Genomic DNA, 57,671 nt, shown 5'->3' on the forward strand with positions numbered 1-57,671 from the left:
CGCGCCGAACGGCTGGTACGAGGTGACGGTGCAGCGGTTCCCGGACTACTACGACCGGAACACGATCAAGGACTACCTGCAGCACGTGCGGTCCCGTTGGGCGAAGGACCAGTACTTCGGCGAGTCCTTCGAACCGACCGACAACCTGCCACCGGGCGGCCGTGAACAGGCCCTCCAGTACAGCTACCGGACCGTCGAACGGGCCACCGAACTGGCTCGCGGCACCGTCCCCCCAGGCCCTGACCTGCGCCGCAGCCGCTACTCCCGCATCCTGCCCCGCGGCAACGACCTGTGGGTGGTCGAGGTCGTCGTGCCCACCGAGCAGGAGGAGGCGGGGCGGAGCCGGCTGTTCGACACGATCGCGCCGACGTTCAGGGTGACGGATTAGCGACCCGGCGGTGACCACAGCGGGACCACAGCGGCGACCACCGCGGTGACCGCAGCACTGCGGGCAACGGCGGCGGGCGGATATTAGGCTCGCGGCCGTGACCGGTATCAGTGAGAAGACCACGCCTGAGGCCCTGGCCACCGACGCGGCCAAGGCGTTGGCCGAGCGAACCGGGGTGGACAGGCACGACATCGCCGTCGTCCTCGGGTCGGGGTGGCGCCCGGCGGCCGACCTGATCGGCGAGGCGGTGGCCGAGGTGCCCATGGGCGAGTTGCCCGGGTTCGAGGCGCCCACCGCCGTCGGGCACGGCGGGACGGTGCGGTCGGTGCGCGTCGCCGACAAGAACGTGCTGGTCATGCTCGGCCGGACGCACGGGTACGAGGGCAAGGGCGTGGCCAAGGTGGTGCACGGCGTGCGCACGGCGTCGGCGGCCGGCGTCGGCACGGTCGTGCTGACCAACGCGGCGGGCGGGCTGCGGCAGGGCATGGCGGTAGGCCAGCCCGTGCTGATCAGCGACCACCTGAACCTGACCGCGTCGTCGCCGCTGGTGGGCGCGCGGTTCGTGGACCTCACCGACCTGTACTCCCCGCGGCTGCGCGAGCTCGCCCGGGAGATCGACCCGTCGTTGGAGGAAGGCGTCTACGCGGGCCTGCCCGGGCCGCACTTCGAGACGCCCGCCGAGATCCGGATGCTGCGCACGATGGGCGCGGACCTGGTCGGCATGTCCACCGTGCTGGAGGCCGTCGCGGCCCGCGCGGAAGGCGTGGAGGTGTTCGGCCTGTCGCTGGTGACGAACCTCGCCGCGGGCATCACCGGTGAGCCGCTCAACCACGAAGAGGTGCTGGAGGCGGGCCAGGCGGCGGCCAGCCGGATGGGCGCGTTGCTGCGCGAGCTGGTCACCAGGGCAGAGCCGGCGGCCAGGGCATGAGCTTGAGCCCCGCCCTGCGCGACGCCGCGTTCCGCTGGATCGCCGACGACCCCGACCCGGACACGCGCCTGGAGCTGCAGACCGTGCTGGCGCGGGCGATGGGCGGTGACGCCGGCGCGGCCGACGAGCTGGCCGACCGGATGGCCGGTCCGCTGACGTTCGGCACGGCGGGGCTGCGCGGTCCGGTGCGGGCCGGGCCGAACGGGATGAACCGGGCCGTGGTCATCCGCACCACGGCCGGGCTCGCCGCGTGGCTCAAGGCCAACGGGCACGTCGGCACGGTGTTCGTCGGCCGGGACGCCCGGCACGGGTCGGACGACTTCGCGACCGCGGCGGCCGGTGTGCTGGCGGGTGCGGGGTTCACCGTGCGGGTGCTGCCGGGGCCGTTGCCGACGCCGGTCCTGGCGTTCCTGGTCAAGCGGCACGACGCGGTGGCGGGCGTGCAGATCACCGCGTCGCACAACCCGCCTGCGGACAACGGCTACAAGCTGTACCTCAAGGGCGGCGGGCAGATCGTGCCGCCGGAGGACCGCCAGATCGAGGCAGCGATCCGGGGCGTGCCCGCGGCCGTGTCGGTGCCGCTGTCGGACGACTACCCGCCGGTGTCGGACGCCGAGGTGGACGAGTACCTGGCACGGGTCGCGTCACTGCCCTGCGGCACGGCGCGTGACCTGCGGGTGGCGTTGACCCCGATGCACGGCGTCGGCGGCGCGACGGCGGTGGAGGCGTTGCGGCGGGCCGGGTTCACCGACGTGCGGGTGGTGCGCGAGCAGGCCGTGCCGGACCCGGCGTTCCCGACCGTGGCGTTCCCGAACCCGGAGGAGCCGGGGGCGGCGGACCGGCTGCTGGAGCTGGCGGCGGCCGAGGACGCCGACCTGGCCATCGCGCTGGACCCGGACGCGGACCGGTGCGCGCTGGGCGTGCGCGAGCGGGACGGGTCGTGGCGGATGCTGCGCGGCGACGAGACCGGCGTGCTGCTCGGCTCGCTGGTCCTGTCCACCACGGACAGCCCGGACCCTTTGGTGGCCACCACGATCGTGTCGTCGTCGTTGCTGAAGTCGGTCGCGGCGGCGCACGGCGCGCGGTACGCGGAGACGTTGACCGGGTTCAAGTGGCTGGTGCGCGCGGGCGAGGGGTTGGTGTTCGCGTACGAGGAGGCTCTGGGCAACTGCGTCGACCCGGCGTACGTCAACGACAAGGACGGCATCTCGGCGACCGTGGTGGCGTGCGACCTGGCCGCCGGGTTGAAGGCGTCGGGCCGGACCCTGCTGGACGCGCTCGACCAGCTCGCCGTCGACCACGGCCTGCACCTGACCGACCAGGTGTCGTTGCGGTTCACCGACCTGAACCGGATTGGTGCGCTGATGGCGCGGTTGCGCGCGCAGCCGCCGGGGGGTTTCGCGTTCGAGGACCTGCTGCCCGAGGCCGACGTGGTGCGGCTCACCCGCGAAGGCGTGCGGGTGGTCGTGCGGCCGTCCGGGACCGAGCCGAAGCTCAAGGCGTACCTGGAGGTCGTGGAACCGGTGTCCGACGACCTGCCGGCGGCCCGTGACCGTGCTCAGGCGCGGTTGGCCGAACTGCGGGCGCAGGTGTCCGAGCTGCTCACGCCCTAGCGGTCACGACGCCAGGGCCAGCAGCAGGCACAGCACGGCGACGACGAGCGAACCGCCCGCCACCAGGTACGGACGCCGGGTCGGCGGGCTCACCGGGCGCGACCGGCCCTGCGTGAACGCGGCCAGCGAGATGCGGCCGGAGATGTAGCTGGTCGTGCACAGCGCGACGCCGGTCGCGAGGATCATCGTGTTGACGTCCCACGGGCTGTGGTCGACCCCCGGCCACAGGGCGATGAAGACCAGCGGCAGGCCGATCAGCCCGACCCCGATGCCGACCCCCGCACCCCAGGTGATCCGCCGGTTCCGCTTCATCGTGGCGATGCTGCGAGTTTCCATGACTCCCTCCCGTGTCACTACTACTGAGGACGCGCGACGGCCCCGCGGGTTCCCGCGCGAGACGTCATCACTGGGGTTGGGGCCATGCTATCGAGCGGTTGCCGTGCCGTGCCGATCGCGGCAACCTTGGCCGCGTGCCCCGCCTGCTGATCGTGCACCACACGCCGTCGCCCGCCATGCAGGAGCTGTTCGAGGCGGTGCTGGAGGGCGCGACCGACCCGGACATCGAGGGCGTCGAGGTGGTCCGCCGCCCCGCCCTGTCCGCGACGGCGTCCGACGTGCTGGAAGCCGACGGCTACCTGCTCGGCACGCCCGCCAACATCGGGTACATCAGCGGCGCGTTGAAGCACTTCTTCGACACGGTCTACTACCCGTGCCTGGACGCCACGCGCGGTCGGCCGTTCGGGGCGTACGTGCACGGCAACCTGGGCACGGAGGGTGCGGTGAAGGCGTTGCGGGACATCACGACCGGGTTGAAGTGGCGGCCGGTGGTGGAGACGCTGTCCCTGACCGGCGCGCCCGACGGTGACGCCCGGGAGCGGTGCCGGGAGTTGGGCGCCACCGTGGCCGCCACGTTGATGCCTTAGCGGCCGAGCGAGGGCATCACCTCGGTCGGGTAGCGGGTGCCGGCCACCGCGTCGGCGGGCACGGCGGCCGCGATCCGGGCCAGCTGCTCGTCGGTCAGCTCCAGGTCGGCCGCGGCGACGTTCTCCTCCAGGTACTTCACCCGCTTGGTGCCCGGGATCGGGACCGCGCCCTGGTGGTGCACCCACGCCAGCGCGATCTGGGCCGCGGTCACGTCGTGCTCCCTCGCCACCTGGCGCAGCGACTCGACCAGCGCGAGGTTGCGGGCCAGGTTCTCGTCGGCGAACCGCGGCTGGCCGGCCAGCCGGAAGTCGCCGGGTGCGAAGTCGTCCTTCGACGTGTACTTGCCGGTGAGGAAACCGCGGCCCAGCGGCGAGTACGCGACGACGCCGATGCCCAGCTCACGGCACGTCGGCACGACCTCGGCCTCGATGTCGCGCGACCACAGCGACTACTCGGTCTGCACGGCCGCGACCGGGTGCACGGCGTGCGCCCGCCGGATCGTCTCCGCGCCCGCCTCGGACAGGCCGATGTGCCGGACCTTGCCCTGATCGACCAGCTCGGCCATCGCGCCGACGGTCTCCTCGATCGGCACCTTCGGGTCGACGCGGTGCTGGTAGTACAGGTCGATGTGGTCGGTCCGCAGCCGCCGCAGCGACGCCTCGGCGGCCTGCTTGACGTACTCCGGGTCACCGCGCAGGCCCCACTCGGACCGCGGCTGCCCCGGCTCGCGGACGATGGCGAACTTCGTCGCCAGCACGACCTCGTCCCGCCGACCCTCGACGGCCCGCCCGACCAGCTCCTCGTTGGTGAACGGCCCGTACATGTCGGCCGTGTCGAGCAACGTGACGCCCAGGTCCAGGGCGCGGTGGATGGTGGCGATCGACCCGGCGTCGTCGCCCGGGCCGTAGAAGTCGCTCATCCCCATGCAACCCAGACCCTGCGCGCTCACCTCGAGCGCGCCCAACCGGCGCTTCTCCACGATCGTTCTCCCTACCTGTTCGAGAGCTTCAGGAACTCGGCCGGGTACCGCTCGCCCGCGACGGCGGGTGCGGCGGCCTCGATCGCGCGCAGTTCCTCGGCGTCGAGTTGGAGCGAGGCGGCGGCGACGTTCTCCTCCAGGTACTTCACCCGCTTGGTACCCGGGATGGGGACGACGTCGTCGTCCTGGTGGTGCACCCAGGCCAGCGCCAGCTGACCGGGCGTGACGCCGCGTTCGGCGGCGAGTGCGCGCAACGCGTCCACGATGGCGGTGTTGCGGGCGAAGTTCTCCTCGGCGAACCGGGGCAGGTTGCGGCGCATGTCGTCCTCGGCCAGGTCGGCGACGGACGTGACGCGACCGGTGAGGAAACCGCGGCCCAGCGGCGAGAACGGCACGATGCCGATGCCCAGCTCGCGGCACGTCGGCGCGATCCCGTCCTCGATGTCGCGCGTCCACAGCGACCACTCGCTCTGCAGCGCGCTGATCGGGTGCACGGCGTGCGCGCGGCGGATCGTCGCGGCGCCCGCCTCGGACAGGCCCAGGTAGCGGACCTTGCCCTCGGCGACCAACTCGGCCATCGCGCCGACGGTCTCCTCGATCGGCACGTCCGGGTCGACGCGGTGCTGGTAGTACAGGTCGATGTGGTCGGTGCCCAGGCGGCGCAGCGACGCCTCGGCGGCCTGCTTGACGTACACCGCGTCACCGCGGGGCTTGCGGTCGGGGTCGGCGAGCCCGAACTTGGTCGCGACCACCGCCTCGTCGCGGCGGCCCTTGATCGCCCGGCCCACCAGCACCTCGTTCGCGCCGGCGCCGTACGCGTCCGCGGTGTCCAGGAGCGTGACGCCGAGGTCCAGCGCCCGGTGGATGGTGGCGACCGACTCGGCCTCGTCACCGACGCCGTAGGACTGGCTCATGCCCATGCAGCCCAGGCCCTGCGCGCCGACCCGGAGTTCCCCCAACGACCTCACGCGGTTCACGCGGTGATCCCCTCGGCGAAGGTGTGCTCGATCTGCTCGTAGTGCGTGATCTTGTAGTCGAGCACTTCCAGGCACGACTGGAGCTCGGCGATGCGGGCCCGGACGGCGGCGCGGTGCTCGTACAGCATCTGCTTGCGCCTGCCCGCGGTGGCCGCGCCGAGGTGCCTGAGCTGCGCGTACTCCCGCATCATGCGGATGGGCATGCCGGTGGTGCGCATGCGGGTCAGGAAGACCAGCCAGCCCAGGTCGTCGTCGCTGTAGGTGCGCCGCCCGCCGGAGTCCCTGGCGGGCGGGTCGACCAGGCCGATCCGCTCGTAGTAGCGCAGGGTGTCGATCGACAACCCACTGCGCTCGGCCGCTTGGGCGATCGAGTAAGTCACGGTGTCGACGGTAGGAGCTGGAGTGCGCTCCAGGTCAACCCGATTCGGCGATCTCGGTGAACTCCCCCGCCGTCGTGCCGCGAGGACGCGTCGTTCAGTCGTCCTTGGGCATGCCCCACGCCTCCAGGTGGGCGGCCATGCCGGCGACGTCGATCTGCTCCCGGCCCAGCGCCCGCACCAGGTCGAGGGCCTCGTCCTCCTCCGCGTCGATCCACCAGCCGTTGATGTCGCACAACGTCACGGCGGCGACCCAGCCCAGCCGCCAGTTGCCCTCGGCCAACGGGCGCGTGCGGACGATGGAGTCGAGCAACGCGGAAGCTTTCAGCCAGAGCGTGTCGTAGGCCTCGACCCCCAGCACGGTGGCCCGGGGGCGGTGGGCTGCGGAGTCGAGGAGACCTAAGTCGCGCACGACCAGATCCCCGCCGGTGACGGCGGTCGCCAGCACGAGCAAGTCGCCGGCGTCGAGGTAGTTGACCACTGCTTGACGCGCTCCCTGTCCCGAGGGGTGGAAGCTTCGGCGCGGCCACGCCGCCTCCGGGACGCCTGCAGCGCCACCACCCACCCCCTCAGGTCCGTATCGCCTCCCCGCCCAGCGGGCGGCGAGGATGTTGTCGGCCGCGTTGTGCACCGAAGCGCAACCTGGACGCAGCCCGATCTTCAACGGCGCACCATACCGGTGCGCTCCGGACCGCCGTGGGCGTTCACAGAGGTAGAAACGTGAACGACCTGGCGTGCGGCGGTTGAGCTGCATGGATTGATCGTATCGAACATATGTTCGAACATCGAGGGCGCGGGGGTGCGTTCACCCGAAGGTGCGGGCCGTGGTCGAGGAGTAGTCGGCCGGTCGCCCAGAGGTACGGGTTCCCGCAATCCGGACAGGCCGCGTCGGCGTCGGATCAGGCTTGGACCGGGCCGTGGGTCGGGCCGGGGTCAGGCTCGGGTCACGCGGAGCCGAGGCGGTCGAGCAGGCCCCGGTACTTGGGGAGCACGCGCCCGAGGACCTCGGACAACTGCTCCTCCTTCTGCAATCTGGCCCACCGCTCGGCCAACGCCAAGCGCACGACCTCCTGCTTCGAACGGCCCTCGGCAGCGGCGAGTTCGTCGAGCCGCCGGTTCTCCTCGTCGCTCAGACGCAGAGTCATCGCCATGGAGAATGACGGTACCAACTTGATACCACGATGGCCAGGCCGCGAATTATAACGGTGTTGCGATACGATGTCCCGGTGCCACGACCGAAGACACACGACGAAGCGCTCCGCGGCCGGCTGCTCGAGCGGGCGGGCGAACTGCTGTCCACCGAAGGCCCCGGCGCACTGAGCTTGCGCAGGCTCGCGGCGGATGTCAACACCTCGACCACGGCCGTGTACTCGTTGTTCGGCGGCAAGCCCGCCCTGCTCAACGCCGTGTACGAGGAGGCGTTCCGCCGATTCGGTGAACGGATCGCGAGCGTGCCGCAGACCGACGACCCGGTGGAGGACCTGGTCCAGATCGGCCTCGCGTACCGGGCGAGCGCGCTCGCGGACCCGCAGTTCTACCTGGTGATGTTCAGCAAGGTGGTGCCGAACTTCGAGCCGTCCGAGGAGACGAAGGAGGCGGCCAACCAGACGTTCCTGCCGGTCGTGCGGGACGTCGGGCGCGCGGTGGAGGCCGGGGTGTTCGCGCCCGAGCCGCCCGAGCGGATCGCGTTGGCGATGTGGGGCATGGTGCACGGCCTGGTGAGCCTGGAGCTCAACGGCAACCTGCCGCCGGGCGTCGAGATCGCCGCCGTCTACGAACGTGCGCTGCGTGCGCACGCGGACGGTTGGCGCAACGCGTGAAGGCGTGAAGGTGGGGCCCGGGGAGGTGGCCGCCGCGAAACCTCCCCGGACCCCGTGAACTGTCCAGTTCAGGACAGTCCGCTGGTGAGCGCCTTGATCAGCTCGCCGTCGGCGGTGTCGCCGTCGAGCGACCAGATCATCGCGCCGCCAAGGCGCCGTTCGGCCACGTAGCGACCCTTGCGCTTCATCTCGACCGGGTCGTCCCAGGTCCAGAACGTGGTGCCGTCGAACAGCCACGCGTGCCCGGCCTTGGCATCCCGGTGCACGGTGAACTTGTCCAGCTGCGCCTTGAGGACCCGGTAGTCCTCGTACCCGGCCTCGTAGGTCGCGGGCGCCGGGCCGGTGGCGGGCTGGAACAGGCCGTTGTTCTCGTCGCGGACGCCCGTCCAGCCGCGGCTGTAGAACGGGACGCCCAGCACGACCTTGTGCTTCGGCGCGCCGTTGCGCAGGTAGTGGTCGATGGTGACCTGCGAGCTGAACGGCGGTGCGGTCGGGTCGGCCGCGGGCGTGCGGAGGGCGGATTGCTGGTTGGTCAGCGGTTCCCAGGCACCGTGGTAGTCATAGCCCTGGATCGTGGCGAAGGTCAGCAGGTTGAAGACCCTCCGCACCTCGAAGCCGCGGTCGATCTGGGCCGGGTTGGCGGGCAGGAACGCGGTGAGGTCGTAGCGCTCGCCGGTGCGCCGGGACAGCTGGCCGAGCTGCTTGCGGTACTCCACGAGCAGCGCGGTGAAGTTCTGCTTGTCCTCGGGGCGCACGACGTTGCCGGGCGCGGCCTCGGACGACGGCCACTCCCAGTCGAGGTCGATGCCGTCGAACACGCCGGCCGCCGCACCGGGCGCGGTGTCGGGCAGGTTGCCCTTGAGCCACAGGTCGAGGCAGGAGGCGACGTGCGCGGCGCGTGACTCGGCGGTGAGCGCGGCGTTGGAGAAGTACTTGGAGCCGGTCCAGCCGCCGAGGGAGATGTTGATCCGCAGCTTCGGGTACTTCGCCTTGAGCTGCTTGAGCTGGTTGAGGTTTCCGGACAGCGGCTGGCCCACGACGTCCGCGGTGCCGTTCACGCTCTGCTCGGCGCTGAACGGCCGCTGGTAGTCGGCCCACGGGTCGGCGCTGACGCACTTGCCGGACTCGTCCAGGAACCCGAAGGCGTAGTTCAGGTGGGTGAGCCGGGGTGCGGTGCCGTTGGCGACGAGGTCGCGCACCAGGAAGTTGCGGCCGTAGCCGCTCCACTGGGTGTAGTAGCCGACGACGCGCTCGTTGCGGCCGTGCCGGTCGTCGCGGTCGTGCTTGCCGTGCCCGACCGCTTGCGGCGCCAGCGACACGGTCATCGCGGTGGCCAGGAGGGCGGGGAGCACCCATCTCCTGCTCGACATGCTTCTCCTCGCGGTGTGCGCCCGGCGTGTTCCGGTGTGGTCTGGACCACGGTAGTGATGAGGTCTAGACCACCTCTACGTCCGTTCGGCCGAATCCGGTAATACGAAGTTCCTTCGCGTATTTCGCAAACTTTTGCATGTGCGGGCGTGGTGGTGGTCGCGCTAGCTTCGGCGCTGTTCAAGTTTGAATACCGGTTTGGGGGAAGACATGACGATCCTGGTCACCGGGGCGACCGGCACCATCGGCGGTGAGGTCGTCCGGCAGCTGGCGGCGGCGGGCGTGCCGGTTCGGGCGTTGACGCGGAACCCGGCTCGGGCCGTGCTGCCCGACGGGGTGGAGGTGGTGGGAGGTGATTTGACGCGGCCGGGCGAGCTGCCGTTGGACGGTGTGACGGCGGTGTTCCTCCTGGCGGCGATCGAGTCGGAGGACGCGGCGGAGCACGCGCGGGCGTTCCTGGACCGTGCGCCGGACCTGCGGCGGGTGGTGTTCCTGTCCAGCAGCGCGGTGACCGTGAAGCGGCCGGGGAGCTACGAGCTGCACCACGACGTGGAGCGGGTGATCGAGGCGTCAGGCGTGGCGTGGACGCACGTGCGGCCCGGTGAGTTCATGGCCAACAAGCTGATCTGGGCGCGGACGATCAAGGCGGAGAACGTGGTGCGGGCGCCGTTCCCGGAGTCGGTCGGCGCGCCGGTGCACGAGGCCGACGTGGCCGAAGTGGCGGTGCACGCGTTGCGGCACGACGGGCACGCGGGCAAGGCGTACACGTTGAGCGGGCCGGAGGCTTTGACGCACGTGGAACAGGCCGCGGCCATCGGGCGTGGCCTGGGCCGTCCGATCGCCTTCGAACGCCTGACCTACGGCCAGGCCCGCGCGTCCCTGATCCGCGACGAGGGCCTGCCCTACGACGTCGCCGAATACCTTCTCGGCTACATGGCCCAGCACGCCGAGGAACCGGCCTCGGTCACCCCCGACTTCACCACCGTCACGGGCCACCCGGGCCGCACCCTCGCCACCTGGGCCACCGACCACCGCACCGACCTCACCTAACCCCGAGAGTCGTACCTCCAGGTCCCGCGTGTCCCACGTTCAGAACGGGCGTGTCCTACGTTCGCGTACCCCGAGTTGAACATTCGGGACGGCGGGCCGTGTTCTGAGTGTTCAACTCGGGGTACCGGAACGTAGGACACGCGGGACGCGAACGTAGGACACGCGGGATTCGGGGTCAGTGGACGGCGCCGTATTGGCGGTCGCCGGCGTCGCCCAGGCCGGGGACGATGAAGCCCGAGTCGTTCAGGCGCTCGTCGATGCTGGCGGTGATCAGGCGGACGGGCAGGCCCGAGTCCTCCAGGTGCTTGATGCCCTCGGGTGCCGCCAGGGTGCAGATCGCGGTCACGTCGGTGGCGCCGCGGTCGGTCAGCAGCCGGATCGTGTAAGCCATCGAACCGCCGGTGGCGAGCATCGGGTCCAGCACGAAGACGGGCCGACCGGCCAGGGAGTCGGGCAGCGATTCCATGTACGGGGTCGGCTGCAGGGTCTCCTCGTCACGCGCCAAGCCGACGAAACCCATCTGTGCGTCCGGGATCAGCTTGTGCGCCTGGTCGGCCATGCCCAGACCGGCCCGCAGCACGGGCACGAGCAGCGGCGGGTTCGCCAAGCGGTAGCCGGTGGTGCGGGCGACGGGCGTGTGCACCCGCTCCTCGGCCACGGGCAGGTCGCGCGTGGCCTCGTACACCAGCATCACGGTCAGCTCGTGCAGCGCGGCGCGGAACGCCGCGTTGTCGGTGCGGGCGTCACGCATGGTGGTCAGCCGCGCCCTGGCCAGTGGGTGATCGACAACGAGGACGTCCATGGTCGAACAGTATGTGGTAGGTCTAACCGATGCCCGACGGCTCGTTACCCACCTCCGTCGTCCGCTTCACCGACACGGCCGGCCGGACCGTCGGAGCCGGGGTCCTCGTCGGCCCGCGCGCAGTGCTCACCTGCGCGCACGTGGTCAACCTGGCCGCGGGACGCGACAAGCTGAACGGCGAGCAGCCCGACGAACCCGTGCTGGTCGACTTCCCCGGCCGTGCCACGATCCGCGCGCACGTCCGCCAGTGGGTCCCACCGCCACCCCGCGAAGGCGCGCCCGGTCAGGACGTCGCCGGTGTCGAACTGGCCGAGGACGCGCCACCGGACGTCACCCCGGCCAAGCTGATCACCACGCTCCCCGGTCCCGGCCACGAGGTCGACGTCTTCGGCTACCCCGACAAGCCCGCCCGCCCGGACGGCGCCTGGGTGCGCGCGGTCGTCCGCGGCCAGGTCGGCAACGGCTACCTGCAGCTGGACGGCAAGTCCGCGCTCCAGGTCCAGCCCGGCTACAGCGGCAGCCCGGTGTGGGACCCGGTCACGGGCCGCGTCGTCGGCATCATCGCCACGGCGGGGCGGGCCACCCCCGACAGCTACGCGATCACCGCCGACCTGCTGCGGCTGAGCTGGCCCACCGCGCTGGACCGGCGCCGCCGCGGTGACGAGGGCGGGTTGGACCGGCTCAACGTCGTGCACCTGGCGGGCACCCGGTTCGGCGGCGACGGCGACCGCGACCACCTGCTCACGGCGCTGCACGAAGACCTCGACCACCTGGCCGCCGAAGAGGGCCTGCGTGCCGACCTGCTCGTCCTCGCGGGCGACCTCACCGAACGCGGCCTGCGCACCGAGTTCGACCACGCCGTCACCTTCCTGGACGCCCTGGCCGAAGCGGTCGAGCTGTCCCGCGACCGGGTGGTGGTCGTGCCGGGGACTCACGACGTGAACCTGGTCGCCTGCCGCGCCTACTTCCTGGACATGGAAGCCGAGCAGCGCGACCCGGTGAAGCCGTACTGGCGCAAGTGGAAGCAGTACGGCGACGCGTTCGACCGGTACTACCGGGACGTGGGCGCCACCTTCACGCCGGACGAGTTCTGGACGTTCTTCACCGTGCCGGACCTGCGCGTGGCCGTGGCGGGCCTGAACTCGACCGTCGCCGACAGCCACCTCGACAGCGGCACGCCGGAGGTCGACGCGGAACAGCTGCGCCGGTTCGCCGCGCACCTGGAGCGGTACCGGGCCAAGGGCTGGCTGCGGCTCGGCGTGGTCAACCGGCCCACGTCCGGCGTGGAGCGGGAGCTGGTCCGGCCGCAGCTCGTGAACCACCTGCTGACCGGCACCCCGGACGCCGGGTCGTACGAACTGGTGTCGTTCACGACGAACGGCTACACCCGGCACGCCAGGCGGTTCGAGCCCACGCGGGGCCGGTGGCTCGGTGACACGCGGGTCAGCCCGACCGGCTCCGACTGGCGCGCCACGCACCCGGCGACCTGGGTCGGGGTGACGAAGACCTTCGCCACCGGCACGCCGCGGCGCGAGGAGAAGCAGGTCCACCTGCCGGTCGGGTCGGACTCGTTCTTCGACCGGGTCGAGGAGGCGACGCGGATCAGCCACCCGACCGCGACCGTGACGCCGTACCGGGAGAACGAGTACCTGCGCGTCACCAAGCCGACCTCCGGCGGCGGCGTCGAGCAGTGGCCGGTGTTCGTGGTCGCGGGCGACGTCACGGAGGACGCCGTGGAGCGGTTCGCCCGGGACGTGCACGTGCGGTTCGCCGAGCACGACCGGTCGGTGCAGTCGGAGCTGGTGCACGGTGGCGGGCCCGCGCCGGCGGAACTCGTCGCGCGGGCGTTGAGCCTGGGCATCCGGCTGCGCAGCTGGGTCGACTACCAGGGGTTGCTCGACCTGCGGGTGCAGGAGAACCGCCAGCAGGCGCGGCTGGCCGACGACCCGGTCTACCCGGCCGCCCTGTACGTGCCGCAGCGGTTCCGCGAGCTGACCAGGCGCGGCCCGGGTGACGTCCGGTCGGACCTGCTGGACCAGGTGCTGGACTGGTTGTCGCCGGGCACGGCGCGGTTCGTGATGGTGTTGGGCGAGTTCGGGCGCGGCAAGTCGTTCCTGCTCCGGCAGCTGGCCCGGGAGCTGCGGTCGCGGCTGGGCAACGTGTCGCCGGTGCTGGTCGAGCTGCGCAGCCTGGAGAAGGCGCCGACGCTGGACGAGCTGCTCACCCAGCACCTGGTGCGCGAGGGCGTCGAGGCGCTGGACGTGGTCAAGCTCCGGTACATGATCAGCAGCGGCCGGTTGGCGCTGCTGTTCGACGGCTTCGACGAGTTGGAGCTGCGGGTCGGCTACGACAACGCCGCCGAGTACCTGCGCACGCTGCTGGTCGCCGTGAGCGACCGGGCGAAGGTGGTGCTGACCAGCCGCAGCCAGCACTTCCGCTCGCCCAACCAGGTGCTCACCGCGCTGGGTGACCAGGTCGCCGCGATGAGCGCCAGCCGCGTGGTGGTGCTGGAGGACTTCACCGACGAGCAGATCCTCGACTTCCTGACCCGGCACTACCAGGGTGACGCCGAGCAGGCCACGCGCCGGTTCGACCTGCTCCGCGAGGTGCACGACCTGCTCGGGTTGTCCCGCAACCCGCGGATGCTGGCGTTCATCGCCGACCTGGACGAGCAGCGGCTGCGGCAGGTGCGGCAGGAGCAGGGCCGCATCAGCGCCGCCGAGCTGTACCGGGAACTGGTCGACTTCTGGCTGCTGCACGAGGCGAACCGGCAGCGGCACCGGTCCGGGCTGCGGTCGCTGGACCAGCAGGAACGCCTGCGGGTGTGCACCGTGCTGGCGTTGCGGCTGTGGGCGGGCACCGCGTCGACCGTGCAGGCGTCCGACCTCGGTGAGACGGTCACCCAGACGTTGACCGAGCTGGTCGAACGGGGCTACTCGACGGTGCAGGCGGCGCACGCGGTCGGCTCGGGAACGCTGCTGGTGAACGTCGATGACGGCTTCGGCTTCGTGCACCAGTCGGTGATGGAGTGGCTGGTCGCCAACGCGGCGGCGGAGCGGGTGCGGACCGGTGACGTGTCCGACGTGATGAGCAGGCTCATGTCGCAACTGATGGTGGACTTCTTCTGCGACCTCGCCGGGCACGACGCGGCCCGTGAGTGGGCCCGGCAGGTGGTGAGCCGGCCGGGTGCGGCCGAGGTGGTCCGGCAGAACGCGCTGGCCGTGCGCCGACGGCTGGGTGTGCCGGAGGCCTTGGTCGACTTGGACGACATGGACCTGCGCGCCCAGGACATGTCGTCGTTGAGCCTGAGCGGGGTCAGCGTCAGGCACGCCGACCTGCGCGGGCAGCGGTGGACGGACATGAACCTGGCGGGTGCGGACCTCAGCGGCGCGGACCTGCGGGACGTCCGCATGACCGGTGGCGACCTGAGCGGTGCGCGGCTGGACGGCAGCGACTGGCGTGGTGCGGTGCTGCTCGGCGTGAAGGGGGTCAGATCGCAGTGGGAACTCGCGCACGCGACCGTCGTCGGCCGTGACGACGCCTCGGTCCAGATCGCCGCCGGTACCATCCACGCCGTCGCCTACTCCCCGGACGGCAAGCTCGTGGCGTTGGCGCGCGGCTGGGCCGTCGAACTGGTCGACGTGGCGACCCGCAAGCCGCTCCGGACCGTGCACGGCCATACCGGCACGGTCAACGACGTCGCGTTCTCGCCGACAGGCAGGTACTTCGCGTCGGCGTCCGACGATGGCACCGCACGAGTGTGGGGCCTCGACGGCACGGTGTTCGCGGTCCTGGATGGTCACACGAACGGCGTGCTGTCCGTGGCGTTCTCGCCCGACGGCCGGCTCCTGGTCACCGGCGGCTACGACCTGACCGCACGGATCTGGTACGGGCCGGACCAGCGGTCGGTGCTCCGAGGACACGAAGACCTGGTGGAGGCCGTGGCGTTCGCACCGAACGGTCGGCTCGTCGCCACCGCGTCGGCCGACGGCACCGCCTGTCTCTGGACCGTCGACGGAGCCCTGTTCACCACGCTCAGCGGCCACACGGACCGGCTGTCCGGCGTCGCGTTCTCCGCCGACAGCCGCCACGTGGTCACCGGCTCCCACGACCGCACGGCGAGGATCTGGACTGTCGGCGGCACCGTGGTCGCCACCCTGCGCCACCACACCGGCATCGTCACCGCGGTGGCCTATTCGCCGGATGGCGAGCACATCGTGACGGTTTCCCAGGACTGCACGGCCGCCATCTGGACCGCCGACGGAGTTCGAACGGCGACGATCAGCCACGACTCGGGCCTGGACCTCAGGTCCGCGGCCTTCTCCCCGGACGCGTCCGAGGTGGCCACCGCGTCCTACGGCCAAGTCGTGTTCTCGACCGTGGACGGCGTTCAGATCGGCGAGCGGGGCGGCCTCACGGCTTCCGTGAACGCCGTGGCGTTCTCCTCCGACGGCGCCGCCGTCACCGCTTCCGGCATGACCGCGCACCTGTGGACCAGCACCGGAGCAACCGCCCTCATGCCACCGGGTTTCAGGGGCTCGGTGGTGGTCGCCCCGAACGGCAGACTCGTCGCCGGGGCCCGGTACGGCGGGAAGGGCGTGAGCGTGTGGACTCGCGACGGTGACCTGCGAATCGAGTACGACGGTCACCACAGCCTGGTGACCACGTTCGCGTTCGCGCCCGACGGCAAGCGCGTCGCCAGTTGCGCGTTGGACGGCACCACGCACGTCTGGCCCGTCGCCGGAGGTTCGATGGTCACCGTGCTCCGAGGACCGAGTCAGGCGGCCCAGGCGGTGGCATTCGCACCGGACGGCAAGCACATCGCAACAGGGTCGTGGGACGGGAACGCCTACGTCTGGACCGCCTCCGGCCGGCTGGTGACCACCTACCGAAGCCACCACTCGGTGATCGTCGCGGTGGCCTTCTCCGCGGACGGCAAGTACCTCACCACGGGTTCCGATGACGGAACAGCTCGCGTCTGGACGCGTCGCGGAAAGACCGTCGCGATCTTGGGCGGTCACGGCGACTGGGTGCTCGCGGTCGCCTTCTCCCCCGACGGGGGCAGCGTCGTCACTGGTGGGGACGACGGGACCGCCCGGGTGTGGGCCACCACGTCCGGCCGTCAACTTGCCGTGCTGGAGGGTCACACGGGGTGGGTGCGGGGTGTGGCCTTCTCGCCGGACGGCAAGCACATCGCCACCGCGTCGGACGACGGGACGACCCGGATCTGGACGGTGGACGGGGTGGAGTTGGCCAAACTGATCATCGCGAGCGATGGGTGGGCTGTGCTGCTGCCGGATGGGCACTACCGAGTCGTGGGCGATCTGAGCGACATCTTGTGGTGGGCGGTCAAGTTGAGTCGGTTCGAGGAGGGCGAGTTGGACCCCTACGTGCCGGAGATCAGGAAGATGCCCGACGACATGGGGATTCCCGGGCTCGTTCCGGGGGTAACGTCCTGACATGACCGACCACGTTCGGATCGGGGTGCTTGGGGCGGCGCGGATCGTGCCGGCGGCGGTGGTTCGGCCGGGGCGGGCGGTGGCGTCGGTAGAGGTTTCGGCGGTGGCGGCGCGGGAGTTCGGGCGGGCGCGGAAGTTCGCGGACCGGTACGGGATTCCGCGGGTGCACGGGTCGTACGAAGAGCTGTTGGACGATCCCGGGGTGGATGCCGTCTACATCCCGCTGCCCAACGGGTTGCACGGGAAGTGGGCGTTGGCGGCGTTGGCGGCGGGGAAGCACGTGTTGTGCGAGAAGCCGTTCGCGGCCAACGCGGACGAGGCGGCGCAGGTCGCGGCGGCGGCGAAGAGCAGCGGGCTGGTGGTGATGGAGGCGTTCCACTACCGGTATCACCCGCTGGCGTTGCGGCTGCCGGAAGTGGTCGCGGAGCTGGGTGAACTGCGGCATGTAGACGCCCGGCTGGCGTTCCCGTTGCCGCGGTTCAGGGACATCCGGTACTCGCTGGAGTTGGCCGGTGGGGCGTTGATGGACGCCGGTTGTTACGCGGTGAACATGGTCAGATACCTCGGTGGCGAGCCGGAGGTGAAGTCGGCGCGGGCGTTGCTGAGGGGTGACGGCGTCGACCGGGCGATGCGGGCGGAGCTGAAGTTCCCGGCCGGGCACACCGGGACAGTGGTGGCGTCGATGTGGTCGCGCTCGGTGCTGCGCTTGTCGGCGAAGGTGTTGGGCGCCAACGGTGAGATGCGCGTGTTCAACCCCTTCGCGCCGCAGATGGGGCACCGGCTCACGGTCAAGCTGAACGGCCACCGCCGGGTCGAGCGGTTCGACCGGCGGCCGTCGTACGAGTACCAGCTGAAGGCGTTCGCCGACGCGGTGCTGCACGGCAAACCGTTCCCGACGACGGCGGATGACGCGGTGGCCACGATGCGGGCCGTGGACGACATCTACCGCGCGGCGGGGCTGCCGGTGCGTCAACCGACGTGACGCGGCTGCCGGAATGCGATGACCAGCCGAGTCCCGTTCCGCGGAGAGCGAGAGCACCAGCACTTCCTCGAGGAGGAGCACCCGATGGGTTGCACCGAGGTGAACTGGCGCAAGAGCAGCCGCAGCAGCCACTCGGTCTTCGTCCGGTGAAGGTGGTGGTCGCACTCCTGGCGGCACTGGTGTTGGTCGGGTGCCAGGGTCAGGAGCAGGAGCCGGCGGTGAAGTCGGGGACCGGTGAGCTGCGGACCGATTTGGAGCCGCTCGTGCAGCGCTTCCCGGTGCTGGGAACACCCTCGGCGGCACGGTGGATGTCCGGCACGTTCGGGCGCGCTGACGTGCCCGGGCCGTCCACGTACTGGATCGACGCGGTCGTCACGCTGTCGGCGGCGGACGTCGAGCGGGTCCGGTCCGCGTACGCGCCGACCGACCAGGGCAAGTCGCCGGACGTGGTGGAGGGCATGCGCGGGAGGCTGCCGGACGGACCGTTCCTGACCGGGGACGCGCTGGACGCCGCGTTCGACCACGAGCGCTGGCACGCGTCGGCCTACCTGGACCAGAATTCCGGTGAACTCGTGCTCGTCGCGACAGGAACGTGAACAACCTCTCCTAGACTCACCCGTGTGAGCGACGAGCTGGTGCCGGACCCCCGTCAGATGCGTGCCTCGGACGCCGACCGCGAGAAGGTCGCCCAGGTGCTCCAACAGGCACACGGCGAAGGCAGGCTCGACCTGCACGAGCTGGACGAACGCCTGGCCGCGGTGTACGCGGCCAAGACCTACGGCGAGCTGGTGCCGTTGACCGCCGACCTCGGCGTCGCCGGCCCTTCGGTCATGCCCATGCCGCTGCAGCAGAACCTCCCGGCCAACCGCATCGGCGGTACGCCCGGCTCCACGGTCTCGTTCGCGTTCTGGTCGGGGGTGGAACGGCGGGGCGAGTGGGTCGTGCCGACCACGCACACCGCGGTGGCGTTCATGGGCGGTGTCGAGCTTGACCTGACCCGGGCGCGCTTCGCGGAGGGCGAGACGACGATCAACGCCTACGCGCTCATGGGCGCGGTGGAGATCATCGTGCCGGAGGACATCACCGTCCGGGTCGACGGCGTCGGTTTCATGGGCGCGTTCGAGGACTCGACGCACAAGGGCGCGCCGACGATCCCCGGCGGACCGGTCGTGCGCATCACGGGTTTCGCGATGATGGGCGCGGTCGAGGTGAAGCGGCCGAAAAAGAAGAAGATCAAGGGTCGCAAGTACGACGAGCTGGAGGGCTAGTACCGGGCACGGTGGAGCGCTACCCTTCGGCGTCCCCGCCGACCGCCCACCCTGCGAAGCCGCGAATGTCCAGCCCAGTGTTCGTCGACCCGTCCGGCCGCCGCCGGTGGGTCCTGCGCATCGTCATCGGCACGGCCGTGGTGTGCGTGCTCGCCTACTTGACGCTGCTCGCCGTCGCGCTGGCGGGCGGCCCGGTGAACCGGTCGTCGCTGCTCCCCGTGCCGGAGGAGGAGCCGCCGCCGGTCGTCGCCACGACCACGCCGGTGCCGACGACCACTGAACTCCCGGTGCGCGCGACCACCACGACCACCGTCGAGCGCCGGACGACCACCACCGCGGTGGAACCGCCCAAGGCCACGACGACGAAGACCCAGGGTCGTCGCACCGAACCGCCACCGGGCGCCTCGAACCGGCCGACGTCCGCCGGCAGGGGCTGATGCGCGCACACCTGCCGTCACCGCGAGCGCACTGGCTGTTGTTGGCGTTGTCGCTGGTGGTGCTGCTGGGGTTGTTGCTGCTGGACCTGCTGGTGGTGCAGCGGGTCGGCCAGGGCGAGGCACCGACGGCCGGACCGGCGGACCGCGTGCCCGAGTCGGTGCGCGCCGGTGGGCCGTTGATCGGCACGGACGGCAACGGGCTGACGTCACGCTCGGTGCCCGACGGCACGGTGGTGCTGACGTTCGACGACGGCCCGGACCCGCGGTGGACGCCGCAGGTGCTCGACGTGCTGCGGCGCAACGACGTCAAGGCGACGTTCTTCGTCACCGGGGTCGCCGCGGCGCAGCACCCGGACCTGGTGGAACGGATGGCCGACGAGGGCCACGAGGTGGGGCTGCACACGTTCACGCACGTCGACCTCGGCACGGTCGGCGAGGCGCGGACGGCGTTGGAGCTCGGGCAGACGCAGCTCGTGGTGGCCGCTTCGACGGGCCGGGCGAGCACGCTGGTGCGCCCGCCGTACTCGGCGAGCCCCGACGCGGTGGACGACGAGGACCTGGCGTCGGTCGAGCGGATGGTGGCTGCGGGGTACTTGGTGCTGCTGTCGACCCACGACACGCAGGACTGGCGCAACCCGGGCGTAAACGCGATCGTCGCCGCCATGCCGTCCGACCAGCGCGGCGCGGTGGTGCTGGCGCACGACGGCGGCGGTGACCGGTCGCAGACCGTGGCGGCGTTGGAGGTGGCGATCCCGAAGCTGCGGGCGGAGGGGCGGCAGTTCCGGACGGCCGGTGAGGCGTTGGGCGTGCCGGTGGCGCGGTCGGCGGGGTTCGTGGAGCGGGCCGAGGGGACGGCGGTGTCGCTGGCCGTGCGTGCGGCTGCCGCGACGACGTCGCTGATGACGTGGCTGGTCGTGGTGTCGAGTGTGTTGGCGTTGCTGCGGGCGGCGTTGTTGTTGGGCACGACCGGGGTCCACGCGCGTCGTTCGCGCAAGGTCGGCAGGCACGTGCGGCGGCTGCCCCGGCAGCCCGTGACGGTGCTGGTGCCCGCGTACAACGAGGAGGCGGGGATCGAGGCGACGTTGCGCACGACCCTCGCGAGCACGGCCGACGTGCGGGTGATCGTGGTGGACGACGGTTCGACGGACCGGACCAGCGAGGTCGTGCGGGCGTTGGACCTGCCCGGGGTGACGTTGATCCGGCAGGCGAACGCGGGCAAGGCGGCGGCGCTGAACACCGGTCTGCGGCACTGCCGGACCGAGCTGGTGGTGATGGTGGACGGCGACACGGTGCTGGAGCCGGACACCGTGGCCGAGCTGGTGGAACCGTTCGCCGATCCGGACGTGGGCGCGGTGTCGGGCAACGCGAAGGTCGGCAACCGGGGTGGGCTGCTGGGGCGGTGGCAGCACATCGAGTACGTGATCGGCTTCAACCTCGACCGGCGGATGTACGACGTGATGGAGTGCATGCCGACCGTGCCCGGTGCGGTCGGCGGGTTCCGGCTCAGCGCGTTGCGGCAGGTGGGCGGGGTGCCGGAGGACACGCTCGCCGAGGACACCGACCTGACGATGGCGCTGGAGCGGGCCGGGTGGGCGGTCACGTACCGGGAGACGGCGCGGGCGTGGACCGAGGCACCGGCCACGCTGGGCCAGCTGTGGCGGCAGCGGTACCGGTGGTGCTACGGGACGTTGCAGGCGATGTGGAAGCACCGGGGTGCGGTGCGGGAGCGGGGGCTGGGCGGGCGGCTGGGTCGGCGCGGGCTGCCGTACTTGGCGCTGTACCAGGTCGTGCTGCCGGTGCTGGCGCCGGTGATCGACGTGTTCGCGCTGCTCAGCCTGTTCACCGACCCGGTGCGCGGCGCGGCGGCGTGGCTGGGGTTCCTGGTGCTGCAACTCGTGCCGGCCGTCATCGCGTTCCGGTTGGACCGGGAGAGCCTGCGGCCGTTGTGGGCGGTGGTGTTGCAGCCGGTGGTGTACCGGCAGCTCATGTACCTGGTGGTGATCCAGTCCGTGATCACGGCGCTGGCGGGGGCACGGCTGCCTTGGCAGAAGCTGAAGCGGACCGGAACGGCGGCTCAAGCCGCGCCCGAGCTGGCGGTGGAGGACGAGGTGACCCGGCCGCTGGGCAGGCGTGAGTGGGCCGTCGAGGACGAGGTCACGAAGCCCTTGCGGGTGGGGTGAGCACACCTCTCGGCTGCGGCTCGCAAAGCCTTGGAAGAGTGCCGCGTCCTCGGACCCTCACCGCGCCTGACCAGGCCGAAGTCGCTCACTTAGGACGGCCGTCCCATTCCGCCTAGACTCGGCGGCATGGCTGCTCCATCGACATCGCCGTCGTTGCCCCCGGCGCTCGCGGACGCCGTCCGCGACGACGCGTCGCTGCGCCGGTTCCTGCACGGACTGCCCGGTGTGGACCAGGTCGGCGTCGAACAGCGCGCGGCCGGTTTGGGCACCCGCAGCGTCAAGAAGGCCTCGAAGCAGTGGGCCATCGACACCGCCATCTCCATGGTCGACCTGACCACGCTGGAAGGTGCCGACACCCGCGGCAAGGTGAGGTCACTCGCGGCGAAGGCGCGGCGGCCCGATCCCGATCACCCGGACGTGCCCAGGGTCGCCGCCGTCTGCGTGTACCCGGACATGGTCGAGACGGCGGTCGAGGAGCTGCGGGGCACCGGCATCGACATCGCCAGCGTCGCCACCGCGTTCCCGTCCGGCCGGTCGAGCCTGAAGGTGAAGCTGGAGGACACCGCCTACGCCGTCGACGCGGGCGCCACCGAGATCGACATGGTGATCGACCGGGGCGCGTTCCTGTCCGGTCGGTACGGGCAGGTGTTCGACGAGATCGTGCAGGTCAAGCACGCCTGCGGGGACGCGCACCTCAAGGTCATCCTGGAGACCGGCGAGCTCGCGACCTACGACAACGTGCGCCGCGCGTCCTGGCTCGCCCTGCTCGCGGGCGGCGACTTCATCAAGACGTCCACCGGCAAGGTCTCCCCCGCGGCGACGCTGCCCGTCACGCACGTGATGCTGCAAGCCGTCCGTGACTGGCACACCCAGACGGGCGAACTCCGGGGTGTGAAGCCCGCCGGTGGCATCCGCACGACCAAGGACGCGATCAAGTACCTGGTCGCGGTGCACGAGGTCGCGGGACCGGAGTGGCTGACCCCGACCCTGTTCCGCTTCGGTGCCTCCACGCTGCTCAACGACCTGCTGATGCAGCGGCGCACCCAGTTGGCCGGCCACTACAGCGGCCCCGATTACGTGACGGTGGACTGACATGTGGGAATACGCGCCCGCGCCCGAATCGCGGGACATCGCGAACCTCAAGCCGAACTACCGGATGTTCATCGACGGCCAGTTCGTCGAGGGCGCCGGTGAGCCGCTGAAGACGGTCAACCCCGGCACGGAGGAAGTGCTCGCCGAGGTCTCCACGGCCGCGTCGGCGGACGTCGACAAGGCGGTCAAGGCCGCCCGCCGCGCCTACGAGCGCGTCTGGGGCAAGATGCCCGGCGCCGAGCGCGCCAAGTACATCTTCCGCATCGCCCGCCTGATCCAGGAGCGCGCGCGGGAGCTGGCGGTGCTGGAGTCGCTGGACAACGGCAAGCCGATCAAGGAATCGCGGGACGTGGACGTGCCCACGGCCGCCGCGCACTTCTTCTACCACGCGGGCTGGGCGGACAAGCTCGGCTACGCGGGCTACGGCCCCGACCCCCGGCCGCTCGGCGTGGTCGGCCAGGTCATCCCGTGGAACTTCCCGCTGCTGATGGCGGCGTGGAAGATCGCGCCCGCGCTGGCGACCGGCAACACGGTGGTGATCAAGCCCGCCGAGACGACGCCGCTGACCGCGCTGGTGCTGGCGGAGATCATCCAACAAGCCGACCTGCCACCCGGTGTGGTGAACATCCTCGCCGGGGCGGGTGACGTCGGCGCGGCCGTCGTGTCGCACCCGGACGTGGACAAGGTCGCGTTCACCGGGTCCACCGAAGTCGGCAAGATCATCCAGCGGCAGCTGGCGGGCACCGGCCGCAGGCTCACCCTGGAGCTGGGCGGCAAGGCGGCGAACATCGTGTTCGACGACGCGCCGCTGGACCAGGCGGTCGAGGGCATCGTCAACGGCATCTTCTTCAACCAGGGTCACGTGTGCTGCGCGGGCTCGCGGCTACTGGTGCAGGAGTCGGTGGCCGACGAGCTGCTGGAGAAGCTGCGCGTGCGCGTGTCCACGCTGCGCGTCGGCGACCCGTTGGACAAGAACACCGACGTCGGCGCGATCAACTCGCGCGAGCAGCTGACCAAGATCCAGGAGCTGGTCGAGTCGGGCGACGCCGAGGGCGCCGAGCGCTGGACGTCCGCGTGCCCGTTGCCGGACAAGGGTTTCTACTTCGCGCCGACGGTGTTCTCCAACGTGTCGCAGGCGATGCGGATCGCGCGCGAGGAGATCTTCGGTCCGGTGCTGTCGGTGCTGACGTTCCGCACGCCGGACGAGGCCGTGGCCAAGGCGAACAACACGCCGTACGGGCTGTCGGCCGGCATCTGGACCGAGAAGGGGTCGCGCATCCTGTGGGCGGCGCAGAAGATGCGCGCCGGCGTGGTGTGGGCCAACACGTTCAACCGCTTCGACCCGACCGCCCCGTTCGGCGGCTACCAGGAGTCGGGCTTCGGCCGCGAGGGCGGCCGCACCGGGCTGGAGGCCTACCTCGATGTCTGAGAATCGGATCGCGGTCACCAAGACGTACAAGCTGTACATCGGCGGCGCGTTCCCGCGCTCGGAGTCGGGCCGGTCCTACCCGGTGGTCGACGCCAAGGGCGGGTTCCTGGCCAACGCGGCGCAGGGTTCGCGCAAGGACGCCCGGGACGCGGTGGCGGCGGCGCGCAAGGCGTTCCCGGGCTGGTCGGGTGCGACGGCGTACAACCGGGGACAGGTGCTGTTCCGGGTGGCCGAGGTGCTGGAGGGGCGGCGGGAGCAGTTCGCCGCCGAGGTCGCGGCTTGTGAGGGCGTCACGGCGAAGAAGGCGCAGTCGCTGGTGGACGCGGCGATCGACCGGTGGGTCTGGTACGCGGGGTGGACCGACAAGGTGGCCACGGTGCTGGGCGCGTCGAACCCGGTGGCGGGGCCGTACTTCTCGTTCTCGGTGCCGGAGCCGACGGGTGTGGTGGCGGTGCTCGCGCCGCAGGAGTCGTCGCTGCTGGGGTTGATCAGCGTGGTGGCGCCGGTGATCGCGACCGGCAACACGGCGGTGGTCGTGACCTCGCAGGACCGGCCGTTGCCCGCGGTGACGCTGTCGGAGGTGCTGGCGACGTCCGACCTGCCCGGTGGCGTGGTGAACGTGCTGACCGGGCGGACGGCGGAGATCGCGCCTTGGCTCGCGTCACACGCGGACGTGAACGCGCTGGACCTGACCGGTGCGCCGGAGTCGACGCGAGCGGACTTGGAGCGCGCGGCGGCGGGGACGGTGAAACGCGTGCTGCGGGCGCGTCCGGCGGAGGACTTCACCGGTGAGCCGGGCTTGGCCAGGTTGCGGGCGTTCCTGGAGACGAAGACGGTCTGGCACCCGATCGGGGTCTAACGGCGGCAGCCGAGCCAGGCGTAGGCGAGCAAGCCGGTGCAACCCAGCACGACCGCGGTGACCGTGGCCGAGGTCGTGCTGGTCGGCTGCACCGGCCACGTCAGCAAACTGAGCCAGTGGTCGTCGGCGGGTGGGATGACGAGCGTGACGCCGGTCCAGCCGACCGGCAACGTCCAGGCGGCACGTGCGCCGAGGACCACCGCGGCCAGCGCCGCCAGACCACCGAGGCCGACGACGTCACGGAGCACGAAGGCGTCCCCGGCGACCGGCCCGGTGGCGAGGAGGAGTGCGGTCACAACCGCGCCGCCGAGGAGCAGGTGCGCGGCGCGGCGGGGTGGCCAGCCGAACGCGGCGGTGCGGTCGAGCGCCAGGTCGTGCCCGCCGAAGCCGGTGGCGACGGCGGCCGTGCCCAGCGCCGCTCCGAACGCGGCCACGTGCGGGCCGCCGTCCAGCGAGGCCAGGGCGGCCAGGCCCGTCACGACGGCCGCCGCCGAGGCCGGGACCTGCCTCGATCGCGCGTAGAGCAGCAACCAGCGCGCCGTCACGCGGCACCCCCGGTGAGGGTGGTCAGGGCGTCGCCCGCGCACGCGGCCTGCACCTCGCGGGCCGCCTGGACCCTGACCGCCTGGTCGGCCTCGGGCATCGCGCGCAGGTGCGCCCACGCCCGCTCGGTCAACGCGTCGATCTCCTCGCCCAACCACGCGCGGAACGACGGCAGCGGCTCCACGCGGCCGGTCAGCCACGCCGTCATCACCGTGCGCGCCGCCACCTCGCGGCTCACCTCGCGGGGGATGCGGTCGCCATAGCAGGTCCGCGTGCCCGCGCCGGCCACCAGGTACGCCGTCACCTGCTCGGCTGTCGGCGGCTCACGGCGGAAGTACGTGAAGTCGTCCAGGTTGACCCACACCGCTTCCGTCGACTCCGGACCGCGCTCCGGCTCACCCCGCACCGCCGCGGGCACCTCCCGCACCGACGTCGGCGGAGACGGCAGCTTCGCCAGCAGCCGCAACGCCTCCCGCGCGGGCCCCGCCAACGCCGCCCGCTCGTGCTCGTGCGCCCGTGTCAGGCACAACCGCTCGACGCACACCAGCTCCGCCGCCACCTCGTCCCGCGCCGCGGCCGACATGGGCATCAACGGCACCGCGACCGCACCGGCCACCAGCACGGGCAGCACCGCCGCCCACCGCCGCAGCACCAGCAGGAACCCCGTCACCGCCAGCGCAGCGAACCACAGCAGCTGCACGGCGCTCACCGCCGCCGGCACGGAGGCGTACACGGTCACCGGCATCGGCAGCGACGGCAGCAGCAGCGTCCAGCCCAGCTCCGCCTGCTCGGGCCCGAGGCCGAGCGACATCAGCGCCAACCCACCGACCGCCAGCAGCGGCGGCGTCAACACCGACGGCACGAGCCTGGCCAGCCCCATGCCCAGCGCCGCGGCCCCGACCAGCGCGACCACGCCCACCACCGTGACCGGCAGCCAGGCGAGGTGGAAGTAGTCCGTCGCCGACACGACCTGCGCCGCGCCGACCACGAGCACCACCGCGTACGCCGCGACCAGCGCCGTCGCCACCGCGCCGAGCGTCCACGCGACCCGGTGGGCACGGGGCCGCGGCGTGGAGCCGAACAGCTCGTCCACGCCGGACCGCCGGTCCCGCAGGCCCTGCACCGCACCGCCGCCCAGCACCAGCGGCCAGGCGATCATGAGCATGAACCGGACCCACTCGGCCATCGTCGACCACTGCCGCGACCACGCGGCGCTGTTCTTCATCGACGGACCCCACTGCAGCATGCCCACCACGACGACCACCGTCAGCACGCCGAGCACCAGCGCCGCGGTCCGCCTCAGCTCGATACCGAGGATCCTCACCACTCACCCGCCCCACCGAGCACGGCCGAGTAGCCGCGCTCCAACGGGCTGTCGCCGACGTCGTCCGCCCCGCCCGCGGCGGCCAGGTCGTCGGGTGTGCCCTGGAACACCAGCCGGCCCTTGTTGATCAGCACCACGTCGGTGCACGCCGCCGCGACGTCCTCGACCAGGTGCGTCGACACGACCACGCACGAGTCGGAACCCAACTCCTGCAACAACTCCCGGAAGCGGACGCGTTGACCGGGGTCCAGCCCGGCGGTCGGCTCGTCCAGCAGCAGCACCTCGGGGTCGTTCACGATCGCCTGCGCGATGCCCGCCCGCCGGACCATGCCGCCGGACAGCGCCTTCAGCTTCGAGTCGGCGCGGTCGGCCAGCCCGACCCGTTCGACGGCCCGCTGCACCGCGCCGGGGACGTCCCGCTTGGGCATCTCCTTGAGCCACGCCATGTACTCGACGAACTCGCGCACGGTGAACCGCTTGTAGTAGCCGAAGTCCTGCGGCAGGTAGCCGAGCGCGCGGCGCACCCGGCGCAGGTCGACCCGCCCGGACACCGGCTCGCCCAGCACCTCCAACGTCCCGGACGCGGGCCGCAGCACGGTCGCCAGCGACCGGATCAGCGTGGTCTTGCCCGCGCCGTTCGGCCCGAGCAGCCCGTGCACGCCGCGGCCCAGCCGCAGGTCGAGCCCGTCCACCGCCATCGTCCGGCCCGCGCGCACCCGCAACTGCTTCGCCTCGACCTGCCAGGCGTACCCCGTCGGCGCGACTTCCGCCGCGCTCACCGCACGTGCCATGAGCCTTCCCTCCATCACAGCCGCGCGTAGGCCGCGGACCTGAAGAACACGGCGGCGGCGCCCCCGACGAACACCGCCGCCCAGACCGGCGCCGCACCCGGTGCCAGCGCACCGGGCACGTCACCGACGACCACCGCCGGTCCGATCACCAGCGACGCCCACGCGGCGGCGGTGGCGACCGCGGCCCGGCGCACCCCGATGACACCGCCGAGCGCGAGCGTCACCGCCGTGACGCCGAGGCACGGCAGCAGCCAGTACGCGGGCGACGCGCCCACCTGCCAACCGCCCAACAACAACGCGGGCAGCACGACCACCAGCACCGCGAACGTCCGCCGCAGCACGAGCTGCAGCCCGGCCCGAGCCGTGGACGCGACCAGCTCGTAAGCCGGGTCCATGCCACGCGACCAGGCCGCGGCCACCCCCAGCACGGGCACGATGGGCGCGATCAGCAGCACCGCGGCCGACGACGAGGCGGCGGGCAGCAGCCCGTCCAACGCCGGCGCCGCCAGCACGACGGAGGCCGTCATCGCCAGCCACGGCAGCACCGACGGCGTGGCCCACCGCGCGAGCCGATGGCGTCGGCGTGCCGGTGTCCCGGTCGGCGCCAACTCCGCCCACACCGCCGCCGTCAACGCCGTGACCTGCGGCGGAGCCACGTCGGCCAAGCGCAGCCGGCACGTCTGGCACGTCTCCAGGTGCGCCTCGACCGCCCACAGCACGTCGGCGGGCAGGTCGGCACCGGACGCGTACCGGGCGATCGAGTCGGCCGTCGGGTGCTCGCTCATGACAGTGCCTCCCGCATCGCGATCCGGGCCCGCCGGGCGCGGGTCTTCACGGTGCCCTCGGGCACCCCGAGCAGCACGGCGGTCTCCCGCACGGTCAGCCCGTCCAGCACCATCGCCTGCAACACCTGCCGCAGCTCGGGTGCCAGGTCGCGCAACGCGCCGCCGACGTCGTCGCTCAACGCGCCCGCCAGCACCTCGTCCTCGGCGGCGGGCGCGGCACCGGCCACCGGCAGCGGCACCGCCTGGTGCGCACGCCGGCGGAACGCGTCGACCAGCCGCCGTGCCGCGATCGTCCACAGCCACCCGACCGCCGTGCCGTCGACCGCCGCGCCCGCGAACGACCCCGCCGCCCGCCACACGGCCAGGTACGTCTCCTGCATGACCTCGGCGACGACCTGCTCGTCGGCGCACCGGCGGCGCAGGCGCACGGCCAGCCACGGCGACGTGCGGCGGTAGAGCTCCTCGAAGGCCGCGCGGTCGCCACGGGCCACCGCGCGGACCAACTGCTCCTCGTTCACATCCGGCAAGACGCCGGAGCGCGGAGAACGGTTCTCAATCCGACGTGATCTGCGTCACTTGGTGGAGCGGATTGCGCGACGCCTGGTCAGCACCAGGGCACCCGCGCCGATCAGCAGCAGGGAGCCGCCCAGCACCAGGAAGCCGGTGACCGGCGCGCCGGTGGTGGCGAGCGGCGTGTCGGGGCCGGGCACGACCGGACCCGTGTCACCGCCGATCCCGTCCACGGCGGTGGTCGACGTGGTCGACGGCACCACCGCACCGGAAGTCGTGGTGGTGGTCGCCGGGGTCGTGGTGGTCGGCGCGGTCGTGGTGGTGGTCGGCTCCGTGGTGGTGGTGGTCGTGGTGGTCGTGGTCGTCGTGACTGTTTCGCAGGTCGTCGCGATGTTGTCGAACGGCGCGTAGTGGATCTCACCGCCGTTGGAGACCCCGCCCATGATCGCCGTCCGCGCCACGACCGCGCCCTCGATGTTGGACGCGCTGAGGTCGACCAGCGCGGCGTTCGGCGCGTAGATCGTGCCCCACACCGTGGGCGACCCGGCCGGCAGCGTGATGGTGCCCGAGGTGGTGAAGTTCCACAGCACGTGCTGCGACGGCTCGTTGCCCTGCCAGCTCACCTGCGGCGGCGAGAACGCGTAGTCGCCGTCGACCACCACGTTGATGATCAACCAGGCTCTGTCGCTCGGCTGCAGCATCCCGTTGACCGGGTTGATGTTGTCGAGGGTGTCCAACTGCGCAGCGGTCAGCGTGAGCACGTTCTGCCCCGGCACGAGCCCGATGGTGGCGTTGGGGTCGGTCCCGTTCCACGTCCCCTGGCCGTTCTGGTCCCGCAGCACGACCGTTGACGGGCACGCGAACAGGTCCGCGTTGATGTCCCGGTAGGTGGCGAACAGGGACGCGAAGTCGAACCCGTGCGGCCCGGCGACCGACTCGGCGGACTGGGAGGTGTTCACCCGCACCGCGGGCACACTCCCCACCGCCGCGCCGTTCGGCACGATGTGCGTCACCCCGCCGGAGGGCAGCACGTCCGCGTTCGCCAGGTCGCCGATCTTGGCGTAGGAGTTGTTCAGCACGGTCAACGTGCCGGTGCCGCTGCCTGCGAAGTCGGCCTGGCCGCCGACCACCAGGCTGGTCGGCGCCGTGTCCCCGTCCAGCACGTACGTGCCCGCGTGGTTGAGGCCCACCCGGTAGTCGGTGAACCGGACGTCACCGCCGACCGCGACCGGCCCCTCGGTCTCGTTGTCGTGCAGTTCGGCGTCACCCTCGATCAGCACGAGGAACCCGTGGCTCGGATCGGCGTACACGTCGTCCGGCGCGACCGGGCGCAGCGGGTTCAGCACCGCGGTCACGCCGACGGCGGGCGCCTGGGAGATGACCGCTGCCGCGGCCAGCGCCGCCAACCCGACGGCCGCCGCGCGACCCATCCGAACACGACCGTTGCGCATGTCAGGCTCCTGACGGCGGGTACAGGCTGCCTGACACGAAACATCAACGCGCGCGGATCGGCATTTTCGATCACCCCATCGGGTGGGTGGCTCAGGCCGGACCGGTCACCCCGTCGAACAGCTCGCGCAACGTGTCGCTGCCGCCGGTCATGCTCTCCCGGCAGGCCCGGTGGAACTTGTCCACGTCCAGCGCGGCGAAGTCGACCCGCCACCCCGCGTGCAGCGCCAGTTGCCAGAAGAACGCGCGCTGCGCGCGGCCGTTGCCCTCCCGGAACGGGTGCAGCGCGTTGACCTCGGCGAAGTGGTGGGCGAACCGGTCGAGGAACACCTCGCGCCCCAGGTCGGCGAGGTGCCGCTCCTCGCGGAGCCGGCCGAACAGGTAATCGCCGTAGGACTCGACGTGCCGCCAGTGCGCGAACAACGACGTCCGCGCGATGTCCACCCGCCGCAGCTCACCGGCCCACGGGTAGACGTCACCGAACAGGCGGCGGTGGAACGCGCTCAGGTGCGCCAGGTCGAACCGACCCGGCAGGGTGGTGACCTTCAGCTCCGCGTCGCGCAGGACGACGACTTCGGCCTCGATCTGTCGCAGGACGTCGGCATCGGTCACACCGAGGAGGTTGACCAGCACTCCGGAACCGGGATCGACGTACGGGTCCTCGGTGTTCACAACCGGCGGTTCACGACTTCAGCAACGCCTCGACAGCAACGCCTCGATCCGCCGGGCCACGGCGTCGTCGGCGCCCAACCGGCCGGCGGCGACCTGCCTGGCCGCGCGCACCGCGTCCTCGGACACGTCCTGACCTTCGAGCCGGACGTTCGCGACCGCCTCGGCCACCGCCGAGTCGGGGTCGCTGGTGAGGCGGCGGAAGTACCGCGCCATGACCGCGTGCGACAGGGGCGTGCTGCTGGGTTCGGACTCCGGCAGGTCGCCCCGCGCCGCCCGCCACGGCTCCTCGTCGTGCGCCATGTCGCTCAGCTCGTGCCTGCTGAAGTGGCCGTACCGCTCGACCACCGACCGCACGACGCCGCGCTCGCGTTCGGTCAGCCCACCCGGGTCGCCCTCTTCCCAGGCACACACCTCCGACCGGCCCTGGTGGCGGAAGTAGACCTCGGGCACGACCGGACCTCGCCGCCACGCCTCGATGCGGGCGTTGAACAGGGGCTCGTCGTAGCGGGCCAGGTGCCACGCCTGCGCGTAGTAGAGCAGCTTCTGCAGCTTCATCGGCGACTCGGGCCCGGTGGCGTCGAGCACGGCCGCGGCAACATCGTGGACGTCCGCCATGCCACCTCCCGCGAGTGCTCTGAGCTGCGACTACTCATCTTACCGGAGATCGGCGCCGCGGGATCGGGCGTTCGGGCGAGCGGTCGGTCAGTTCGTGCACCAGCCCAACCGGCCGTCGGTGGTGACCAGCGGCTCGCAGTGGCCGAGCCGGCTGCGGTGCTCCAGGGCCGTGGCGACCTGGTCCAGCATCTCGTCCAGGCTGGTCCACTCGGGCTTGAGCATCTCGCCCGCCTCGCGGTCCCACTCGACCACGCACCCCGACAGCACGCCCGGCCGCAGGTCCAGCGCCAACGCGTCACCGCACCCGTCGAACGCGATCGGCAGCCACATCGGGTGGAAGCCCTTCGTCGGCGTGCCCGCCTCGGTGCCGAGGTCCGCGGGCCAGAACCGCTCCTTCAACCGCCACGACCGCAGCGCGTTGGACGGGCCGAGGGGCGTGTAGAACGGCGGCAGCACCTCGGCGAACGCCAGGTCGGCGGTCCCGCCGCAGACGGCCCACCACGCGCGCAGCTCGGCGGGCGGCTCCAGCCCGCTGGCAACCGCCAACGCCTCGACCGCGGCGCCGTCCTCAGGGGGCACGAACGCCGAACCGGTCAAGGGGGCGTGGTCGTCCAGCCACGCCACAATCCGTTCCCAATGGCGCAAAACACCCACCTGCACATGATCAGGTGACGGCACCGCCGTCGGTACCGCTCATCGGGGCAGGATCTGGCCGAACGCCGCACGACCGGCCGGCGGATGGGGCAGGATCGCCGTCGCACGGCACCAAGAGGGGGACGAGGGTGGAACGGGGTTTCGGCGTCGACACCGCGGCGCTGTCGGCGTACGGCAGCACGGCGGCGGGTCTGGCGAGCGAGGTCGGGGCGGTCGGCACGTCCACGTTGGCGGGCACGACGTCGTTGGCCGCGGGCAGCTTCGGCAAGATCGGCGACGAGGTCGGCCTCGGCGCGGCGTTCCAGAGCGCGGCACAGGCCCAAGTGGACGGTGCGGCCGCCGCTTCGGCCGCGCTGTCGGCGTTCGGCGCAGAGGTGCGGAAGACCGGCCAGGCGTACCGGGAGCAGGAGGCGCGCAACAGCGCCGACCTCGGCCGGGCAGCGCAGGTCTGACGTGGACGTCGGCGGTTTCCTGGCGGCTCTGGTCCAGCCGATGAAGGACCACCTGGCCGAGCTGGAGGGTGACACCGGCGGCGCGACGAGCGCGGCGGAGGCGTTCGGGCGGGCGGCCACGGCGTTGACCGAGCTCGACGGCAGGCACACGGGCGCGGCGAACACCGCGATGAGCGACTGGTACGGCGAGAAGGCGAACGCGTTCCAGGCACGCGTCACCGCGTTCTCGGGCGGCGTGGGCACGTTGGCGCGCAACGCGACGGCCACCCAGCAGGCGGCCACCACGGCGGTGAACGCGGTGAACGCCGGCAAGACCGCGATCCAGGGGCTGATCGACGAGTTCACCGGCTGGGCGTGGCCCCGGCTGGCGGCGGCGGTCGCGGCCGGGGTGTTCGGCGGGATCGGCGCGGTGCTCGCGGTGGCGGCGGAGGTGACCGCGAAAGCCCGCGAGTACGAGGGCAAGACCGGTCAGGAGCTGGAGAAGGTGCGCGGCGAGCTGACCGCCGTGGTCGGGCGGTTGCAGGCGTTGCCGAAGCCGGACTTCGCCGGGATCGGCGACCCGTTGGGTGCCGAGAGCGGTGGCACGACGTCCACGTCGTCCGCGGGCGACAGCGGCGGGTCTTCGTCGTCCAGCGGCGGTGGTGGAGGCAGCGGGGGCGGCAGCGGCGGTGGGGGCGGAGGCAGCGGTGGCGGGGGCAGCGGCGGTGGCGGCGGTGGCGGCGGTGATGCCGTCGGACCGCGCCTGCCGGTGGCCATCCCGCCGCAGCCCGGCACCGGCGTCGGTGTGAACCTGCCCGACGGCAGCTCCGCCGAAGCGCCCAACGAGACCGCCGCACGTGCCGTGCGCAACGCGTTGTCCGCCCTGGGCACCCCGTACGTCTGGGGCGGTGCGAACCCGCCCCAGGGCACCGACTGCAGCGGTCTGACCCAGTGGGCGTACGCGGGCGCCGGGTTCGACATCCCGCGGCCCGCGTCGTCACAGGCCATGGGCGCGTCCGTGCCGCCGGGCCAGCTGCTGCCCGGCGACCTGGTCGTCTGGGACGGCCACGTGGCCATGGTGATCGGCAACGGGCAGATGGTGGAGGCGGGCGACCCGGTGCAGGTCAACCCCATCCGCACGAGCAACAGCGGCATGGGCTTCATGGGCTTCTACCGACCGACGGGCTGAGGACGTGGACGAGACGCAGCGGGCGGCCCAGCGGGTCGCCGACACCCAGCGGCAGGTCGCCGAGCACGCGGCGCGCACCGGACCGGTGCTCGGCCGGGCGTCGTCACCCGACGGCGCGGTCACGGTCGTCACCGCACCCGGCGGGCCGCCGCGGGAAGTGCGCGTGTCGCCGTCGGCGTTGAACATGGGGCCGAGGGCGTTGGCGGACGAGATCCTGCGCGTGTCGGCGCGGGCTTCCCGGGACGCGGCCACGCGCCTGCACCGGACGGTGGAACGCGTGGCCGACCCGGCGGCGGTGCGGGCGTTGGCCGAGATCGGCTTCGAGCGCGGGCCGGACGACGACGACTTCGGCGGTTACGACGGCACGTACCTGAGGGGTTCGCGGTGACGCAGGAGCGGGGACTCGCGACCGAACAGCGGCTCGCGGCGGCCGAAGGGCTGACCGAAGTGCTGGCCCGGACCACCGGCAGCGCCGAGCACCCGACCCGCCTGGCCCGCGCCACCGCGACCGCGACGGGTGAGCTGAAGGCGCTCGACCTGCACCCGAACGCGTTGGCGCAGGGACCGGACGCGGTCGGCAGGCTGGTCGCGGAGACGGCGCGGCTGGCGACGGACGCGGCCGTGCAGAAGAGCTACAACGAGCTGGCCAAGTCGTTGGGCGACGGCCTGGCCATGGCGGTGGAGGCGTTCGCCGGACCGCCGCCCTTCAAGACCGCGCAGGGCGTGCAGGGGGTGCAGGCGCCTCAGCCCCTGGTCACGGCCCCGGAGGAAGCGCCGGGGGCGCACCGGCCGCCGTGGGCGGGCCAGGTGAAGGGCCGCGCCGCGGCTCGCCCCCAACCCGAGGAAACGGACGACGACGACTACTTCGCGGACCCTTTCCGTGGTCAACGGCAGTAGCGCCTGATCGACCCCGTACTCTTGCCCCGCATCGCAAAGGGGCATGGCGTGACCGGGAGGTCGGATGGCACAGGACATCGTCCCGATCGAGCTGGGGCTCACCCAGGGTGATGTGGTCACCCTGTGGGCCCCGCGCTGGCGGGAAGAGGGCGAGGAGTGGGAAGCCTTCCTCGGCCACGAGGAGGACCTGTACGCGTTCCCCGATGCCGCGCACCTGGCGGCGTTCGTGCGCAAGACCGAAGAGCACGACCTGACCGACCACCCGGCGTGGCACGTGGTGCCCGCGCTGTCGGTCGGTGAGCTGTCGCCGGACGACAACCACCAGTTCGACCTGGTCGGCGTGCCCGAGCTGGTCGCCGAGGAGCCCGACACGTGGGTCATCGGCGAGCTGGCCGACGTGATCTCGATCGTGCGGTCGCTGGCGGACGTCTGCGAGCTGGAGAAGGTCCACGAGATCCTGGACTCGGCGGAGGGCTTCGCGCTGCTGCCGCAGGGCACGCTGCCGTTCACCGGCCGCGAGGGTCAGGCGCTGTGGACCGAGATCTCCCAGGTCGTCGCGGAGAAGTGGGACGAGGTGCTGGACGCGATCGACGAGGTCGTGACCACGCCGGAGGTCGACGAGACCGCGCTCAAGGCCGCGCAGGACGAGCTGGCCGAGTTCGAGGAGGCCAACGCCGCCGCGGCGGCCTCGGCCTCGGCGGACGAGGACGACGAGGACGGCGACGAGCCGGTCGGCTTCTGGGGTGAGGTCGGCATCGACCCGATCAAGATCATCAGCGGCGCGGGCGAGTACTACACGCTGCGCTGCTACCTCGACGACCAGCCGGTGTTCCTCGGCCGCAAGGGCAAGATCGACGTGTTCACCTCGCCGCGCGCGTTGGCCCGGTTCATCGTCGAGGCCGACGACAACGACCTGGCCGAGGTGTCGACCTGGGGCGAGCTGGTCACCAAGGCGACCGGCGGCGACCTGGAGGTCGAGGTCGACCCGGACAACGTCTACGTGCTCACCGGCCTGGACGAGGACATCGCCGACGGCCCGGACGCCATCGACCCCACCCAGCTCGACCTCGTGGTCGAACTGCTGGAGGACACCGGCGAGTGGGCGAACGACGACACCGTGAAGGTGGCGCTGAACCAGTCCGAGCGGCTGGGGTGGCTGGTGTCGTACGTGCTCAAGCCGGACCCGACGCGGCTGGCGCCCAGCGCGCCGTTCGACGACGAGCAGTCGGCGTGGCGGACGCTGGTGGCGGCGTTCGAGGACCGGCTCAAGGTGCACTAGGCACGGAGGAGCGGTACCGAGCAGCAGAGGTCGCGGGCAGCCATCGGAGCCCGCGACCTCTGTTCTGTGTGGGGCTGCTACTGCTGCTGCGCGAGAGCGGCGTAAGCCGGCTCGATGACGTCCTGGATGAGCGCGCGGCGCTCGTCGTGCGAGATGAAGGCGCCCTTCGCGGCGTTGACGGTGAACTTGCGCAGGTCGTCCCAGCCGAAGCCGAAGTTCTCGACCACGGTGGCGAACTCGCCGGTCATGGACACCATGCTCATCAGCCGGTTGTCGGTGTTCACGGTGACCCGGAAGCCGAGGTCGTGCATGTGCTTGATCGGGTGCTCGGCGAGCGAGGCCACCGCGCCGGTGTGCACGTTCGACGTCGGGCACATCTCCAGCGCGATGCGCCGGTCACGGACGTACGCGGCCAGGTGGCCCACCTCGTCGCCCTTGATGTCCTCGGCCAGCCGCACACCGTGGCCCAACCGCTCCGCGCCCGCGAGCTGCACGGCCTCCCACGCCGACTCCGCGCCCGCGGCCTCGGCGGCGTGGATGGTGAAGTGCGCGTTCTGCTGCCGCAGGTACTCGAACGCGGACAGCTCCTTGCTGGGCGGGAACCCCGCCTCGGGCCCCGCGATGTCGAAGCCGACCACGCCCGCGTCCCGGTAGCGGACGACCAGGTCGGCGATGCGCTGCCAGCCGTCGTTCTGGCGCATCGCGCACAGCAGCGTGCCGACCTTGATGCGGCCGCCGGACGCCGCCTCACCCTGGCGGAAGCCCTCCTGCACCGCCTCGACGGCCTGCTCCATGGTCAGGCCCTTGTCGGTGAACAGCTCGGGCGCGTAGCGGATCTCCGCGTACACGACGCCGTCCGCGGCCAGGTCCTGCACGGCTTCGGAAGCGACCCGCACCAGCGCGGCCTCGTCCTGCATGACGCCGCACGTGTGCGCGAAGCCCTCCAGGTAGCGGACCAGCGAGCCGGAGTTGGCGTTGTCGCGGAACCACTCGCCGAGCGCGACCGGGTCGGTGGTGGGCAGGCCCTGGTGCCCGCAGGCGTCGGCGAGCTCGATCACGGTCTGAGGGCGGAGGCCACCGTCGAGGTGGTCGTGCAGGAGGACCTTCGGCGCGCGGCGAAGGTTCTCCTCGGTAAGCGGGGTGGACATGGCCGTACCGTATACCGGCGACACGCCGTGTCGTTCCGACCTGGGATGATCATGACGCGGTATGATCGCCCCGGTGTCACCGGGTGTGTCCAGAACCACTCGGTCGGGTGCCGCAATCGCCGCACTCAAGCCGTTGTGCAGTCGTGATGCAGAACTTTGCGCTACTGGTAGCCCGACCTTAGTCACTCACACGGCGGATGCTCACGCGGAGCAGTCACAGGCGCGCTGCCGGTTACCTTGAGGTAGGGTCGGCGACGGTCACTCCAACGGAGTACACGCAAGGTCGATCCAGGCGGTTCCGGTCGGGGGGCGCTACTGCCCACCGGCCCAACCTGGTTAGGCTCCCGGAGGTCTCCCCTCCCCTGGACGAAGGCACCCGAGCCGTGAACGAGAACAGCAACTCCACGATGTCCTTCGATCGGATGCGCAACATGCTCACGCGCGCCGCGGAGATCCGTGAGAGCGAACAGCAGCAGATCTTCGACGCACTGGACGAGATCCACGCGCGGATGTCCCCGCTCGAATCGCTGGGTTCCGTTCGCAAGCGCCTGTCCGAGCTGCCCGACCGGACCGAGGTCAGCGTGCTGGCCGAACGGCTGGACGAGGCGCTGTCCAGGCTGGAGGCGCAGGACAACGCGGTGCAGAGCATCGGGCGGGCCGTCGAAGGCCTGGTCGACAAGCTCGCCAAGCCGTTCGCGCAGCTCGACGGTCGGCTCGACGGGGTGGCGGGCCGGTTCGAGGGCGTCGCCGGGCGGATGGACGGCCTGGAGGACAAGCTCTCCCACATCCACAAGCGCATCGACGACCTCGACGGCCACCTGGACAAGCAGGACGGCAAGGTCGACCAGGTGCCGGCCGCGGTGACCGGGCCGCTGCGGGAGCGGATCGAGGCGCTGGAGGCCGCGCTGCGCGGTCGGCTGGACGAGGTCGACGAGGGCGTGCACGAGCACCTCGACGGCACGCGCGAGGCGTTGCAGCGGTCGGTCACCGAGTCCGCGAACGGCTTGAACGTGCGGTTGGACGAGACGCGCGACAACATCAACAGCACGCGCGACGGGCTGCACGCGGGGATCAGCGAGACGCGCGAGACGTTGACGGCGTCGCTGGCGGACACGCGCAGCACGTTGACGGGCAAGCTGGACGAGGCGCGCGAGGCGCTGCACGCGGCGCTGGACGAGACCCGCGACCAGGTCGACTCGACCGACCGGTTGGAGGCGCTGGCGCAGCGCTTGGAGCAGGTGACGTCGCGGCTGGACACCATGGCGACCCGGCTCGACTCGGTGGAGGACGACTTCGCGGCCCGGCTCGGCGAGCTGTCGGGCGTCGTGGAGCAGGGCATCGCCAAGGTCGAGGGCACGCTGTCGACGCGGCCGGACGTGGACTCGCTGGCCGGGTTGGTGCGCAAGAGCAACCAGGAGTCGGAGCTGCGCATCGGTGGTCAGCTGGACGAGGCGATGGCCACGTTCGCCGAGCTGATCCTCGGTGGGGGCTCGCCGACCCCGCCCCCGCCGCCCACCGCGTTGCCGCGGCCGCAGCGGCGGACCCGGAAGAACGGGCCCAAGCCGGGTGACAACCGGAACGTGGACGATGACGACCTGACGGCCGAGGGCGCCTGATCGTAGGTACCAAGAAGCCCGGTCCGCTGGTGCGGGCCGGGTTTTTGGTGTGCGGGGGGAAGAGCGAAAGATTAGAGCTTAAAAGCGTCCTCGCCGGACGGGCAGATCAGCAGGATGACATCCACCGGCCCCGTTCGGGGTCTGGTTGTGTCGGGAACTCCGGCTGGGTTGGTGGGTCCGGACTCCGTGCCATCCCACCGACCTCCCTCCGGGCTACCACACGTGTCAAGGGAGCGCGAGGCCACGGTGAAGTAGCAGGCAGAGCTGGACGCGCTCCCCTTGACACGTGCGGTAGGGCAAAGCCAGGTCGGCGGGATGACACGAAGCCCTCCTTTGTGAGGAAGGGCGTGCGTGCCAGTGGAGGAGAGGGAGGCCGCGGCGGGTCGTGCTGCGCAGGGGTCCCCGGCAAGGGGATCCCTTGTCGTGATTTTACCGAGGGGGTCCGACAGAAGTCGGGGTCAGCCGCGGATGGTGTCGAGGATCAGTGGGGTGGTCGGGGGTGGGGTGTCGCCGATTTCGTAGCCGTTGGTGAGGGATTGCAGGGCTGCGGGGATGGCGTCGGGAGTGTCGGTGTGCAGTTCGAGGAGGGGTTGGTCCTTGGTGAGCCGGTCGCCCGGTTTGGCCAGGCAGAGGATGCCGGCGGCCGGTTGGACCGGGTCTTCCTTGCGGGCGCGGCCGGCGCCCAGGCGCCAGGCGGCGACGCCCACGGCGTAGGCGTCGAGGGTCGTCAGGTAGCCGTCGGCGGGGGCGGTGACGAGGTGTTTGTGCTTGGCGGTGGGGAGGGGGGCGTCCGGGTCGCCGCCTTGGGCGCGGATCATCCTGGCCCAGGTTTCGTAGGCTTCGCCGGAGGCGAGGACGTCGCGGGGGGATGCGGTGATGCCCGCGCGGGACAGCATTTCGTCGGCCAGGGCGATGGTCAGGTCGATGACGTCCCGCGGGCCGCCGCCGCGGAGGACTTCGACGGATTCGGCGACCTCGACGGCGTTGCCCACCGCGTTGCCCAAGGGGACGGACATGTCGGTGAGCAGTGCCGAGACGCGGAGGCCGTGGTCGGTGCCGATGGAGACCAGGGCGGTGGCCAGGGCGCGGGCTTGATCCGGGGACTTCATGAACGCGCCCGAGCCGAACTTGACGTCCAGGACCAGGGCTTCGGCGCCCTCGGCGATCTTCTTGGACATGATCGACGAGGCGATCAGCGGGATCGACTCGACGGTGGCGGTCACGTCGCGCAGCGCGTAGAGCTTCTTGTCGGCGGGGGCGAGGCCGGTGGTGGCAGCGCAGATGACCGCACCCACCGAGCGCAGTTGGGCCACAACCTCGTCCACCGAGAGCTGGGCGCGCCAGCCGGGGATGGACTCCAGCTTGTCCAGGGTGCCGCCGGTGTGACCGAGGCCCCGGCCCGAGAGCTGGGGTACGGCGGCACCGCAGGCGGCGACGAGGGGTGCGAGGGGCAGGGTGATCTTGTCGCCGACGCCGCCGGTGGAGTGCTTGTCGACGGTGGGGCGGCCGACGTCCAGGGTCAGCTTCTCGCCGGAGTCGACCATGGCCCTGGTCCAACGCGCGGTCTCGGTGGAGTCCATGCCGTTGAGGAAGATGGCCATGGCGAGCGCCGACATCTGCTCGTCGGCCACGACGCCGTTGGTGTAGGCGTCGACGACCCAGTCGATCTGGTCGTCGGTCAGGCGGTGGCCGTCGCGCTTGGCCTGGATCACGTCCACTGCGGTGTGGGTCATGGCAGGTCCTCCGGACCGAAGGCGTCCGGCAGGACCCTGCTCATCGGCAGGATGCCGGACGGGGTGTCGATCAGGCACGGTGCGCCGCCGAGTTCGTAGATCACCTGGCGGCACCGGCCGCACGGCATCAGCAGCTCACCCGCGCCGCTGCGGCAGGCCAGGGCGACGAGCCTGCCGCCGCCGGTGAGCACGAACTGGCCGGCGAGCGTGCACTCGGCGCACAGGCCGACGCCGTAGGCGGCGTTCTCCACGTTGCAGCCGACGACGATCCGGCCGTCGTCGCACAGGGCCGCCGCCCCTACCCGGAGTCCCGAGTAGGGGCAGTAGGCGGACTGGGCGGCCTCGACGGCGCGGGTCCGCAGCAGGTCCCAGTCGACGTCAACCACGGCGGTACACCACGCCGTCCGCCGCGGGCATGCGCAATCGCTGGGAGGCGACCGCGAGGACGATCAGGGTGACCAGGTGCGGCGCGTAGGTGGTCAGCTCGCTGGGCACCTCGTCCACCGAGTAGTACACCGCGTACAGCAGGCCGGCGGCCAGGATGCCGAACGCGGCGGCGAACCAGCGGCGGCGGATGAGCTGCCAGATCACGATGACCACGAGCAGCAGGACGGCGCCGTAGACCAGGGCGAGGAACGTCTTGCCGCCCGAGCGCAGTTGCAGGCCGTCGGCGTAGCCGAACAGGGCCGCGCCGCCCAGGAGGCCGCCGGGGCGCCAGTTGCCGAAGATCATGGCGGCGAGGCCGATGAAGCCGCGGCCGTTGGTCTGGCCTTCCAGGTAGCCGGGCTGGCCGGGGTTGAGCACGAGGGCCGCGCCGCCGATGCCGGCCAGCGCGCCGGAGCCGATCACGGCGACGTACTTGTACCAGTAGACGTTGACGCCGAGGGACTCCGCGGCGACCGGGTTCTCGCCGCACGACCGCAGGCGCAGGCCGAACCGGGTCCGCCAGAGCACCAGGTAGCTGCCGATCACCAGCAGGATCGCGAGCATGGTGAGCGGGGAGACGCCGGTGACCAGGCCGCGCAGGATGCCGGCGACGTCGGACAGGCCCACTCGTTGCTGTGCTTCGAGTTCGCCCAGCCAGTCGGACAGGCCGGAGGCCGAGTAGGTGTCGAACTTCGGCACCGCGGGTGATTCGCGGGGGTTGTTCGACAGGGGGAAGAAGATCAGCGTGGACAGGTACTTGGTCAGACCGGCGCCGAGCAGGTTGATCGCGACGCCGGACACGATGTGGTTCACGCCGAACGTCACCGTGGCGATGGCGTGCAGGAGGCCGCCCAGGGCGCCGAACACGGCCGCCGCGACCAGCGCCGCCCACGGGCCCCACTGGTAGCCGGCCCAGGCCGCACCCCACGTGCCCATGATCATCATGCCTTCGAGGCCGATGTTCACCACGCCCGCGCGTTCCGCCCAGAGGCCACCGAGAGCGGCCAGGAGGATCGGCAACGCGAGCCGCACGGCGGTCTGGATGGTGCCGGTGGACGTCAACTGCGGCACGTCGGTCAGGTAGGACGTGGTCGACAGCAGCACGACCGCGCCGGCCACGCCCAAGGCGCCGATGGCCCAGCCGGGGATCCGACGCGCCTTGCGCGGCGGCGGAACGGTGGCGGGAGCCTCGGAAGGGTTCATCAAGGAAGTACTCATGCCGCCTCCTCGCTAGAGCTCGTCGGCGACAGAGCACGGTACGCAGTGTTGAATGATTCGCTCGCAAGCTCGCTCATGCCGCATCCACCGTTCCGAGCTGCCGGCCGACCTGCCGCTGTTGAGCGGCCAGTTCGAACCGGCGGACCACCTCGTAGGCCACGACGACCGACAGCACGATCGCGCCCTGCATGATCGTCACGATCTCCCGTGACACGCCGACGTTGTCCAGCGCGAGACCCGACTTGTCCAAGAACGCCCACAGCAGCGCGCCGAACGCGATGCCGCCCGGGTGGTTGCGCCCGAGCAGCGCGATCGCGATGCCGGAGAACCCGATGCCCGCCGGGAAGTTCAGGTTGTAGGTGTGGTCGCGGCCCAGGATCTCCGGCATGGAGACCAGGCCCGCGATGGCGCCGGAGAGCAGCATCGCGATCAGGACCATCTTCTTGGCGTTCACACCACCCGCGGCGGCGGCCGTGGACGACTCGCCGGACGCCCGCAGCTCGAAGCCGAACCGGGTGCGGTTCATCATCACCCAGTAGCCGATGCCCAGCAGCGCGGCCAGGAACACCAGGCCGAACACCGTGCCGGACGAGCCGAACGAGATGCCGGGCACCCAGCCGCTCTCCGGGATCTCCGGGGTGCGGATGTTATTGCCGCGCAGCTCGCCGAACACGTCCGCGCCGATCAGGTACGCGGCCAGGCCGAGCGCCAGGCCGTTCATCATGATCGTGGAGATGACCTCGTTGACGCCGCGCGTCACCTTCAGGATCGCCGGGATCGCGGCCCACAGCGCGCCCGCGACGGCGGCGGTCAGGATGATCACCAGGGCGTGGATGCCGGGTGGCAGCGCGATCGAGCCGCCGACCACCGCCGCGACGACCGCCGCGACCCGGTACTGGCCCTCGACGCCGATGTTGAACAGGTTCATCTGGAACCCGATCGCCACCGCCAGCGCCGCGATGTAGTAGGTGCCGGTGCTGTTGATGATGTCCACCGCGGTGGTGCCCTCACCGACCTGCGCGAACATCACCCCGAACGCCTGCAGCGGGTTCGCGCCGGACACCACCAGCGCGATACCGCACAGCAGGGCGGAGAACAGGATCGCCAGCACGGGCGGCAGCAGTTTGCCGCGCAAGATTCCCATTACTCGCCTTCCGATTCCGACGCCTGCTCGGCGCTCGTGGCGCCCGTCATCGCACTGCCGAGGTCTTCCGGGGTGACCGTGGCCGGGTCGGCGTCCGCGACCAGCCGGCCGCGCAGCATCACCCGGATGGTGTCGGACAGGCCGATCAGCTCGTCCAGGTCCGCCGAGATCAGCAGCACGGCCAGGCCGCGGGCGCGGGCGTTGCGGATCTCGTCCCAGATCAGCGCCTGGGCGCCGACGTCCACGCCGCGCGTCGGGTGCGACGCGATGAGCAGCACGGGGTCGCCGGACAGCTCGCGGCCGACCACGAGCTTCTGCTGGTTGCCGCCGGACAGCGCGACGGCGGCCACGTCGATGCCCGGTGTGCGCACGTCGAAGTCCTCGACGATGCGCTTGGTGTCCTGCTTCGCGCCCGCGAGGTCGAGCCACTGGCCCTTCGACACGGGACGGCGGGTCTGGTAGCCGAGGATGCGGTTGGCCCACAGCGGCTGCGTGAGCAGCAGGCCTTGGCGGTGCCGGTCCTCGGGGATGTAGCCGATGCCCGCTTCCCGGCGGGCCAGCGTGCCCAGCTTGGTCAGGTCACGGTCGCCTAGCAGCACGCGACCGTGGTGCGCCTTGCGCATGCCCATGATCGTCTCGACCAGCTCGGTCTGCCCGTTGCCCTCGACGCCCGCGATGCCGACGACCTCGCCCGCGCGCACGACCAGGTCGATGTTGTCGAGCACGGGCCGGGTGCCCTCCGCCGCGACCAGGCCCAGGCTCTCCACCTTGAGCACGACGCGGTCGGTGACGGTGGACTCGCGGGTCTCCGGGCTGGGCAGCTCGCTGCCGACCATCATCTCGGCCAGCTGGCGGGAGCTGACCGCCTTCGGGTCGGCGGTGCCGACCGTGGTGCCGCGGCGGATGATCGTGACGGAGTCGGCGATCGCCCGGACCTCGTCGAGCTTGTGCGAGATGAACAGGAACGTGAAGCCCTGCTCCTTCATGCCGCGCAGGGTGGCGAACAGCTCGTCCACCTCCTGCGGCACGAGCACGGCGGTCGGCTCGTCCAGGATGATCACCTTGGCGCCCCGGTAGAGCACCTTGAGGATCTCGACCCGCTGCCGGTCGGCCACGCCGAGGCGTTCGACGAGCACACCGGGGTCGACGGTCAGGCCGGTCGCTTCGGCCAGTTCCAGGATGCGCTTGCGCGCCTTGCCGCCGATGCCGTGCCGCGACTCCGCGCCGAGCACGACGTTCTCCTGCACGGTCAGGTTGTCGGCGAGCATGAAGTGCTGGTGCACCATGCCGATGCCGGCCTTGATCGCGTCGGCGGGCGTGCGGAACCGGACCTGCTCACCGGCCACCTCGATGGTGCCCTCGTCGGGCTGCTGCATCCCGTACAGGATCTTCATCAGGGTGGACTTGCCCGCGCCGTTCTCACCGCACAGCGCGTGCACCTCGCCGACCTGCACGCTCAGGTGCACGTCGCTGTTGGCGACGACACCCGGGAAGCGCTTGGTGATGCCCGACAGGACGACGGCAGGGGTCGTAGTGCTCAATGGAAGCTCCGTGTGATCTCCGGCAGCGCCGGGGCTACCACGCACGAGTGCCGCGACCGGCAGCCTCTGCCCCGTGTTCCGACGGTCAGACGGGTGGATCGGGGTGCCGGCCCCACGTCCTCATCCTGGCCGGATGGGGGCGTGGGGCCGGTGCCGCGAGGCGCCCTGCTGAACGCCGGAAGACGCGGTGGAGGCTGCCGGTCGCGGCGCTAGGCCCCGCGAGGGTGCTCGCAGGGCCCAGTGCGCCGGAGGCCGGATGGGGTTACGGCGTGGACTTGATGTCGATCTGGCCCGCGATGATCTGGGCCTTGTAGCCCTCGAGGACGGCCTTCAGGTTGTCGTCGATCTTGCCGCCCGAGGTCGAGTAGCCGACGCCGTCCACGGACAGGTCGAACACCTTCGGCAGGCTCGCCAGGTCGTTCTTCGCGACCGCCTTGACGAAGTCGTACACGGCGACGTCGACGCGCTTGAGCATGGACGAGACGATGACGTCCTTGGACTCCTCGACCGTCTTCTGGTTGTACTGGTCGGAGTCGACGCCGATGGCCAGCGCGTTGCCCGCCTTCGCGGCCGAGAACACGCCCTTACCCGAGGCGCCCGCGGCGTGGTAGAGCACGTCGGCGCCGGCCTCGATCTGGCCGGTCGCGGCCTCCTGGCCCTTGGTCGGGTCCTGGAAACCGGTGAAGTCGCCCGCCGGGGTCAGGTACTTCTTCTCGATCTTGATGTCCGGCGCGGCGGTCTTGGCGCCCTGGGCGAAGCCCGCGTCGAACTTCTGGATCAGCGGGATCTCCACACCGCCGACGAAGCCGATGTGGCAGGCCTTCGACTTGTAGGCGGCGATGACGCCGGCCAGGAACGAGCCCTGCTCCTCGGCGAACAGCAGCGGCGTGACGTTCGCCGCGCCCTCGACCGCGCCGTCGACGATGGCGAACTTGACGTTCGGGAACTCCGGCGCGACGACCTTCAGCGACTCGGCGTAGGCGAAGCCGACACCGATGATCGGGTTGAAGCCCTCGCTCGCGAGCTGGCGCAGCCGGGTCTGCTTGGCGTCCTCCGGCTCGTTCGGCGCGGCGGTCAGCTCCTTGACCTCGGCGATGCCGAAGTCGGCCTTCGCCTTGTCCAGGCCCGCCGCGGCGGAGTCGTTGAACGACGCGTCGCCACGACCGCCGATGTCGTAGGCCAGGCCCACCTTCAGCGCGCTGCCGTCGACCTTCTCGCTCGACGCGGCGGCGCTGGACGTCGCGCTGGCGGCCGGCGGCTTGTCAGCCAGCTTGCAGCCCTCGGCGGTGTTGGTGGACCCGGACCCGGTGTTGTTCCCACCGGTGTCCTTGGCACACGCGGCCATCGTGAGAACGCTGGTCAGCGCGATCGCGGCCACCGCGAGGCCACGCATTCGACGACGCACGGCTCGTCTCCCTCCCTGCTCGGCTAGGAGCAGACAAATCCCGACGGCCGGGCCGTCGGGGCTTCCGAGTGGCGAACCGTACCCCGTAGTAATGACACCCGCGCACGTACCGGTCCGCACGTGACCTAATCGTTGGTGCCATCGGGCGACTCCGCCACTCGTAGTGATCCGGTGACTTCCCGCCGTCGTAGCCGGTTACTCACCGTCAATACGTGGACCGGGTGAAGTCGCCGGGCGGCATCACGAGGGCCGATCAGGTTCGGGGGCCCGCAGCGTTGACCCGTTGGTGGGGCGTTGGGGCGGCGTTGGCGACCTCAGGTGCACTCCAGCCTGCACCGATATCCCCCCTAGGAGGTTGCCTTGGACCCCCAGCAGTGGCTCGACAACTTCGAGGCAAAGCTGGCCGATCTCCAGCGGAAGTCGGCCGACCTCCAGGAGAACGTCGAGAACTCGCAGGCCACGGCATCGAGCCCGGACGGCGCGGTGACGATCACGGTCGGCCCGAACGGCGGCCTGCTGAACATCCAGCTCGGCCACCGGGCCACCGAGCTCGGCTCCACCCGGCTCACCGCCGTGATCATGCAGACGGCCAAGGTCGCGCAGAAGCAGGCGGCGCAGCGGGTGATGGCGGCGTTCGAGCCGCTCGGCGAGGGCACCGAGGCGCTGCGGATGGTCAGCGACGCCATCCCGGACGACGAGGTGGAGGAGGACGACGAGCGCGACTACGCGGAGCCGGAACCCGAGCCCGCGTACGTGCCGCCGACGCCGCCGCCCGCGGCCCCGCAGAGCAGGCAGATGCAGATGCCGTCGCGACCGGCGCGCGCCACGCGTCCCGGCGACGACGAGGACGACAACAACCAGCCCTGGTGACGAGGAGACCCTGAACGATGACCGCCCCCGACACCCCGATCGACGCGCCACCGGGCTTCGAGATCACCGAGGAAAACAAGTTCAAGGGCTCCCTGTTCATCTCGGCCTGGGACGAGATGATCACCACGATCGGCAAGGACGCGGAGACCGAGACCGAGAAGGCGCTGGACATCACGTTCGCCGCGATCGGCACGGCGTCGTCCATGGCCATGCTCGCGGTCGACCCGTTCGGCACGATCCTCGGCGCGGGCATCGGCTGGTTGATCGAGCACGTGTCGTTCCTCAAGGAACCGCTCGACCAGCTGATGGGCGACCCCGAGGAGATCCAGGCCAACGTCGAGGCGACCAAGAAGCAGGCCGCCGAGCTGCGCGTGCTGGCCGAGGACCACCGCCGCGAGCTGGCCACGTTCGACGGGTGGACCGGCGCGTCGTCGGAGGCGTTCCAGAAGAACATGGAGTCGATGGGCCAGGAGCTGGACGCCCTGGCCAACGCCGTCGAGCAGAAGGCCAAGATCGTCGCGATCTGCGGCGTGCTGGTGTCGGTGCTGCGCGACATCGTCCGCGACCTGATCGCCCAGCTGCTCGGTTCGCTGCTGGCGGGCGCGCTGATCGCCGCCGCCACCGCCGTGATCACGTTCGGCGCGTCCATCGCGGGCTACATCGGCTTCGCGGTCGGCAAGGCCGTGGCGCTCGGCGTGAACATCGCGTCCCGGATCGCCCGCCTGACCGCGGCGCTGGCCAGGCAGATGGGCCGGATCAAGAACCTCGACGAGATCACCGAGAACGTCGGCAAGGGCTGGAACCGGTTCGAGAACATCGCCGACGTGGCCGAGGTCGGCTACGAGTCGTGGAAGGCGCAGAAGGGCGTCGACCGCGAGATCGACAAGGCGCTGGCGCAGGACGCGCAGAACGACAAGGTCACCGCGGCCAACGACAAGGCCGAGCAGGCCAACCAGAAGTACGAGCAGGCCAAGGAGGCGGAGGCGAAGGCCGCCGAGGAGGCCAAGAAGGCCAACGAGGCGCTCAACGCCGCCTCGGAGAAGGCCGCCGCCGCGAACGGCAAGGTCGAGTCGGCCATCGCGGAGGCCAACGCCGCCGCCGCGCGTGGCGACCAGGCCGGGTACGACGCCGCGATGGCGAGGTACGAGACGGCCAAGAGCGAGGCCGACTCGCTGCGGTCGGAGGCCGCGCGGGCCGCCGAGACCGCCGCGAGGGAGAGCCGGGACGTCGCCGACGCGGCCAAGGCCAGCACCGAGGCGTTGGACGCGGCCAAGCCCGCCGACGACGCCGCGAAGGCCGCGTACGAGGAGTACAAGAAGAACAACCCGGGCCAGGACGACCCGGGGCGCACGGCCGCCGAGAACGACATGACCGCCAAGAACGACGCGGCGAAGGCGGCGAACGCCGAGTACGAGCGGGCGAACGCGGACTTCGCGGCGGCCAACGCGGCGGCGGCCGAGGCCAACGCCAGGGCGTTCGCGTCCGGCAACGAGGCCGACATCAGGGCCGCCGAGGAAGCCTCGCGCAAGGCCGAGCAGGCGGGCACGACCCTCGAACAGGCGCAGACCGAGGCCAAGTCGGCGGGCGAGGCCGCGCAGTCGAGCTACGAGTCGTACCAGTCGCAGTACTCGCAGCCCGCCCAGGGCGGTACGTCCAGCAGTTCCGTCCAGGTCTAGTAGAAGAACACCGGAGGACCGGCCATGGCACGCGGTGGTGGCGGCGGCGTCGACACGAACTCGGACCCGAACTCCTCGGGGGGCAGTCAGTCGACGCCACCGCCGCCACCCCCGCCGCGGCCGCCGGGCGGGCCGACCGGCAACTCCGGCTTCGGCATGGACCCGAACTCGATGGAGGGACTGCAGAAGCGGGCCGGTGACCTGCAGTCCCGCCTGGCGGCGATCTCCGGCGGGTTGCAGGGGCTCAAGCTCGGGCCGAACGCGCTCGGTCCGATCGGGATCGTCGCCGTGCCCGCGTTGAACAGCTCCAACGACGCCTCGGTCGAGCAGGCGAACAAGGCGTCGACCGCCATGGGCAACGTGCAGTCGGGGTTGAAGGCCACCGTCCAGACGCACGTGCAGAACGACCAGTTCAGCCGCGACCAGTTCACCAAGATCGACCCGAACTCGAACGCCCAGCGGCCACCGGGTTCGCCGGGCGGCGGTCCGATCGGCACGAGGGGGCCTGGCGGGCCTTCCGTCGCGCCGATCACGAACGTGCCGGGTGCGACCGGACCGAACGGGACCGGCGGGCCCAAGGGTCCGGGTGGGCCCTCGGTGACGCCGGTGAAGAACGTGCCCGGCGCTACCGGGCCCAACGGCACCGGCGGGCCGAAGGCGCCCGGTGGTCCCGCTGTCGCGCCGATCAAGAACGTGCCGGGTGCGACGGGGCCTGCCGGTTCCGGCGGGATCAAGGCGCCCGGTGGGCCGGCTGTCACACCGATCACCAACGTGCCGGGCGCCACTGGACCCAACGGCACCGGCGGGGTCAAGGCGCCCGGCGGTGCACCGGTCTCGCCGATCACGAACGTGCCGGGTGCTACGGGGCCTGCCGGTTCCGGCGGCGTCAAGGCGCCCGGCGGGCCGGCGGTGCCGCCGATCAGCACCGTTCCCGGTGCTTCCGGGCCCAATCCCAGCAGCCCCAAGACCACCGGCGGGCCTGCCGCTTCGCCGATCAGGAGCGTGCCCGGTGCGCCGGGACCGGTCGGTTCCGGCGGGGTCAAGACTCCCGGTGGTGCACCGGTCTCGCCGATCACCGGCCTGCCCGGCACGCCCGGCCCGGCGTCGGTTGGGTCCAAGTCCCCTGCTTCCCCCGGCGGCTCCCCGGGCTCGCCCGGCGGACCGGCGGTGAAGGGCGTTCCCACGCCGGGCAACGTCCCGGTGGCCGGTGTCACCGCGCCGGGCGGGAACACCGCGTCCCGCCCCATCGGTGGCGGGCTGCCCGGCTCGCCGACGGTGTCGTCCCCGCCGATGGCCGGCGGCGCGCCGATGGCTCCGGGCGCCGCACCCGGCGCTGCCGGCGGCACCGACCGTTCGAGCAAGTACACCGGCGGACCGGGCAAAGGCGTCTTCGACGCACCCAAACCACCGACCGACGGCACCATCAACAAAGCACCCGTCACCTCACCCTCTACGCCACCCCCGGCGCCGAAGCCGACCATCAGCACACCCGTCAGCACGCCGCCGGTCAGCACCCCTCCGCCCGGCAGCCCGACGAGCAGCGCCCCGAACACCACCACCGCTCCGCCCTCGACCAACCCGAAGCCGCCCGTAAGCGCGCCCCCGGTGAGCGCACCGGCCGCACCCCCGGTGGCCACGCCGCCGCCTGTGGCCCCTCCGGCCGCGAACCCGTCGACGGACCGTTCGAGCAAGTTCACCGGCGGGGCGGACAAGGGCGTGTTCGACGCGCCCAAGCCACCGACCGACGGCACCATCAACAAGGCACCGGCCACCTCGCCCTCGACGCCGCCCCCGGCGCCGAAGCCGACGATCAGCGCACCGCCGGCGCCGAGCCCGATCAGCACGCCTCCCACCGACGTCACCGCACCCAAGACGGTCACCCCGCCGGCCGCCGCCGCGCCATCGGTCACCCCACCCCCACCCGCTCCGGCGAACACCACGCCACCGAGCAACACCGCGACTCCACCAACCACCCGCCCGGCGCCGCCCACGATCACCGCGCCGCCGACCAACACCACGCCACCGGTCACCGCACCACCCGCCGCGCCATCGGTCACCCCACCGCCGGTGGCCCCGCCCCCGGCGACCAACACCACACCCACCAACACCGCGCCTCCGGCCGCCACCGCACCTCCGGCGACGGCCACCCAACCCTCGCCTGCCCCGGCGAACACCCGGCCCGCGCCGCCGATCGCCGACCCCGCACCGCCGAGCAACACCAACCAGCCGGCCACCCGACCGGCGCCGCCGAACCCCACCCCGCCGGTCGCCCCGCCACCGCCCGGGCAGCAGGCCAACCCGCCCGCCCCACTGCCGGGGTCCGCGAACCAGACCCCGCCACCCCCGCCACCACCCCCGCCGCTGCCCGGCGCCGGAAACCACACCGCACCACCACCAGCACCGCCCCTACCCGGGTTCACCAACCAGGCCCCGCCACCCCCGCCACCACCGCCACCCGGCGCCGGAAACCACACCGCACCACCACCGGCACCGCCCCTGCCCGGGTCGTCGAACCCGGCCGCACCCCCGCCGCCGGGATCCGACGCGCAGGCAACGCCGGCGGCGGTGGTGGTCGGGATCCCGGTGACGCCGCAGTCCGACGCGGAGACGAGCGCGGCCACCGCCCCGGCACAGCCGCCGTACTCGACCCAGCGCGACACCGCCCTCAAGGACGGCATCCTGAGCAGGCTGCCGGAGCCGCTGCCCTCGAAGATGATGGACATCGCGGGCACGCAGGTCGACATCGGGCAGGTCAAGGCCGGCTTCGACGCGTTGTTCGACACCCTGCGGGACAACCACGGCATCACCAAGGTCCCCAACGTGGACTCCACGTTGGTCGTGCAGCTCGACGAGCAGACCTTCGCCAAGCACTTCGCCGTGCAGATGGAACTCGACGCGGTCCTGAACAACGATTCCGAGCTCACGCCCGCGCAGCTCAGGCAGCACGGCATCGACAACCCGCAGAGCGTCCTCAACGAGATCCTGTCCCCTGATTTCATGGGCAATCTCGCCAACAACGACCCCGCGGCGCAGACCCGCCTCGACACGCTGCTCAACCAGGTCGCCACGGCCAAGGTCGACCCCAAACCCGGTGCCCGCCCCGACCGGGTCGCCACCATGGTCGACAACCAGCGGACCGAACTCGTCGACAACACCCGCTCCAACCCGGCGCGGTCCATCAACGGCCGGGTGCTGCTCAACACCGGCCACCTCGACGGCATGGCCACGAACCCCGACCACAAGGCCGACGCCATCCAGCACCTGCTGACCCACGAGTTCATGCACGCGAGCTCGATCGGCAGCGACCGGACCTTCGCGCACCGGCACTCGGAGGGAGGTGTGTTCAACCCGGGCATCAACCCCGACGAGGCGATGACCGAACTGCTGGCCCGCGAGATCACCGACGCCCTCGCCGAGCGCAAGGCGCAAGACGCGGGCCAACCGAACCCGCACATCCAGTACATCCAGTACGAAAACGGCAGCAACCGCTACCAGGACAACGTCGACGCCCTCAACAACGAACTGGACGCCGCCCCGCGGACCAGCGCGGAAGCCACCTTCCAGTCCATGCTCGACAGCTACTTCAGGGCCGACGAAGGCAACCCCGGAACGCGCCCCGCCCCGCCCACCACCGACACCGCCGCGACCGGCGACCCCACCCCGCCGCCGCAGGCCAGGGGCAACGACGTCATCGCCGACGAGTCCTGGCGGCACGACACCGCGCGCACCGCGGACTGGTTCGCCCCGCAGAACCCGCAGCCACCGGCGCTGTGGGACCCGGTGCGGGACAAGGCGCCCGTGCGCACGGTGGACACCGAGGGCGCCGACGTGCAGCGGTCGAGCACCGCGAACAACCTCGACTCCCTGACCGGCATCATCAAGCACGACGTGCGCCGGATGGAGGTGGCGCCCGGGAGTTGGGTGAAGGAATACACCCTCAAGGTGCACCTCAACCCCGACACCAACCTCACGCCCGCCGACGTCGCCGCCGTGCAGCAGAAGACCGTCGAGGGTGTCGACCGGTTGCTCAACCAGGGCTACCGGCTGCCGTCCGGGGACCAGTTCCACGCCAGGGTCGAGTTCGTCACCGACCCCGCCGACGCGCACACCACGGTCGACCTCACCAACTCCACCAACGCCGACCAGCTCAACTGGGGCACGCAGACCTCGTCGAACGTGCTCGCCCACGAGGTGGCGCACTACTTCGGCCTCCCGGACGAGTACAAGGACGCGCCCGGCCCGGACGCCCGCATCTTCAACAGCGACGGCAAACCGCTGCCGCCCGGCCACACCCAGTCGAACCTGGTCGTGAACGACGACGGGCTCATGGGCACCGGTGTGCACGGCGACCCGTCGATCAAGCCGCGGCACCTGTGGCTGATCGAGCGCACCACCAACAGCCAGGTGATGGTGCCCGACGCCGACCACGCGACCCTGCAAGACCCGGACTCGCCGCGCCAGACGCCGCCGCCACGACCGCCCGACCACGGCACGCAGCCCGACATCGACTCCCGACCCGCCGTCGTCGCCGTCACCTACGGTGGAGTCACGGTCGAAGTCGAAGTCGACAGCGACGCCGAAGTCGAGGTCGAAGTCGACTTCAACAGCGACGCCGAAAACGACAGCGACAGCGACAGCGACGCCGACAGCGAGGCCGACCTCCAGCCCGCCGGCCCACCCGCACCACCGCCACCCCCACCGGCCACTGCCTCCACGCAGCAAGCGGCGGTGCCACCGCCTCCCCCGCCGCCTCCGGCCACCACCTCCACGCAACAAGTGGCAGCCCCACCGCCGCCCGGCACGCAGCCGCCACCACCGGCCGGACCCGACACGTCCGCCACGCAGGCGAACGCGCCCGCCACCCCCGCGGCCCCGTACTCGAACGTCCGGGACGCGGACCTGAAGAACGGCATCCTGACCAGGTTGCCCGCCCAGATCACCCCCGTGCCGCTGCGGATCGCGGGCGTCCAGGTCGACATCGGGCAGGTGCAGGCCGGTTTCGACGCGCTGTCCGGCAAGCTCGGCGAGTTCGGCATCACCACCACGCCGAACGTGAACCCCGACCTCGTCGTGCAGCTGGACCAGCAGACGTTCGCCAAGCACTTCGCCGTCCAGCAGGAGCTGGACACGGCGTTGAAGACGACCGACCGGGGCGATTCCGACGTCACCACCGGCCAGCTCAACGCGCAGGGCATCGACCCGGCGCAGGTCCGCGCCGAGATCCTGTCCGCCGACTTCCTGCGGCAGCTCAACGACGGCAACCCCGCCGCCGTCGCACGCCTGGACACCCTGCTGGACCAGGTCGCCCAAGCCAAGGTCGGCCACAACGGCGACGTCGCCGCCACGCGGGCCGGGCTGATCGAGAGCACCCTCACCAACCCGGCACGCGCGATCAACGGGCACGTGCTGCTCAACACCGACCACCTCGACGACCTCACCACCGACCCCGCGCGCAAGGCCGACGCCATCCGGCACCTGCTGACCCACGAATTCATGCACGTGCACTCCGTCGGCAGCGACGTCACCTTCGCGCACCGCGACGGCCAGGGCGGCGTCTACAACAAGAACCTGAACCCCGACGAAGCCGTCACCGAGCTGCTGGCCCGCAACATCACCGACGCGCTCTCCGAACGCCTCGGCCAACCCAGCCAGTACAACCAGTTCTCCGACGGCAGCGCGCGCTACCAGACCAACATCGACCTGCTGAACCGGGAATTCGACCGGACGCGGTCCAAGTGGGACAGCTTCGAACCCGGCCCCACGTTCCAGACCATGCTCCGCGACTACTTCGTCGGCGCGACTCCACCCGCTTCCACGTCCGGCACGCGTCCCGCACCGCCGATCACCACGCAGGACGTCCAGTCACCGAACGCGCCGATCCCGCTGGTCGACCTGACGCCCGCCAACACCGACCCCCAACACCACGCCCGCCCCGACCACACCGGCTCCAACGTCCGCCACCACCACGCCACCGGCACCTGCCAACGCGCCCACTCGGTCGGCCGACACGTCGGCACCGACCACCGATACCGACACCCCGGCGCACACCAACACCTCGACCGCCGGCACCAGCGCGCCGTCGACCGCACCCCAGGCCCCGACGGAGGCGACGACCAGGCCGCACGAGCGCGGGCCGGTCCTCGTACCCACCGCACCCGAACCCCAGTTGCCCAACGCCCCAGCCAAGCGCGACCGCCCCACCTCCCCCGGCGTCACCCCCGCGCAGCAGGACATGCTCGACAAGCACGGCGTCGCCACCGCGCCGGTGCCGGGAAACACCCCGACCGAAAGCCTCGTCAACGCCATCACCACCACCCTCGGCCCCGACGCACCACCGAACGCCAAGCAGGACCTCCAGCAAACCCCCAACCCCACCCCCGACCAGATCGCCGACGCGACCGGCACGCGCGTGCACGTCCTCGGCCCCGACGGCCGGTTCACCTCGTACGGCAAGATCACCGGCATCCCCGTGCACGTCGTCCAGAAGGACACCCCCGGCGGCCCCCGCTACGACGCGACCACCGAAGTAGTCCACATCGGACGGCCGGGTGTCTCCTATCCCGGGCCCACGACGATCGGGGACGGTGCCGGCAAGAAGACCGTGCACCGCGGCGAGTACGAGGTCGAGACCATCGCCGGTGAGCACCACGTCCGCATCTACACGGCGGTGGTCAACCCGGCGCCGCTGGACATCTCGGTTCCGGGCAAGCAGAACCTGAAGTACAAGGACATCCAGCAGAACCCGAACACCGGCGCGCTCAGCATCACCCCCGGCAACAACTCCCAGCTCTGGGCGGGCGCCGGGCGTCCGCAGCGCGCCGTGCAGTGGTTGGCCAAGTACGAGATCACCGACGGTGGCAAGAAGGTCTCGGACCAAAGCGCCGAGGTCAAGAACCCGGTGCTGCGTTCGTTCCTGGTCCCCCTCGACGTGTACAACCGGATCACCTCAGGGTCGACCATCGAGGGCGCACCCGGCTCGTCGCCCGAGACCGACACCTTCAACGTCGACCAGCGCGGTGAGCCCAACCAGTTCGGCATCGGCGGACCGCACCTCGACGCCCTGATCCAGCACGCCACGCCGGGCTCGCTGGTCACGTACTCCTCGCCCCAACACAACTCCTTCGCGCACCCCGACGGTGCCGGCCGGGTCACGCCGGTCGCCAAGCTCTACGAACGGCTGGGTATCGACCCCGACTTCAAGCCCGACGCCCTCGGCAACGACTACAACCCGTGGTTCTCCTGGGAAACGAACAAGAAGACCGGCAAGTTGGAGCTCGGCTTCAGCAACAACCCGCAGCGGCTGCACGAGATCGCGACCACCCTGCGCGAACACCACGTCACCTGGAAGCAGGCCGCGCAAAACCCCGCCGACCGCAAGCCGGAAGCGCTGATCGAACCCGACTCCGAGAGCGCACCCGGCAAGAAGGACGACGCCCAGTCGCGTGACACGAGCTTCGCGGCCCGGTTCGAACGGCTGAACCAGTTCCTCAACTCGGTCGGCCCGCCCTCCGTCAACGTCGGCAAGATCGCCACCGACGTGCTGTCCACCGCGCCCGGCGTGCTGAACACCAAGCTGGCAACCACGACCGTGCCGGACGTCGACCCGAACACGCTCGCCGACGTGGTCAACACACAGGTCGTGCCGAAGTCGCTGGACACCGTGATGCGCGACCTGGACCTGGCCATCAAGAACGCCAACGGCGGCCAGGTGCCGAAGGACCTGCGGTCGTTCAAGGACGCGGTCGAGAACGGGTTCGGCAAGCCGCCGAAGAAGGCGAAGTCGTTCGACGAGCACGTCGTCGACACGCTCGTGGCCGCCTTCGTCAAGGACGTGCCGAAGCAGAGCGGTGTGCAGCTGCTCACCGACGACAGCCGCGCCGCCGTGGCCAAGGACCTCGAAGTCCGGGTGCGGGACGCGCTCCAGGCCGAGTTCCGCAACCTGGACTCGCTGACCGCCGAGGGCGGCCGCGGCAAGAAGTCCAGCTGGCTCAGCGGTCCGCGGCTGGCCGAGTTCAAGGGCCGCGTCGAGCAGCGCATCCTGAGCGGTCCGATGCCGAACATCCAGGCGGAGGTCGACCCGAACCGGTTCGGCGAGGTGGCGCAGCAGAAGGTCCTCGGGCCCGTGGTGAACGGGGCGCTGGGTTCGTTCACCGGCCAGGACCTGATCAACACCTCACCGGACGACCTGAAGGCGGTCGTGGAGACCGCGGTGCTGCCCAAGCTGTCCGCCGACATCGAGACGAACCTGCGCCAACACCCGGCCCTCGCGCTGGTCGACCCGGCCCTGCGGGACTCGATCGCGCACGACGTCGCGGCCGAGGCGATCGCGAAGGCCAAGCAGGAGCTCGGCGGCTTCACGTTCCAGCCCGTCAACCCGGCCGACGTGGACGCGTTCATGGCCGAGGTGCCCGGGGTCGCCGCCCAGGCCGAGATCGGCGCGCTCATCGCGGCGGACTCCGACCGCATCGCGCGGGACTTCAACACCCGACCGCAGGACGACCCGCGCGGGCCGTTCCGCAACGAGTACGACGTGTGGAGCACCAACGCGGAGGCCGAGTACCAGGCGCAACGCGAGTTCGGCGACAAGCTCAGCGAGACCATCGAGGGCGTGCGGGGTGCCGACGGCAAGCCGGACCCGAAACCGGTGGTGGACGAGCTGATCAAGAAGTTCCCCGAGCTGGCGCCGAAGTTCGACGAGGTCGCCACCAAGCCGCAGGACACCCCCTACCGGCCGCAGGGCGCGAAGGACTCGTTCACCTTCTACGAGCACGCCCAGATGGTGCTCGGCCAGTACCTGGACCTGACCAAGGCGGAGAACCCGGA

General features: G+C 71.4%; 48 protein-coding genes and 1 pseudogene (2 of these 49 only partly in view). 24 read left to right on the plus strand and 25 right to left on the minus strand.

Annotation, left to right across the window (positions count from 1 at the left end; translation table 11 throughout):
* The 3 genes from A6A25_RS00560 to A6A25_RS00570 all read left to right on the plus strand — a co-directional run.
* Positions 1-388 carry the 3' portion of a serine/threonine-protein kinase gene (locus A6A25_RS00560; protein ID WP_241828443.1) on the plus strand. 1,304 nt of this gene lie to the left of the window's left edge, so 388 of the gene's 1,692 nt are visible here — the last part of the coding sequence; its start codon lies beyond the left edge, outside the window; the stop codon is at positions 386-388.
* 97 nt (positions 389-485) lie between these two features.
* Positions 486-1,316, plus strand: coding sequence for a purine-nucleoside phosphorylase (locus tag A6A25_RS00565; protein WP_198932545.1), 831 nt, complete (start codon positions 486-488; stop codon positions 1,314-1,316).
* Positions 1,313-2,929 (plus strand): phospho-sugar mutase, encoded by a 1,617-nt coding sequence (locus tag A6A25_RS00570; protein WP_073885739.1) that lies wholly within the window; start codon positions 1,313-1,315, stop codon positions 2,927-2,929. Before A6A25_RS00565 ends, A6A25_RS00570 begins: the two co-directional genes overlap by 4 nt.
* Before the next feature lie 3 nt (positions 2,930-2,932).
* Here the strand turns inward: A6A25_RS00570 and A6A25_RS00575 are convergent, their stop codons facing one another.
* The gene (locus A6A25_RS00575; RefSeq protein ID WP_073885740.1) at positions 2,933-3,265 is read right to left on the minus strand and encodes a hypothetical protein; all 333 of its coding nucleotides are present in this window, start codon (positions 3,263-3,265) and stop codon (positions 2,933-2,935) included.
* A gap of 134 nt (positions 3,266-3,399) precedes the next feature.
* Here A6A25_RS00575 and A6A25_RS00580 point away from each other — a divergent pair, with 134 nt between their 5' ends.
* Positions 3,400-3,852 (plus strand): flavodoxin family protein, encoded by a 453-nt coding sequence (locus tag A6A25_RS00580; protein WP_143192892.1) that lies wholly within the window; start codon positions 3,400-3,402, stop codon positions 3,850-3,852.
* Here A6A25_RS00580 and A6A25_RS00585 read toward each other — a convergent pair.
* From A6A25_RS00585 to A6A25_RS00605, 5 genes and pseudogenes are all read right to left on the minus strand, one after another.
* Positions 3,849-4,778: pseudogene (locus A6A25_RS00585) on the minus strand (aldo/keto reductase). The gene A6A25_RS00580 and the pseudogene A6A25_RS00585 overlap by 4 nt on opposite strands.
* Before the next feature lie 65 nt (positions 4,779-4,843).
* Entirely contained in the window at positions 4,844-5,752 is a 909-nt protein-coding gene (locus A6A25_RS00590) for an aldo/keto reductase (RefSeq protein WP_073886332.1), read from the minus strand.
* Between the two features lie 53 nt (positions 5,753-5,805).
* Positions 5,806-6,189, minus strand: a complete 384-nt coding sequence (locus A6A25_RS00595; RefSeq protein WP_073885741.1) for a MerR family transcriptional regulator — start codon at positions 6,187-6,189, stop codon at positions 5,806-5,808.
* A gap of 94 nt (positions 6,190-6,283) precedes the next feature.
* Complete coding sequence (locus A6A25_RS00600) at positions 6,284-6,667, minus strand: type II toxin-antitoxin system death-on-curing family toxin (protein ID WP_073885742.1); 384 nt, start codon at positions 6,665-6,667, stop codon at positions 6,284-6,286.
* 463 nt (positions 6,668-7,130) lie between these two features.
* Entirely contained in the window at positions 7,131-7,337 is a 207-nt protein-coding gene (locus A6A25_RS00605; RefSeq protein WP_015105038.1) for a type II toxin-antitoxin system VapB family antitoxin, read from the minus strand.
* A gap of 75 nt (positions 7,338-7,412) precedes the next feature.
* On the opposite strand from A6A25_RS00605, the gene A6A25_RS00610 reads away from it, so the two are divergent.
* A complete protein-coding gene (locus A6A25_RS00610) occupies positions 7,413-8,006 on the plus strand; it encodes a TetR/AcrR family transcriptional regulator (RefSeq protein WP_073885743.1) in 594 nt (197 codons plus the stop codon).
* Positions 8,007-8,074: 68 nt separating this feature from the next.
* Here the strand turns inward: A6A25_RS00610 and A6A25_RS00615 are convergent, their stop codons facing one another.
* Positions 8,075-9,376, minus strand: coding sequence for a glycoside hydrolase family 18 protein (locus A6A25_RS00615; protein WP_073885744.1), 1,302 nt, complete (start codon positions 9,374-9,376; stop codon positions 8,075-8,077).
* Positions 9,377-9,584: 208 nt separating this feature from the next.
* Between A6A25_RS00615 and A6A25_RS00620 the strand changes: the two genes are divergently transcribed.
* Positions 9,585-10,424 carry an NAD(P)H-binding protein gene (locus A6A25_RS00620; RefSeq protein WP_073885745.1) on the plus strand — a complete coding sequence of 280 codons (840 nt, stop codon included), beginning with the start codon at positions 9,585-9,587 and terminating at the stop codon, positions 10,422-10,424.
* 175 nt (positions 10,425-10,599) lie between these two features.
* Here A6A25_RS00620 and upp read toward each other — a convergent pair whose 3' ends face one another.
* Positions 10,600-11,226, minus strand: a complete 627-nt coding sequence (upp, locus tag A6A25_RS00625; protein WP_073885746.1) for a uracil phosphoribosyltransferase — start codon at positions 11,224-11,226, stop codon at positions 10,600-10,602.
* 29 nt (positions 11,227-11,255) lie between these two features.
* Between upp and A6A25_RS00630 the strand changes: the two genes are divergently transcribed.
* From A6A25_RS00630 to A6A25_RS00670, 9 genes are all read left to right on the plus strand, one after another.
* Positions 11,256-16,685 carry a pentapeptide repeat-containing protein gene (locus A6A25_RS00630; RefSeq protein WP_073885747.1) on the plus strand — a complete coding sequence of 1,810 codons (5,430 nt, stop codon included), beginning with the start codon at positions 11,256-11,258 and terminating at the stop codon, positions 16,683-16,685.
* A gap of 1 nt (position 16,686) precedes the next feature.
* Entirely contained in the window at positions 16,687-17,667 is a 981-nt protein-coding gene (locus A6A25_RS00635) for a Gfo/Idh/MocA family protein (protein ID WP_073885748.1), read from the plus strand.
* Positions 17,668-17,822: 155 nt separating this feature from the next.
* Positions 17,823-18,263: a hypothetical protein gene (locus tag A6A25_RS00640; RefSeq protein ID WP_143192893.1), complete on the plus strand. Its 441-nt coding sequence runs from the start codon at positions 17,823-17,825 to the stop codon at positions 18,261-18,263.
* Between the two features lie 24 nt (positions 18,264-18,287).
* Complete coding sequence (locus A6A25_RS00645) at positions 18,288-18,935, plus strand: DUF1707 SHOCT-like domain-containing protein (RefSeq protein WP_073885749.1); 648 nt, start codon at positions 18,288-18,290, stop codon at positions 18,933-18,935.
* Between the two features lie 65 nt (positions 18,936-19,000).
* Complete coding sequence (locus tag A6A25_RS00650) at positions 19,001-19,372, plus strand: hypothetical protein (protein WP_143192894.1); 372 nt, start codon at positions 19,001-19,003, stop codon at positions 19,370-19,372.
* On the plus strand, positions 19,372-21,552 hold the full coding sequence (locus A6A25_RS00655; RefSeq protein ID WP_073885751.1) for a bifunctional polysaccharide deacetylase/glycosyltransferase family 2 protein: 2,181 nt from the start codon (positions 19,372-19,374) through the stop codon (positions 21,550-21,552). The genes A6A25_RS00650 and A6A25_RS00655 overlap by 1 nt, the downstream gene beginning before the upstream one ends.
* 126 nt (positions 21,553-21,678) lie before the next feature.
* Positions 21,679-22,644, plus strand: a complete 966-nt coding sequence (gene deoC, locus A6A25_RS00660; RefSeq protein WP_073885752.1) for a deoxyribose-phosphate aldolase — start codon at positions 21,679-21,681, stop codon at positions 22,642-22,644.
* Between the two features lies 1 nt (position 22,645).
* Positions 22,646-24,073 carry an aldehyde dehydrogenase family protein gene (locus tag A6A25_RS00665; protein WP_073885753.1) on the plus strand — a complete coding sequence of 476 codons (1,428 nt, stop codon included), beginning with the start codon at positions 22,646-22,648 and terminating at the stop codon, positions 24,071-24,073.
* On the plus strand, positions 24,066-24,932 hold the full coding sequence (locus A6A25_RS00670; RefSeq protein WP_073885754.1) for an aldehyde dehydrogenase family protein: 867 nt from the start codon (positions 24,066-24,068) through the stop codon (positions 24,930-24,932). Before A6A25_RS00665 ends, A6A25_RS00670 begins: the two co-directional genes overlap by 8 nt.
* Here A6A25_RS00670 and A6A25_RS00675 read toward each other — a convergent pair.
* From A6A25_RS00675 to A6A25_RS00715, 9 genes are all read right to left on the minus strand, one after another.
* Complete coding sequence (locus tag A6A25_RS00675; RefSeq protein WP_073885755.1) at positions 24,929-25,477, minus strand: hypothetical protein; 549 nt, start codon at positions 25,475-25,477, stop codon at positions 24,929-24,931. The genes A6A25_RS00670 and A6A25_RS00675 overlap by 4 nt on opposite strands.
* Positions 25,474-26,799 carry a hypothetical protein gene (locus A6A25_RS00680; protein ID WP_143192895.1) on the minus strand — a complete coding sequence of 442 codons (1,326 nt, stop codon included), beginning with the start codon at positions 26,797-26,799 and terminating at the stop codon, positions 25,474-25,476. Before A6A25_RS00680 ends, A6A25_RS00675 begins: the two co-directional genes overlap by 4 nt.
* Positions 26,796-27,590, minus strand: coding sequence for an ABC transporter ATP-binding protein (locus tag A6A25_RS00685; protein WP_143192896.1), 795 nt, complete (start codon positions 27,588-27,590; stop codon positions 26,796-26,798). Before A6A25_RS00685 ends, A6A25_RS00680 begins: the two co-directional genes overlap by 4 nt.
* 14 nt (positions 27,591-27,604) lie before the next feature.
* Positions 27,605-28,375 (minus strand): hypothetical protein, encoded by a 771-nt coding sequence (locus A6A25_RS00690; protein WP_073885758.1) that lies wholly within the window; start codon positions 28,373-28,375, stop codon positions 27,605-27,607.
* A complete protein-coding gene (locus A6A25_RS00695) occupies positions 28,372-28,902 on the minus strand; it encodes an RNA polymerase sigma factor (RefSeq protein ID WP_143192897.1) in 531 nt (176 codons plus the stop codon). Before A6A25_RS00695 ends, A6A25_RS00690 begins: the two co-directional genes overlap by 4 nt.
* Positions 28,903-28,947: 45 nt before the next feature.
* Positions 28,948-30,336 (minus strand): choice-of-anchor A family protein, encoded by a 1,389-nt coding sequence (locus A6A25_RS44535; RefSeq protein ID WP_083667772.1) that lies wholly within the window; start codon positions 30,334-30,336, stop codon positions 28,948-28,950.
* 91 nt (positions 30,337-30,427) lie between these two features.
* On the minus strand, positions 30,428-31,006 hold the full coding sequence (locus tag A6A25_RS00705; protein ID WP_073885761.1) for a Fic/DOC family protein: 579 nt from the start codon (positions 31,004-31,006) through the stop codon (positions 30,428-30,430).
* Positions 31,007-31,024: 18 nt separating this feature from the next.
* A complete protein-coding gene (locus A6A25_RS00710; RefSeq protein WP_073885762.1) occupies positions 31,025-31,621 on the minus strand; it encodes a Panacea domain-containing protein in 597 nt (198 codons plus the stop codon).
* An 87-nt stretch (positions 31,622-31,708) separates the two neighbouring features.
* Positions 31,709-32,245 carry an SMI1/KNR4 family protein gene (locus tag A6A25_RS00715; RefSeq protein ID WP_158073664.1) on the minus strand — a complete coding sequence of 179 codons (537 nt, stop codon included), beginning with the start codon at positions 32,243-32,245 and terminating at the stop codon, positions 31,709-31,711.
* Positions 32,246-32,403: 158 nt separating this feature from the next.
* On the opposite strand from A6A25_RS00715, the gene A6A25_RS00720 reads away from it, so the two are divergent.
* From A6A25_RS00720 to A6A25_RS00740, 5 genes are all read left to right on the plus strand, one after another.
* Positions 32,404-32,727: a hypothetical protein gene (locus A6A25_RS00720; protein ID WP_073885763.1), complete on the plus strand. Its 324-nt coding sequence runs from the start codon at positions 32,404-32,406 to the stop codon at positions 32,725-32,727.
* Position 32,728: 1 nt separating this feature from the next.
* Positions 32,729-33,895 carry a C40 family peptidase gene (locus A6A25_RS00725; RefSeq protein ID WP_073885764.1) on the plus strand — a complete coding sequence of 389 codons (1,167 nt, stop codon included), beginning with the start codon at positions 32,729-32,731 and terminating at the stop codon, positions 33,893-33,895.
* A gap of 4 nt (positions 33,896-33,899) precedes the next feature.
* Positions 33,900-34,283, plus strand: a complete 384-nt coding sequence (locus A6A25_RS46185; RefSeq protein WP_073885765.1) for a YbaB/EbfC family nucleoid-associated protein — start codon at positions 33,900-33,902, stop codon at positions 34,281-34,283.
* Positions 34,280-34,792, plus strand: a complete 513-nt coding sequence (locus A6A25_RS00735; RefSeq protein WP_073885766.1) for a hypothetical protein — start codon at positions 34,280-34,282, stop codon at positions 34,790-34,792. The genes A6A25_RS46185 and A6A25_RS00735 overlap by 4 nt, the downstream gene beginning before the upstream one ends.
* Before the next feature lie 64 nt (positions 34,793-34,856).
* A complete protein-coding gene (locus tag A6A25_RS00740; RefSeq protein WP_073885767.1) occupies positions 34,857-36,071 on the plus strand; it encodes a primosomal protein in 1,215 nt (404 codons plus the stop codon).
* Positions 36,072-36,148: 77 nt separating this feature from the next.
* On the opposite strand, the gene A6A25_RS00745 is transcribed toward A6A25_RS00740, so the two are convergent.
* Entirely contained in the window at positions 36,149-37,219 is a 1,071-nt protein-coding gene (locus A6A25_RS00745) for an adenosine deaminase (protein ID WP_073885768.1), read from the minus strand.
* A gap of 407 nt (positions 37,220-37,626) precedes the next feature.
* Here A6A25_RS00745 and A6A25_RS00750 point away from each other — a divergent pair, with 407 nt between their 5' ends.
* Positions 37,627-38,835, plus strand: a complete 1,209-nt coding sequence (locus A6A25_RS00750; RefSeq protein WP_073886335.1) for an apolipoprotein A1/A4/E domain-containing protein — start codon at positions 37,627-37,629, stop codon at positions 38,833-38,835.
* Positions 38,836-39,293: 458 nt separating this feature from the next.
* On the opposite strand, the gene A6A25_RS00755 is transcribed toward A6A25_RS00750, so the two are convergent.
* The 6 genes from A6A25_RS00755 to A6A25_RS00780 all read right to left on the minus strand — a co-directional run bounded on the left by A6A25_RS00755 (position 39,294) and on the right by A6A25_RS00780 (position 46,290).
* Positions 39,294-40,568 carry a thymidine phosphorylase gene (locus A6A25_RS00755; RefSeq protein WP_073885769.1) on the minus strand — a complete coding sequence of 425 codons (1,275 nt, stop codon included), beginning with the start codon at positions 40,566-40,568 and terminating at the stop codon, positions 39,294-39,296.
* The gene (locus tag A6A25_RS00760) at positions 40,565-40,954 is read right to left on the minus strand and encodes a cytidine deaminase (protein WP_073885770.1); all 390 of its coding nucleotides are present in this window, start codon (positions 40,952-40,954) and stop codon (positions 40,565-40,567) included. The genes A6A25_RS00755 and A6A25_RS00760 overlap by 4 nt, the downstream gene beginning before the upstream one ends.
* The gene (locus A6A25_RS00765) at positions 40,947-42,212 is read right to left on the minus strand and encodes an ABC transporter permease (RefSeq protein WP_083667774.1); all 1,266 of its coding nucleotides are present in this window, start codon (positions 42,210-42,212) and stop codon (positions 40,947-40,949) included. Before A6A25_RS00765 ends, A6A25_RS00760 begins: the two co-directional genes overlap by 8 nt.
* Before the next feature lie 73 nt (positions 42,213-42,285).
* On the minus strand, positions 42,286-43,356 hold the full coding sequence (locus A6A25_RS00770) for an ABC transporter permease (RefSeq protein WP_073885772.1): 1,071 nt from the start codon (positions 43,354-43,356) through the stop codon (positions 42,286-42,288).
* Positions 43,356-44,897 (minus strand): ABC transporter ATP-binding protein, encoded by a 1,542-nt coding sequence (locus tag A6A25_RS00775; RefSeq protein ID WP_073885773.1) that lies wholly within the window; start codon positions 44,895-44,897, stop codon positions 43,356-43,358. Before A6A25_RS00775 ends, A6A25_RS00770 begins: the two co-directional genes overlap by 1 nt.
* Positions 44,898-45,159: 262 nt before the next feature.
* A complete protein-coding gene (locus A6A25_RS00780) occupies positions 45,160-46,290 on the minus strand; it encodes a BMP family lipoprotein (RefSeq protein ID WP_073885774.1) in 1,131 nt (376 codons plus the stop codon).
* 372 nt (positions 46,291-46,662) lie between these two features.
* On the opposite strand from A6A25_RS00780, the gene A6A25_RS00785 reads away from it, so the two are divergent.
* Positions 46,663-47,172, plus strand: a complete 510-nt coding sequence (locus A6A25_RS00785; protein WP_073885775.1) for a YbaB/EbfC family nucleoid-associated protein — start codon at positions 46,663-46,665, stop codon at positions 47,170-47,172.
* Between the two features lie 17 nt (positions 47,173-47,189).
* Complete coding sequence (locus A6A25_RS00790; protein ID WP_073885776.1) at positions 47,190-48,848, plus strand: WXG100 family type VII secretion target; 1,659 nt, start codon at positions 47,190-47,192, stop codon at positions 48,846-48,848.
* Positions 48,849-48,934: 86 nt separating this feature from the next.
* Here A6A25_RS00790 and A6A25_RS00795 read toward each other — a convergent pair whose 3' ends face one another.
* A complete protein-coding gene (locus A6A25_RS00795) occupies positions 48,935-51,526 on the minus strand; it encodes a hypothetical protein (protein WP_143192900.1) in 2,592 nt (863 codons plus the stop codon).
* Positions 51,527-55,080: 3,554 nt separating this feature from the next.
* On the opposite strand from A6A25_RS00795, the gene A6A25_RS00805 reads away from it, so the two are divergent.
* A protein-coding gene (locus A6A25_RS00805; protein WP_143192901.1) for a toxin glutamine deamidase domain-containing protein crosses the window boundary here: on the plus strand, positions 55,081-57,671 show its 5' portion. The gene runs 9,331 nt beyond the window's last position; 2,591 of the gene's 11,922 nt are visible here — the first part of the coding sequence; the start codon lies at positions 55,081-55,083; the stop codon falls past the right edge of the window.

The sequence above is a fragment of the Saccharothrix sp. CB00851 genome (assembly GCF_001905065.1).
Lineage (GTDB): Bacteria > Actinomycetota > Actinomycetes > Mycobacteriales > Pseudonocardiaceae > Actinosynnema.

Coding starts and splice junctions, on each gene's coding strand:
- A6A25_RS00740 (WP_073885767.1), top strand. CDS start 34,857: ATGGCACAGGACATCGTCCCGATCGAGCTGGGGCTCACCCAGGGTGAT.
- A6A25_RS00655 (WP_073885751.1), top strand. CDS start 19,372: ATGCGCGCACACCTGCCGTCACCGCGAGCGCACTGGCTGTTGTTGGCG.
- A6A25_RS44535 (WP_083667772.1), bottom strand. CDS start 30,336: ATGCGCAACGGTCGTGTTCGGATGGGTCGCGCGGCGGCCGTCGGGTTG.
- A6A25_RS00710 (WP_073885762.1), bottom strand. CDS start 31,621: ATGGCGGACGTCCACGATGTTGCCGCGGCCGTGCTCGACGCCACCGGG.
- A6A25_RS00575 (WP_073885740.1), bottom strand. CDS start 3,265: ATGGAAACTCGCAGCATCGCCACGATGAAGCGGAACCGGCGGATCACC.
- A6A25_RS00620 (WP_073885745.1), top strand. CDS start 9,585: ATGACGATCCTGGTCACCGGGGCGACCGGCACCATCGGCGGTGAGGTC.
- A6A25_RS00790 (WP_073885776.1), top strand. CDS start 47,190: ATGACCGCCCCCGACACCCCGATCGACGCGCCACCGGGCTTCGAGATC.
- A6A25_RS00750 (WP_073886335.1), top strand. CDS start 37,627: ATGTCCTTCGATCGGATGCGCAACATGCTCACGCGCGCCGCGGAGATC.
- A6A25_RS00755 (WP_073885769.1), bottom strand. CDS start 40,568: ATGACCCACACCGCAGTGGACGTGATCCAGGCCAAGCGCGACGGCCAC.
- upp (WP_073885746.1), bottom strand. CDS start 11,226: ATGGACGTCCTCGTTGTCGATCACCCACTGGCCAGGGCGCGGCTGACC.
- A6A25_RS00605 (WP_015105038.1), bottom strand. CDS start 7,337: ATGGCGATGACTCTGCGTCTGAGCGACGAGGAGAACCGGCGGCTCGAC.
- A6A25_RS00780 (WP_073885774.1), bottom strand. CDS start 46,290: ATGCGTGGCCTCGCGGTGGCCGCGATCGCGCTGACCAGCGTTCTCACG.
- A6A25_RS00590 (WP_073886332.1), bottom strand. CDS start 5,752: ATGGGCATGAGCCAGTCCTACGGCGTCGGTGACGAGGCCGAGTCGGTC.
- A6A25_RS00770 (WP_073885772.1), bottom strand. CDS start 43,356: ATGGGAATCTTGCGCGGCAAACTGCTGCCGCCCGTGCTGGCGATCCTG.
- A6A25_RS00745 (WP_073885768.1), bottom strand. CDS start 37,219: ATGTCCACCCCGCTTACCGAGGAGAACCTTCGCCGCGCGCCGAAGGTC.
- A6A25_RS00650 (WP_143192894.1), top strand. CDS start 19,001: ATGTCCAGCCCAGTGTTCGTCGACCCGTCCGGCCGCCGCCGGTGGGTC.
- A6A25_RS00570 (WP_073885739.1), top strand. CDS start 1,313: ATGAGCTTGAGCCCCGCCCTGCGCGACGCCGCGTTCCGCTGGATCGCC.
- A6A25_RS00765 (WP_083667774.1), bottom strand. CDS start 42,212: ATGAGTACTTCCTTGATGAACCCTTCCGAGGCTCCCGCCACCGTTCCG.
- deoC (WP_073885752.1), top strand. CDS start 21,679: ATGGCTGCTCCATCGACATCGCCGTCGTTGCCCCCGGCGCTCGCGGAC.
- A6A25_RS00685 (WP_143192896.1), bottom strand. CDS start 27,590: ATGGCACGTGCGGTGAGCGCGGCGGAAGTCGCGCCGACGGGGTACGCC.
- A6A25_RS00635 (WP_073885748.1), top strand. CDS start 16,687: ATGACCGACCACGTTCGGATCGGGGTGCTTGGGGCGGCGCGGATCGTG.
- A6A25_RS00670 (WP_073885754.1), top strand. CDS start 24,066: ATGTCTGAGAATCGGATCGCGGTCACCAAGACGTACAAGCTGTACATC.
- A6A25_RS00630 (WP_073885747.1), top strand. CDS start 11,256: ATGCCCGACGGCTCGTTACCCACCTCCGTCGTCCGCTTCACCGACACG.
- A6A25_RS00795 (WP_143192900.1), bottom strand. CDS start 51,526: ATGCCGTCCTTGAGGGCGGTGTCGCGCTGGGTCGAGTACGGCGGCTGT.
- A6A25_RS00665 (WP_073885753.1), top strand. CDS start 22,646: ATGTGGGAATACGCGCCCGCGCCCGAATCGCGGGACATCGCGAACCTC.
- A6A25_RS00615 (WP_073885744.1), bottom strand. CDS start 9,376: ATGTCGAGCAGGAGATGGGTGCTCCCCGCCCTCCTGGCCACCGCGATG.
- A6A25_RS00690 (WP_073885758.1), bottom strand. CDS start 28,375: ATGAGCGAGCACCCGACGGCCGACTCGATCGCCCGGTACGCGTCCGGT.